Here is a 57,671-nt window from a genome sequence, read left to right on the forward strand (position 1 = left end):
GGCACACCTGTACTTAGCAAAACGACATTGACAAATGTTTGCCCTTTAGTTACGGTAAATTTAGCAGATGCCATAACCGAAACTTTACCGGCAGGAACCCAGTTAAGATGGTTTACTTCATCCACAAATACTGCAACTCCATTATCAGGAACGACTACTGTTGGAGCAGGAAGTTATTATGCAAGATATTTTAATGGAACAACAGGATTGTACTCAGCGGCTTCTGTAGCTGTTACCGTTACAATTGTTTTTTGTGAAGGAGATTGTGATAATGATAAGGTTTTAAATAGTATTGACTTAGATGATGATAATGATGGTATTCAGGATATTAATGAAGGTATAGGAATAGATACAGATGAAGACGGGATACCTAATACTTGTGACTTAGATAGCGATAATGACGGATGTTTTGATGCTTTAGAAGGATCATTACCATTTTCAGTAACACAGCTTAACGCCGATGGTACAATAAAAGGTTCTATTAGAGCAAACGGAACACCAATTGCATCAGGAGTTAATGGGCAAACTAGTTTGAGCGCCTATAATGAAAATGTAAATGGATGTTTAAAACCAGATTTAAAAATTGATATTGTAGTTGATCCAGTTGAAAAGACAAAAATGACTTTTAATTTTAGAGTAGAAGTAAAAGAGTTGAATGGAGTAGATGTTACTGTGCCAGTAAAAGTAGAATTGGATAAATCAAATCTTTACAATGTAGGTTTCAATGAGTCGCTTACTATTTTGGATAATTTAGCAATTAACAACCCTGAGTGGATTATAGATAATAGTTTGACTAATCGTATCAGTTTTACTTATAGAGGTAATTCAGGAGTGTTTTTAGGGGGTGCTACAAATGTTTTAGGTTTTTCAATTGATAGAATCAATATTTTAGATGAAACATTTCTTCAGGCAGCAGTTGTTGCAACAGGAGTAAGAGAAACTAGTACAGTAAACAATACAGATAGAGAAAGTCTTCCTATGATTGTAAGAACCGAGGGTTTGAAAAAGGTCAATTTAACCTCAGCTGTTGTTAATCAAAAAACTACAGGAGTGTCATCAGTTTCAAGTATAACTTTATTTCCAAATCCAGTAGTTTCAGAGTTTACAGTGGAGTCTTCTTCAGGATTAAAATCAGTAAGAGTTATGAATGCTTCAGGTGTTGTTTTGTTGAATCTTGGTGGTTTATCAGCATCAAGTCAGTTGATTAATGTTTCGAATTTATCCACAGGAATTTATATCGTTGAAATTACTAAGTCTGATGGTTCAACAGAAATAAAAAAAATATTAAAAAAATGATGTAGAACATTGATTGAAAGTAAATAAGAACTGAAACTAGTAATTACAAAATATTAAAAAATGAAATCAATAAAACAAATAATATTGTTTTTAGTATTATTTCTCCCATTGGGAATGATAGGGCAAATTAATCGTTTCGCTTTTAATTCGCCGGCCTTAGCTCCCAGACCAATGGCTGTTGGAGGTGATGCGATAGCTTCCTTTGAAGTCGTTTTTTATTTAGAAAATGATCTCCTTCCCTATGATTATTCAGGAGATGATACAGGAAGTGGCAGCTCATTACCCGCGACTCAATTTGTTTTGGAGTTTAGTAAAGTGAAGTTGAAAAATGATGATGTTTCCCTGATTACAGCAGACTTAACAGGTACTTTACAGGATGATTTGTTAGAATATTATAAAGTAACAATATTGCCTAATGGTAATTTATTATTCAGTCAGAAAAAAGACATTCCTGGAGGAATTGCAAATGGAAATGGAATAGGTGGAAGGATTAACGTGCCTATTACCGCAATAGGAACTTCAACTAGCATAGCGCCTGAAAATGGGTTTAAAGCAATACCATATCCTGATACTAATGGAGATCCGAGTATTCCGTTTAACGACACATTTATTCTTTTTAATGATACGGTTATTGATTCTTATACCTATACTGTTTCTTGTGTAGCAGGTTCAACAGCTCCTACAATTAATAATGCAGCTAATTATCAGGCAGTAAATAGTTCTTATAAAATTCCTTGTGGTTCAACAACTGCAGATTTGAGTAGCTTGACAGCTTCTAATACTCCAGCAGAAACAGTTATATCGTGGCATAGTTCTGCTTTTGCTACAAGTGCTAATAGAGTAGATCCTGTTACAGCAGTTACAGGAGCTACTAAAAAGTTTTACGCATCATTTTACGACGCTGTGGCAGGATGTTATTCGCCGACAAAAGAAATTATTATTTATGCACCTATTTGTGCGTTTGATGACAATTATACATCAACCACTATTGTTGAGGGAGTTGGAGGAACACTGCCTTCCATTTACAAAAACGATACTTATAATGGAATTGATATTTCGACTTTGCCCTCAGGCTCGGTTAATTTTGATTATGAAATGTGGGATCAGTCAAATGGATCTGTAGATCCAGGCACAGGAATAATAACGATTCCTGCAACTACGCCAGCGGGAACTTATCAATACACCTACAAAATTTGTGATAATGATCCAGATGCGGTTGTAAATATTAATTGTGCTGTTGCTACCGTTATTTTCACAGTTTCTCAATCATTAGTTTGTTATAAGCCTGCTGTGACTTCTGGGGCAGCGTCTCCGTCTCTTACTGGAATATCTGATTTTTTAGGAACAGCGACCGATCCGAATTATTGGATTTCTAATATGCCTAAAAATGGTGACTTAGTATTAGGATCGCATACTAAAGGTTTTGTAATAACCAGAGTTTCGACTCCAGAAACTGCGATAACACAACCTATAAAAGGAATGCTTGTTTTTGATACCACTGCAAATTGTTTAAAAATGTATGATGGGACATCATGGTTCTGTTTGACTCAAAAATGTGTAGATTAATGAAAAGCTTAACAAAAATGAAAAAGATAGCTATAACAACGGTATTGTTAATTTTTAATATAACTGCTTTTGGCCAGCAAAGTTATGCCGTTATTGGTGGAGCTACCTCTAAAGTCATTCCTGATGGAGGGGGAATTGTCGATTTTTCTGAAACTACAACTAAGGGCATTGTGCTGCCTCAATTGCTTAATACAGGAAACGTGATAACTCCTGGTACGCTTTTTTACGACACCGTTTTGAAAAAAGTTATGTATAGAGATAATACTCAAATTAGAGATTTATCAATTAACACAGGGACTTATACACCTGTTGCAAATTATAATACTTTAATAACAGCTAGTGATAAAGTTTCTGTGATAGGTACTCAGACAAGTAATGCAGTAGGAGTCCTGATTCTGGAGTCTAATGATAAAGCATTAATTTTACCAAAAATGGCAAGTCCACATTTAAAAATAGTTGCGCCAGAAGCAGGTACTATTTGTTATGATACTGACAAAAATTTATTTTGTGTTTTTAACGGAAGTGAATGGACTTTTTGGGGAGAGTAATGTTTCTTCAATATATAGAAAACAAAAAATCCGCTTTAAAGCGGATTTTTTGTTTTTTTATACTGCAACACTGCCTTTTATACCAGCGTGTGGCTCATAATCAAGGAGCGTAAAATCGTTATAATCAAAGTCAAAAATATTTTTAATCTCCGGATTCAAAATCATTTTTGGTAAAGGTTTTGGCTCGCGTGTCAATTGTAATTCTAATTGTTCAAAGTGATTGTTGTAAATGTGCGCATCTCCAAAAGTATGTATGAATTCGCCGTATTCTAAATCACATACCTGTGCAATCATCATAGTCAACAGTGCATAAGAAGCAATATTAAAAGGAACTCCTAAAAAAATATCAGCACTACGCTGGTACAATTGACAGGATAGTCTTCCTTTTGCTTCTCCTTTTTCAGGGTCAGGACTGCTTACATAAAACTGAAAAAATGCATGGCAAGGAGGTAAAGCTGCTTTATTGTTGGCTACATTTTCTTCAAATGATTTTTTAGTGTCTGGCAAAACCGAAGGATTCCATGCTGAAACCAACATTCTTCGGCTATTTGGATTTGTTTTTAATTCGGTAATTAATTCAGAAATTTGATCGATTTCCTCACTATTCCAATTACGCCATTGATGACCGTAAACAGGTCCCAGATTTCCATCTGAATCTGCCCAGGCATCCCAAATTTTCACTCCATTTTCCTGAAGATACTGAATATTGGTGTCACCTTTTAAGAACCAAAGCAATTCATAAATAATAGATTTCAAATGCAGTTTTTTGGTTGTAACCATCGGAAAACCTTCATTCAGATCAAAACGCATTTGGTAACCAAAAACACTTTTTGTTCCCGTTCCTGTTCTGTCTCCTTTTTGACAACCGTTTTCAAGGACGTGTTGCACTAAATCTAAATATTGCTTCATTTTGTATAAAATCTAAAATAAATAATCTGAAATCTAAGCTCTAAAATCTACAATTGAAGAATTATCTTTTTGAAATTTCGTCTCTTATTTTGGCTGCTTTCTCATAATCTTCCTGCGAAACAGCCTGATCTAAAAGATCGGTAAGCTCTTGCAAAGAATGTTTTGCATACACATCCCCAGACTGATTAGTTTCTTCTTCATGCCCAAAAGTTTCGGGATTCGAAAGGACATCATCAATTTCCTGAGCACCCTGATCGGTTTCGGCGGTATTGGATTTTAGATAAATACCCGCTTTGTCCAGAATGTTTTTATAAGTAAAAATGGGAGCGCTAAAGCGCAGTGCCAATGCAATCGCATCGGAAGTTCTCGCGTCAATTATTTCTTCGATTTTGTCTCTTTCACAAATTAAACTTGAATAAAAAACACCATCAACCAGCTTGTGAATAATGACTTGTTTTACAACTATATCAAAACGTTCAGCGAAGTTTTTGAATAAATCGTGCGTTAATGGGCGAGGCGGTTTAATTTCTTTTTCTAAGGCAATAGCAATCGATTGGGCCTCAAAAGCGCCTATTACGATAGGTAATTTTCTTTCGCCATCAACTTCGTTCAAAATTAAGGCATAAGCGCCATTTTGAGTTTGGCTGTATGATATTCCTTTTATGGATAGTTTTACTAGACTCATATATGTGGGTAAAAAAGGGCTATTATGGCCGCATTTTAATACTTTTTTTGATTGAAAAATAAAGGTGCAATTTTAATCAAAATTTATGGAACAAAAAAGCTACCTAAAGCAAAGATACGATTATCTTATTTTTAGGTAGCTATATTTGGGTAGAGAATTTTAAATTATGAATGCTGTGCTTTGAAAGCTTTCATTTTCTCGATTAATTTTGGCATAATTTCAAAAGCATCACCAACCACTCCGTAATCCGCAACTTTAAAGAAAGGAGCTTCCGGGTCACTGTTGATTACTACTTTTACTTTTGATGAGTTGATACCTGCAATATGCTGGATGGCTCCAGAAATTCCTACTGCAATATAAAGATTGGTAGCAACTGGTTTTCCTGTTTGTCCCACGTGTTCGCTATGAGGTCTCCATCCTAAGTCAGAAACTGGTTTAGAGCAAGCAGTTGCAGCTCCAAGGACAGCAGCTAGATCTTCAATCAAACCCCAATTTTCTGGTCCTTTTAATCCGCGTCCGCCTGAAACTACGATGTCAGCATCAGCAATAGATACTTTTCCGGTTACTTTTTCTACAGATTCTACTTTTACACCAAAGTCATTGTCACCAATGGTCGGATTAAAATCTTCTTCTGATGCAGAACCTGCACTTTCGAAAATTCCGTAAGAGTTTTTAGCTAATCCAAGTACTTTTACATCTGTACTGATTTCAGTAATATTGAAAGCTTTGTTTGAGAAAGCATTTCTTTTTACCTGAAAAGGAGAAGTGCTCACTGGCAATCCTACCACATTCGAAGCAAAACCAGCTTCTAAAGAAACCGCTACTAATGATGAAAGGTAAATACTGTCTGTTGTAGAAGAAAGTAAAACCAATTTTGAACCTTCTTTTTGAGCCGCTTGTTTGATTACATCGGCATAAGCCTTAGCTGTAAAACCAGCTAATTTATCGTTGTTTACTTTTAATACTTTATCAACTCCGTATTTTGACAATTCGCTTACATCGCTAATGTTTACAGTCAAAGCGGTAACAGTTGTTCCTAATGATTCAGCTACTTTTTTAGCGTATGAAGCTAATTCGAAAGCTACTTTTTTAAATTTTCCTTCTGCAGATTCTGCATATATTAATATTGACATGATAATTTTAGATTTTAGATTTTAGATTTCAGATTTCAGATTTTGAAAAACTGAATCTAAAATGGTTGTTATTTTAAATTAACGATTTAAGTTGTTTTTTAGATTTCGCATTGCATTTCAGCAATCTAAAATCTAAACTCAGCAATCTTAAATAACTTTAGCCTCGTTGTGTAATAAATTGATTAACTCATCTAAATTATCAGCCGAAACTAATTTTACTGCTGATTTTGGAGCTGGTTTTTCAAATTTTACGGCTTTAGTATTTACAGCAGCATCCACTGGCTCAAGAATTGTAAGTGCCTTTGTTCTTGCCGTCATAATTCCTCTCATGTTCGGGATGCGTAAATCTTTTTCTTCAACAAGACCTTTTTGACCTCCAATAATTAAAGGTAAAGTGGTCGAAACAGTTTCTTTTCCACCGTCGATTTCACGAACTGCTTTTACATTGTTTCCGTCAACTGTTAAGCTTGTACAAGAATTAAGGAAGTTAGACCCTAGAATTCCTGCAATCATTCCAGGCACCATTCCACCATTATAATCCAAAGATTCTTTTCCGGCAATTACTAAATCGTAACCACCATTTTTAATTACTTCTGCCAATTGTTTAGCAACAAAAAAACCATCAGTTGGATTAGCATTTACACGAATTGCTTCGTTTGCTCCAATTGCCAGAGCTTTACGTAAAGTAGGTTCAGTGTCAGGACCTCCAACGTTTACAACCGTTACTGTAGCTCCTTGTTGTTCCTGAAACCAGATTGCGCGTGTTAAACCAAACTCGTCATTTGGGTTGATAACATATTGTACACCATTAGTATCAAACTCTGAATCACCATTGGTAAAGTTAATTTTTGAAGTGGTATCAGGTACATGACTGATGCAAACTAATATTTTCATAAGTATATATATTTTATATTTCTAAATATTCTTTTTACAAATTTAGAATATTATTTGGAATAATTATACTATGCGTGCATAATATTTTTAAAAACTATTACGATTTCGCTGAACATCAGGTTTAATGCCTATTCATAAATGACAAAAGGTTTATTGAAACAACTTCAATAAACCTTTTTAATATTTTTTTGAGTATAAAAATTATCCTTTTGGATAAAATGTTGCAGCTGTATTCCAAACAATTGTACCTTTTGGAGTTGTAGTACGAAGGTCAAGAGTAACGGTAGCATTTGCAAATTTTCTTCTCCATACTTGACCTGTTATTACGGCATCTTCTTTCGGTGCGCCAAGAGCTCTCCTTAATTGGTTGTACCATTCCGGATTGACTGTGGAGCCATGTGCTTCAGTTCTCACAAACAAACCATGATCTATACCGCTTCCTGGTGATAAACGGTTATATCCATAAGAGTATTGAAAATAACTGTATTTCCCGGCAGAAACTAAAAATGCGGCAAGAGGATAATCAATTTCTTTACGGGATTTTTCAATTAATGAAAGATAAGTTGGAGTGTCAAATGATGGAGTGACAGCAAAAGAGGGAAATGTTGAAAAAATGACAGCTTTATTGTTTCTGGCGGCAAACTGCATTCCTTTTAGTATTTTAATGGCAGTTTCTTTATTGTAAGCTCTGCCTGGAACGTTAAACTCTTCCATGAAAGCACCATCAGCAACACGTAACATCAGCGACAAGGTTCCGTTAGCTTCAGTAAAACCATCTGGACAAACTTTGTTAATATTTACATTAAAAAATATTAATTTAGGTGTACCTGGAATTGTATTCAAACCTGCTCGTAATTGTCTAATGAGAGTGAGTGCGTAATTAAGAGCATATTTTTTATTGCTGTAAATGTTATACGCAGCGCCTAATGCGTCCACAAAAATGCCATCCACTTCAGGATTTTTTGCCATAGCTACAGCTTGGGCTACCCACCATTTTCTAAACTCGGCATTGTCTAAGTTGTAATGCTTTCTATTAATAGGATAGGGTTCGCCGTTTGCTTGATAAACAGTTCTGGTCCAGTCGGCCTCTTTAAAATTGGCATCCATCCCTTTATAATAGTTATAATAAACTAATGAATTCCAATAGTATAATACAGCTACTTTTGGGTTGGCTGCTTTTAATGCTTTGGCAGTTTCTAAAAATCCTTTTTCAGTATCAGGACGTCCATCAGCCTGTTTGTATCCGCCCATGACTTTTTCGATTGATAAAACGCTGTATTTTTTAGCTAAAAAATTAATTTCAGAAGGGCTAAAAAGTCTTCTGGTATCTCCAATATCAGCCCCTGAAGGAACAGTTGTCCAGTCAAAAGTTAGTCTGCTTAAAGCGGTTCCTGCAGCTGCAGTTTTTGTTGTATTTTGTTGGTTGGTTTCATTGGTCTCATTAGCAATTTCGTCAGAACATGAAGATAGTCCTAATAAAATAAGACTTAAGTAGTAAAATTTTTTCATCTCAAGGTATATAAATATTAATAATATTACAAAAATATAAATAATTATAAATAAAGTATTACAAAATATTATTTTTTTGAATATTACATATAGAATGAATTTCAGAAATAGAGAAAAGGCTGATTTGTAATTTTAAAAATCTTATATAAAAAGGAAAGGTATTATAGTAAAAAAAACAGATTACATCGATTTCGTAATAATCACAATAAAATTTTAAAAGTTAAAACCTAACTATAGGGTCAACATTGAGTGATTTTAAATTCAATTTATGCTTTTAAGTTATTTAAAATAATTATTTTTGCTCTTCAGAAAATTCAACATACAATATAAATATGAGAACAATACAATTTAGAGAGGCCATTTGCGAAGCGATGAGCGAAGAAATGCGTCACGATGAATCCATATATTTAATGGGCGAAGAAGTTGCAGAATATAACGGAGCATACAAAGCTTCAAAAGGAATGCTTGCTGAATTTGGCGAAAAAAGAGTAATCGATACTCCTATTGCTGAACTTGGTTTTACAGGAATTGCAGTAGGATCAGCTATGAATGGTTGTCGTCCTATTGTAGAGTATATGACGTTCAACTTCTGTTTAGTAGGTATTGATCAAATTATAAATAACGCTGCTAAAATGCGTCAGATGACCGGAGGACAATTTAATGTGCCTATCGTTTTTCGTGGACCAACTGCTTCTGCAGGGCAATTAGGAGCAACTCACTCACAAGCTTTAGAAAACTGGTTTGCCAATACTCCGGGTCTTAAAGTGGTGGTTCCATCGACTCCTTATGATGCAAAAGGACTTTTAAAAGCTGCCATTCGTGATAATGACCCTGTAATTTTTATGGAGTCTGAGCAAATGTATGGTGACAAGGGTGAAGTGCCGGACGGAGAATATACAATTCCGCTTGGAGTTGCAGATGTTAAACGTGAAGGTACAGATGTAACTATCGTTTCTTTCGGAAAAATTATCAAAGAAGCTTTTATTGCTGCTGATGAATTAGCTAAAGAAGGAATTTCATGCGAAGTGATCGATTTAAGAACCGTTCGTCCTATGGATAACGAAGCGATCTTAAAATCGGTTAAAAAAACAAATCGTTTAGTAATTTTAGAAGAAGCCTGGCCATTTGCCAGTATTTCTTCAGAAATTACGTATATCGTTCAGGAACAGGCTTTTGATTTTCTTGATGCGCCTATCCAACGTATTACAACTGCTGATACACCAGCGCCTTACTCTCCTGTTTTACTAAAAGACTGGTTGCCAAATGCAGCTGATGTAGTAAAAGCAGTAAAGAAAGTTATGTACAAATAATCAAATAACACTATACTTAAAAACTTCATCACTCATATTTATTGATGAAGTTTTTTTTTACAAGATGATGAAAAAAATAACTTTATTGCTCTTATTTTTCGTATTTGCTTTAGCGAACAATCTTGTAGCACAAACCAAAGTAAGCGGAATTGTCCTGGATAAAGACAATCAGCCCATTCCGTTTGCCAATGTAGTTTTTAAAGGCTCGAATACAGGTATAGTTTCTAACGAAGATGGTCGTTTTTATTTGGAATCACCAAATAATTATACCGCTTTATTGGTAAGTTCGGCTGGATTTTCAGATAAGGAAGTTACATTAGAAAAAGCAGTAAATTATGATTTTAAAATTGTTTTAAGCGAACCCCAAGCTTTGAACGAAGTCGTTATTTTTACCGGAAAAACATCTAAAAAAAACAATCCGGCACTTGATATTCTCAGGAAAATTTGGGAGCGCAAACGTAAAAATGGTTTGTATCTTTTCAATCAATATCAAATGAAAAAGTACGAGAAAGTCGAGTTTGATATGAACACGATTGACAGTGCTTTTATGAAAAATAAGCTTTTCAAGGGAATGGAGTTTATCTTTAATCATGTGGATACTTCGGATGTTACCGGGAAAACTTATTTGCCAATTTTCATCAGTGAATCTTTGTATGATGTTTATGGTGACAATATTTTAAAGAAAACCAAAGAAAAAATCGAGGCCAATAAAACTTCTGGTTTTAACGGAAATCAGCAAATTCAGGCTTTTGTAAAAGATTTATATTCAGATTATAATATTTACGACAATCATTTGAAGTTTTTTGATAAAAGCTTTACAAGTCCACTGTCCAAGACCGGAATCGACGTTTACAATTATGTGTTAAAAGACAGTGCTTTTATCGATAAAAAATGGTGTTACAATATTGTTTTTTATCCAAGACGTAAAAACGAACTGACTTTTAAAGGAGATTTTTGGGTTAATGACAGCACTTTTGCCATCAAAAAAATTAATATGGCCGTTACTAAAAGTGCTAATATTAACTGGGTAAAAGATATTTATATCGAACAGGAATTTGATGTTCAGAATGATTCGGTTTTCTTATTGACCCGTGATTATATGATGTCTGATTTTGCTTTAAATAAAAAAGAAAAATCAAAAGGAGTTTACGGAAAACGTACGTCGCTTTATAAAGATCATAAGTTCAATATTCCGAAGCCGGAAAGCTTTTACAAGCCCGAAGTAAATTATATTGAAGACACCGAAATTTATGCTAAAACAGATGAATTTTGGGAAGAAAACCGTTTTGAAAACCTTAATAAGGACGAAAAAGGCATTTATAAAATGCTGGATACGCTGCAGAATGTCAAGCGTTTCAAACAATTGTACAGTCTGGCTTCCATTTTAGGAAGTGGTTACTGGGAAATGGGAAATTTTGATTTTGGTCCCATATTCTCAACTTTTGGATACAATGACGTCGAAGGCTTAAGGATAAGAGCCGGAGGAAGAACATATTTCGGACGAAACGACCCTTGGCGTTTGCAGGGATACACTGCTTACGGATTTAGTGATAATAAATTCAAATACGGAATTTCAGGAAAATGGCTGCTTAATAAGAAAAACAGATTAATTATTTCTGGAGGAAACAGGCGTGATGTCGAGCAAATCGGAGCGAGTCTGACCACCACAAATGATATTCTCGGGCGAAGTTTTGCATCGTCAGCATTTTTTACAACGGGAAGCAACGGAAAATTAACTAATATCAATTTAAGTAATATTGCCATCGAAATGGAGCCAGCCAAAAACTTCAATGTTTTGGTCGGACTTTCGTATAGAACATTAGAATCGGCTTCGCCTACTTTTAGTCTGGATTATTATACGACTCTGCCATCTGCTACAAATCCTGAAGGAGTTGTAAAGAGCGATGTAAGACAGTCTGAAGCCAATATTCAGTTTGAGTTTACACCAAATCGTAAAACAATTGGTTACGGTGTAGAACGAACAGAGGTTGATAGTCCGTTCAGTCGTTTCTTTGTTAATTTTAGTTATGGTTTAAAAGGTGTTTTTAATAGTGATTTCGCTTACGAAAAAATCCAGTTATTATACAAACAGCCTATCATTATTGGGCCATTAGGAAGATCAAATGTTATTATAGAAACCGGAAAAACTTTCGGTACTATTCCGTTAGGATTAATGAGTGTGATTCCGGGTAACCAGACCTATTTTACTATAGAAAATACCTTTAGTAACTTAAATTTCTACGAATTTATTACGGATCAATACACCACTTTCCAATGGAATCACGATTTTGGAGGAAGATTATTTGCCAGAATTCCGGTTATGCGAAAGCTGAATTGGCGTGAATTTATTGGTGTAAGAGGAGTTTACGGAACCATTTCAGATGCTAATCGTGCAATCAATGCTTCAAACCAGCCGTACAATGCGCCTGAAAATGTGTATTGGGAATATAACGCCGGAATTGGAAATATTTTCAAGGTTTTCAGAATCGATTTCTCCTGGAGAGGTAGTTATCTGAATGCTCCGGACGCGAATAAATTTGCCGTAAAAGGCTCATTTGGATTTTATTTTTAGACCAATCACTATTTGTCATTTCTGACGAAGGAGAAATCTCAACACTGTTCCTCAGACAATGTTGAGATTTTTTCATATAATAAAGTTTTTATTTAATTTTAGAAGCTATTCCCGCTATCCGCTTGTATCTTTTCCTGTCCGCCGCGGCGGACAGAAAAAGGATACCGCTTCTATCGGGGCTAAAAAACAACCGGTATGCAAGAAGCCATCGATTTTTTATCAACTAAGAATCCGATATTTCAGGAAATTATTTCGAAATACGGATTACCAACCATTCCGAAACGTCCTCCGGGTTTCGAGACTTTGGTGTTGCTGATACTCGAACAACAAGTTTCTATAGATTCGGCGAAAGCCACTTTTTTTAAAATAAAAGCACACACAATTTGCAATCCTGAAAGTTTATCGGTTTTATCAGATGAAGAATTTAGAACTTTAGGAGTCAGTCGTCAGAAAACAAAATATATCAAAATTTTAGCGGAAGCAGTTTTAAATAAAGAACTTGATATCGAAGGTCTCGCTTCAAAATCAGCGCAAGAAGTTCGTGAAGAATTAATACAACTAAAAGGAATAGGAAACTGGACAATTGACATTTATTTAATGTTTTGTCTGCAAGAACCAGATTTGATTCCGCTGGGAGATATTGCGGTTGTCAATACCATCAAAGAATTATTAGATATTCATGACAAACAAGAGATGGAAGTTCATGCACAACAATGGGCTCCGTATCGATCGTATGCGACTTATTTGCTTTGGCATTACTACTTAAACAAACGAAATCGTAAGGTTACGTATTAAAAAATAGTATTTACGCCTATAGTTTGTCATTCCGTAGGAATCTCTATTCACAAAGAATTACCAGTACAGGGATTCCTCCGCAATGACAAGATTGTGTTGATGTTGTGTGGTGAATAATTAGTTTTAGGGAATGAGAAGTTCTGGAAGCCAAAGTTTCTAACAAACCCGAATGCCCTAGCCCCGATAGAAGTGAAAATCCTTTTGTGCCGGGGTTCGGCACAAAAGATTGTAACGGATAGCGGGATTAGCTCCTGAAAAAATAACTTCCATTTCATAAATTGTAAGGTAGTTTTATCCTCTGTTTTTTAAAATTTAAGAATTTTATGGTGTTTGGGATATTAACTCGCTGTTTTTTAAAAGAAAAGTGTGTAGAATAATGCAGTTTTTTATTGTAAAAAGGGATTCTTTGGTTACTTTTGCAGTCGAAATTATAGCAATAATAAAAAACTAAAATGACTGCAGACAAACTAAAAACTTTCGATGTATTAATCGAAATACCAAGAGGAAGTAGAAATAAATACGAGTACGATTTTGAAATTAAAAGAATGCGTTTCGACAGAATGTTGTTCTCTTCGATGATGTACCCGGCAGATTACGGATTTATCCCTGAAACTTTAGCGCTAGACGGTGACCCACTAGATGTATTGGTTTTAGTAAACGAGCCAACTTTTCCTGGATGTGTGATGGAAGTAAAGCCAATTGGAGTTTTCCACATGGCAGATGATAAAGGACCAGACGAGAAAATTATTTGTGTACCAGTTTCTGACCCAATCTGGAATTCATTAAACGATCTTTCTGATATCAACGGACACTTATTGAAAGAAATCGAGCATTTCTTCCAGGTTTACAAAGATCTTGAAAACAAACAAGTAGATGTAGAAGGTTGGGGAGACGTAAACGAAGCTTTTGCAATTATTGCTGAGTGTACGAAACGTTTTGATGATATAGAAAACAAACCAGAAGGATTATTTAGTATTAAATAATTTTTGCTCACATATTTTATAAAAAAAGCAATATTCCGTTAGGAGTATTGCTTTTTTGTTTAAATTCGTTTTGTTACATTATTGACTATTAACCAAAAACCATTACATTATTATGAATGCATTTATGATTTATTTGCCAATTGTTATGGCAATTATTGGATTACTTTTTATGACCATAAAAAGAAGTTGGGTGTTAAAACAAGACGCAGGCGATGGTAAGATGAAAGAAATTTCGGATTACATTTATGAAGGAGCACTTGCTTTCTTAAAAGCCGAATATAAGTTGTTGACGATTTTTGTAATTATTGCCAGTATCGCATTAGCAGGAATTACTTTTATTCCGGGAGTTAAAACACATTTATTTATAGTTATTGCATTCATTTTTGGCGCTTTCTTCTCGGCCCTTGCGGGAAATATGGGAATGAAAATCGCGACCAAAACCAATGTTAGAACCACACAGGCCGCCCGTACAAGTTTGCCACAGGCTTTAAAAGTTTCTTTTGGCGGTGGAACCGTAATGGGATTAGGTGTTGCAGGTTTGGCGGTTTTAGGACTAACAGGATTTTTTATCATTTTCTTTCATTTATTTTCTGGAGGTGTTTGGAAAGATACCGAAACGATGACCGTTGTTTTAGAAACTTTAGCAGGATTTTCGTTAGGAGCGGAATCTATCGCTTTGTTTGCGAGAGTTGGTGGCGGAATCTATACAAAAGCCGCTGACGTAGGTGCAGATTTAGTAGGTAAAGTCGAAGCCGGAATTCCGGAAGATGATCCTCGTAATCCGGCTACAATTGCGGACAACGTAGGGGATAATGTAGGTGACGTAGCAGGTATGGGAGCCGATTTATTCGGTTCGTATGTTGCAACAGTTTTAGCGGCAATGGTACTTGGAAACTATGTTATTAAAGATATGGGCGGAAGTATCAATGATGCTTTTGGCGGAATCGGACCAATATTGTTACCAATGGCAATTGCTGGTTTCGGAATTTTATTTTCGATTATCGGGACAATGTTGGTGAAAATTTCAAGTGATGATGCTAAAGAAGCGCAAGTACAAAAAGCATTAAATATAGGAAACTGGGTTTCGATTGTCTTAACTGCAGTTGCTTGTTTCTTTTTAGTACAATATATGTTGCCTGAAACCATGCAGATGAGCTTCTTTGGAGAAGGTGCTAAAGACATTTCATCCATGCGTGTTTTTTATGCGACTTTGGTTGGGCTAGTTGTGGGTGGAGCAATTTCATCTGTAACGGAATATTATACAGGATTAGGTACAAAACCCGTTATGGCGATTGTGCAAAAATCATCTACAGGAGCCGGAACCAACGTAATTGCTGGTTTGGCAACAGGAATGATTTCTACATTTCCAACCGTAATTTTATTTGCTGCAGCAATCTGGATTTCGTACGCTTTAGCAGGATTTTACGGTGTTGCTTTGGCGGCTTCAGCGATGATGGCAACTACGGCAATGCAATTGGCGATTGACGCTTTTGGACCAATCTCTGACAACGCTGGAGGAATTGCCGAAATGAGCGAATTACCAAAAGAAGTTCGTACCAGAACCGATATTTTAGATTCAGTAGGAAATACAACAGCGGCAACAGGAAAAGGTTTTGCGATTGCCTCGGCAGCGTTAACGTCTTTGGCTTTGTTTGCGGCTTATGTAACGTTTACAGGAATTGACGGAATCAATATTTTTAAAGCACCCGTTTTAGCGATGTTATTTGTGGGCGGAATGATTCCGGTAGTTTTCTCGGCTTTAGCCATGAATTCTGTTGGAAAAGCGGCAATGGATATGGTTTATGAAGTACGTCGTCAGTTTAAGGAAATTCCAGGTATTATGGAAGGAACCGGAAAACCGGAATACGGAAAATGTGTTGAGATTTCTACAAAAGCCGCTTTGCGCGAAATGATGCTTCCGGGAATTTTGACCATTGGTTTCCCAATTGCGATTGTGCTTTTAGGTAAATTAGTTTATGCAGACAACAATCAATTGATTGCTGAAATGTTAGGAGGTTATATGGCCGGAGTTACGGTTTCTGGAGTACTTTGGGCTGTTTTTCAAAACAACGCCGGAGGAGCCTGGGATAACGCCAAAAAATCATTTGAAGCAGGAGTTATGATCAATGGCGAAATGACCTACAAAGGCTCTGATGCACACAAAGCAGCCGTTACTGGAGATACAGTTGGAGATCCGTTTAAAGACACTTCTGGACCATCAATGAATATTTTAATTAAATTAACATGTTTGATCGGATTGGTAATTGCGCCAATCTTAGGCGGAAGTCATTCGGCTTCTGGTATGACAGAAAAGGGGGCATGTTGTGTAAAGACAGAAATGCACGCCAGTGTACATTCTAAATGTGGTGACATGTCTAAAATGACCAAAGAAGAATGTGCTCAAATGTGTAAAGAAAAAGGATGTTCTGCGGAAGAAACAGCTAAATGCATGGCTAATTTTGATGCTAACGGAAAATACATTCACCAGAAAACATCTTGTTTTGATACCAGCAAGTACGATAAAAAACGTGTTGAGGTTAACCTATCTACTGCAAATGGAGTAACAGTAGGAACCGTTACAAAAACCGAAAACGGAAAAACAACTACCGAAGTGTATGAAGGAACGGAAGCGGATGTTAAAGCTAAAATTGAAGCTGCGAAATAAAATTATTTATAGTTTAAAAATAAAAATGCCTCTAAATTTTAGAGGCATTTTTTATTTGTGATAATTTGTGAAATTTGTGTTTTAAAACAACCCGTTCAGTTCAGCGTCAATTCTATTGATGATGTTTCCTAGATCTTCCGGATTATCAACAAAATTAATGTTGTCAACATCAATAATCAATAGTTTTCCTTTGGTGTAGGTCTGAATCCAGGCTTCGTATCTTTCGTTTAGACGGCTTAAATACTCAATAGAAATAGAGTTTTCGTATTCGCGGCCGCGTTTATGAATTTGTCCTACTAAGTTAGGAATAGAACTTCTTAAATAAATCAATAAATCTGGTGCTTTTACCAAGGATTCCATCAATTCAAAAAGAGAGGTATAATTTTCGAAATCACGGCTTGTCATCAATCCCATCGAGTATAAATTGGGAGCAAAAATATAAGCGTCTTCGTAAATAGTTCTGTCCTGAATAATTTTTTTTCCGCTTTCACGAATTTGCAATACCTGACGAAAACGGCTGTTCAGGAAATAAATTTGCAAATTAAACGACCAGCGTTCCATCTGGTGATAGAAATCATCCAGGTAAGGATTGTCAACTACATCTTCGTAATGAGGTTCCCACTTAAAATGTTTGGCTAGTAATTTAGTTAAAGTAGTTTTTCCAGCGCCTATATTTCCTGCTATTGCTATGTGCATTACGGTGTTACGATTTTATAATTGGTAATTTCTTTAGGTGTAAAAATAGATAAAATTTGGTCTTTGTAGCAGAAATTTGTAAACGTTTTTTCTGAAATTTCAATTTCTGAAAGGGTGTCAGAATTTACGTCGCGAATATCTTTCAAATGTAATACATTAGCTTTGCTGAAAATAAATTGATTTGAGTTTAAAAGAACAATAGCATCAAAACGTGGAACTTTTCCTAATGTTGTGGTCTTGCCAAAAATATCACAGGAATACCAATTGTTTTTTGCATCAATCCAATAGAAAGTATTGAAATCGGTCTGGTAATACAGTATGTTTTCCGTTAAGGGTGTTGAGGTTGTTTTGTATTCATTTTTTAGATAATCAAAAAGACCAATTTGCTGATTCAGGGTATTAAAAACCCAAAGCTGATTTTGAGTTGACATCCCAACGGCACTGGCTACAATAGGTGTGGTGTTTTGAGAAAAATTGATTTTACTGACTTCATTCAGCTGATTGTCGAGTAAGATAACCGTATTGAAATCTTCATAAAACAACACTATTTTTAAAGGGTTTTGCAAATCGACTTTCGTGATTTTTCCTAAGGAAACGTTTTTGTATTCAAAAATTTCAGTTCCTTTTATTTTACTGAAAACATTGTTTTTTATCTGATAATAGTATCCAAAAGCATCATAACCTAAAAATTCATCGGCCTCAAAATTTAATTTTGAAAGTAATGCAGGAGCTGTTTTTTGGGTTTGAGCAGAAACAACCGAAAAAGAACAGTTACTTAAAAAAAGAAACAATACGATTTTGTAAACTGCTCTGTTCATTTGGGTTGAGATTGATAATGAGCCAAATTACAAAAACTATTCAAATAATAGTTTAACCCGTTGGGTGTAATGAATAAAAAATTAATTAAACACATAGAAAAACATAGATTTTATGATTTTGAAAAAAGGAAATCAAAAAGAAACTCGTTTCTCACACATAGCTATGTGTTTTAATGCAAGTGAAACGCCTCTTTTGAGTTCAATAGACTATGTTTTCTATGTGTTAAAAATAATTTCACCCAACGGGTTAGTATATCTTAAACCTTTTCAAATTGTTTTGGTCTTACAAAGAACCGATTTTGTATAGTACATGTGGGGATTAATCTATTTCACTTTCAGTATCTTAAAATTAATAATACATTTGACTGTGCGTTTTATCCTATTTCAAAAAAATAAATCATAAAAATGAAAAAGACATTATTTTATTTGCTTTCAATAGTTGCTTTTGGTCAGGTTCAGGCTCAAAAAGATTTTCAGGGAATGGCTGTTTACGAGTCTAAAACCCAGGCACCAAAACTGGAAGGAATGCGAGGCGGCAATCGTGATATTACGCCGGAAATGCAGAAAAGCATAGAGGAACGAATGAAACAAATACTGGAAAAAACGTTTATTCTAAATTTTGATAAGTCGGCTTCGATTTATAAAGAAGAAGAGAAATTAGAAAATCCAGGACAGCAGGGTGGCGGTATGCGCATCATGATGAACTCCATGATGGGTGGCGGTGGCACTTTTTATAAAGATGTAAAAGCGAAAAAATATATTGTTGATAAGGAATTTATGGGGAAAGAGTTTTTAGTAGTGGATTCTTTGCCAAAATTAAACTGGAAGTTAGAACAGGAAACCAAACAAATTGGCGGTTATACCTGTTATAAAGCGACTGCCGTCAGAGAAGCAAGCAAAGCAGATTTCAGGAACTTTAGACCTAAAAAAGAAGAAGATAAGAAGGAAGATGCTAAAAAAGAAACCTCGGAAAAGACAACCAATTTTGAGGATAACTTCGAAATGCCAAAGGAAATTACAGTAACAGCATGGTACTCACCGGAAATTCCGGTTAATCAGGGACCAGAAAATTATTGGGGATTGCCAGGTTTGATTTTGGAAGTAAATGATGGTAAAACCGTTATTTTATGTTCGAAAATTGTTTTGAATGCGAAGGAAAAAGTTGCCATCAAAGCACCTACAAATGGCAAGGAAGTTACGCAGAAGGAATATGAAGAAATAGTAATAAAAAAAATGGAAGAGTTTAGAGAGATGAACCGTGGGCGTGGCGGTAATATGGGGCCAACAATGATTAGACGATAATTATTAGTGCTTTAATTTTAGACTTTTTTCGATGAAAAAAATACTTCTGTTACTGATTTTTTGGATCAGTTCTGCCTCGTTTTCCCAAAGTATCCGTTTTGATGGTTTTATTCAGGACGGAGAAAAAAATCCGTTAGAGATGGCCAATATTATGGCGGTAAACAATGCTTCAAAAGCAATGGATTCTTATGGGATTACGAATGATAAAGGGAAGTTTCAGCTAACGTTGAAACCCAATACAGCTTATACGATTAAGATTAGCTACCTCGGAATGAAATCGAAAGAAATCGCCATTACAACACAATCGGAGAACATCTCGCAAACCATCTTGATGGATGATGCCGGAATTGAACTGGAAGGCGTAGAAATTGTACGCGAAATGCCTGTTTCGATAAAGGGAGATACGATTGTTTATAATGCAGATTCTTTTAAATCCGGAACTGAGAGAAAACTGGAAGATGTTCTTAAAAAATTGCCGGGAGTTGAGGTTAATGCTGATGGCGAAATAGAGGTTGAAGGCAAAAAAGTCAGTAAATTAATGGTGGAAGGCAAAGATTTTTTTGATGGAGATACCAAATTAGGTGTCAAAAATATTCCTGCAGATGCGATTGATAAAATACAGGTTTTACGAAATTATAATGAAATAGGAGCCTTAAAAGGTTTAGAGAACGATCAGGATAATGTGGCGATGAATATCAAACTGAAAGAAGGAAAGAAGAACTTCTGGTTTGGCGATATGACGGCCGGAATTGGTGTGGGTCAGCTGGATAGCCGGTATGTCATCAATCCGAAATTGTTTTATTACAGCCCTAAATACAGTATCAATCTGATTACGAATTTTAATAATATTGGCGAATTACCGCTCACCGCACAGGATTATTTTAAGTTCACCGGAGGATTTCGAAATATGATGAAAAAGGGCGGAAGCAATTTTAATATTTCTTCGAACGATATCGGAATTTCGCTTTTGAGAAACAACCGCGCCAAGGAAATTGAGACGCAGTTTGGCGCGACCAATTTTGCCTATTCGCCTACCAAAAATTGGAATCTTAGTGGTTTTGGGATTCTTTCTTCCTCCAAAACCGATTTAGAAACCAAATCTCAAACTACGATTCTGGACTCAGGAGATCAGCAAAAAAGAGACGAATTGACCCATCAGAAAAATAATCTGGGGCTTTTTAAATTAAGTTCGAGTTACAAACCCAATTCGAAATTGCAGTTTGATTATGATATTTTGTCTAAGATTACCAAACAGGATGAGATCACGGATTTGTTAAGAGAATCTGTGGTGCAAAATGTAACCGCAACAGAAAGTATTTTTACCAATAAAAAACAAGATCCGATCTCAGTCAATCAGGATTTGAGTTTGTATTATACCCAAAGCGATAAAAATATTTTTGCTTTTGAAATGCAGCATTTGTATCAGGACGAAAACCCTTTTTACAACGCCAATCTGCAATCACAGCCTTTTGATTTGTCCGGCTATACGCCAGGACAGGAAAGAAACGACCTGAATCAGAATCGCTTTGTGAAGACGAATAAAACAGATGCAAAACTGGATTACTATTATATGGTTACGCCAAAAAGCAATATCAATATTACAGTAGGCAATACCTATTCGTACCAAAATTTCGATTCACATATTTTTCAAATGTTGGATAATGGAAATAGAAATGATTTAAATGATTCCAAAAATAACAATGATGTCAACTATAAATTCAATGATGCTTTTTTAGGATTTCATTATAAAATTCTAACAGGAAAATTTACCTTGACACCGGGTGTTAGTCTGCATTCTTATACCATGACCAACACGCAGTCAGGAACAGATTATTCGCAAAAATTCACTAAAATTTTACCAGATTTCTTCGCTTTGTATCAAATCAAAAAAGCAGAAACTTTGACGTACAATTTTTCATTGTCCAATGATTTTACCGATATCAATCAGTTAGCGGCAGGTTATGTTTTGTCGGACTACAGTAGCTTGTTCAGAGGAAATCGTACCTTGGAAAATGCCACTTCGCAAGTGCATACGCTGCGGTATTTTAAATACAATATGTTCAACTTCGAGAATATTTTTGCGAATGCGACTTATACTAAAAAGGTCGATGCCATAAAAACGGAAGCTGAATTTACAGGGATTAACCAATCATCGGTTCCTTATAATTCTAATTTGGCTGATGAAACCTTGTCCGGAATGGGAAGTTATGGCCGTTCGTTTCTTAAAAATTATAAAGCTTCTGTAAATGCGAGTTTAAATTGGTCAAAATTCAATAATATTCAAAACAATATAGGATCGACCACAGAAAGTTTTAGTCAGAGTTATACCGTAAAAGCTTCTACAAATTATAAAAACATGCCCAATATCGAATTGGGTTATAATGCTTTAATCAATAAATACAGTGGCTCGACGTATATCACGGATAAACCTTTTGCCCGATTGGATTATTATTTTTGGGATAGTTTTTCTTTTGTTTCAGAGTATGAATTTTATCATTATTACAGTACAAACAAAACTGTTGATAACGAATATGATTTTCTGAGTGCGAGTTTGATTTACCAGAAAAAAGACAGTAAGTGGGAATATAAAGTCTCCGCTACGAACTTACTCAATACGACTTATCTTAATGATGACAGCTTTTCACAGTTTTCTACGCGTGTTTCTCAATACACGGTGCAGCCTCGTTACATCATCTTTTCAATGAAATATAATTTGTAAGCCGTTCAGTACTATAAAAATACTGGTCTGAACGCAAACTTTTACGTCCGGGATGTGAAATTTCACATCGCTGACGTGAAACTTTACATCCCGGACGTGAAATTTCACGTTCCGGACGTGAACGTTTAGGTTGCTGACGTGAAATTTCACATCGCTGACGTGAAACTTCACATCACGGACGTGAAATTTCACGTTCCGGACGTGAACGTTTAGGTTGCTGACGTAAAATTTCACATCGCCGACGTGAAACTTCACATCACGGACGTGAAATTTCACGTTCCGGATGTGAAATTTCGGGATGGGACAAAATTTTGTGTAAACGCTAAAACTTCTTATGAAACCGAGTGCCGCGTGAGGGATTGAGCTAAGCTACCGAAGTAGCAGTGAAAGCCCGACAGCATCCCGGTAAGAGGGCGAATAACCGCAAGCTGGATTTGCCCTCTTACCGGGATGGTGGCACGCCCTGATGGCGAAACCTATACTTTGTTAACATAGTGGCTGTTTGTTGTATTAGGCCTGACCATAAAATTATAATTTTTTAAAAATAGGGGAGTAGTCATTAGATTGTGTAAACTCAAAAAAAGGGAAGCTGTCGAAATGCTGAAAAAGAACTTGTAAGCTGCCTCTCCTAATTTGATTTCGACACTAAATCGGTAGTATCTCTAATAGTTAATTTATAGTATTTTCTGTATGAAATAAAATTTTTGAAGGCTTGTTTTTAAAAAGGATTAAAATATCTTTGTTTGCTATTAACGTTGAACATTTTGAACATGCAAAAACTGGTATTTGGATTAATGAGTGTATTTTGTATAGGTTTTACCTCTTTTTCTCAAACAAAATCTATTGAAAAAGGAACTTATATTTCTGCAAGTAAGGGCCAAAAAATTAAGCTTAACTTATTGGATGATAATAAATACGAATTAGTATTCTATTCTGGAGAGTACGAAATAAAAGGCGACTCGCTGTTGTTTAAAAATCAGCAAAAAACGGCTGATGTTTTTGAGTTGACTTATTCGAAAGATAAAAGCATAAAATCCAAGAAGGTAAAAATTAAGTTTATAGATGCGTATTATTCTTTTTACTTAGGAACACAAACCGGAACGCAGGATGTGGAATATCAAAAAATTAAAATTGATTATAATATTAATCCAGACCAAACTGATGTGACGGTAGAAATTGAAAGATCAGATTTTATATATCTGGTTTATGAAGGGTATGATGGCGCAGGCAGTGTTGCAAAATATGCGTTGCCAAAGGATATCAATGATGTTGCTGTAAAATATACTCCTGACCTTATGGGAGATTTGAAGATTAGTGGGTATTTTGATTCTAAAACGAACGAGTTGACTTTGGGCGAAAAAGCGGGAAAAAATCCTTTGGTTTTTCGATCTGAAAAAGAGGCTTCTACTTCGGTTTCGAATTCTAAAATTATGCCCTTAGAATCTTTGGTTATCCCAAATTGGACCTATCCGGGGAAAGAGCCTTTGATTCAGGATGATTTTGGTTCAGAGGTTGTTGTTGATACGACTGTTTACCCTCCGCTCTCACAGGAGGATGTGCCTGCAAAAGTTGATTTTAAATTGAAAATCGAAAACAATTTAAAAGAAGCAATTGCGATGACTAAAAAAGTGCCGGGTAAATATCTTGTGGTGTATTCGAATGCTAAAAACATTGCTGTTAAAGAGGAGTTTGAGACTTTTATAAAAGATCAGGAAATACAGGTTGGGTATAATTTTTATGATGGCTACAGACCAGAATTAGATCGTTATAATTTTTATTTAGCCTCTAAAGACGATAAAAAATGGTTGAAAAACAATACGATAGAAGATGATCCCACGATTGTTATTTTGGATGGAGAAGGGCGTATTTTGGCGAAAGCCAAAGCAACTCTAGAAAGCAAAGGCTATCAGTTTAGTTACGTAGATCAGGTATGCAAAGATTTAGACCGGAATGTTGCTGTCTATGCTTTTTATAAAGTTATATCAGATAAGAAAAGTACAGATGCCAGTTTGATTACTGCTTTTAATAAAGTGTCTGCGCTGGAATTGCCCTATAGTTATGATACACAATATACAGTTGCAGAAAATGAAAATTCGGGCGATTTTAAAATTGATTTTCCAAAACTGGATAAAAAGGAAGTTTCGCAAAGATGGTATAATTTGGTTGCAGCACATCAAAAGGATGTAAAACCCAATATGTATCTGGTAGAAACTATTTTAAAAGAAATAAAAAACATCGGATTTACAAAGCAGCTCTTTAAAGAAGAAAAGGTGCTGAACGATGCTGATTTTTTAGCCATTGATTATGTGATAAAACACGCAGCTGTAATAGAAACAGAAAGACAGGCGTTTAACACGAATACAGATGAAATTCATGCTGTTGGAAATATAAGTTCTGAAATTTCGAAAGCTTTTTATAGTGAGAATTATTATAGTGAATTTACGGGTGAGAAAATCGGGAAACAAGATCAGAAAAAGGTAGCCAGTGTTTACAAGAAATTAATCGCAAATGGAAATGGTACTTTTAATTCGTATAAAAGCTATTTAAACTATTTGAAATCAGTGTCAGCCACAAGCGAAATCGACTCTGATTATTTGAAGGAGTTTGATCCTTTTTTTACGCAATTTTTATCTTTAGAAAATGGTAACGCCTTTGAACAGTTAGACAAACTGCTGGAAAGTATGGATGCAGGCAGTGAAGGGTATCACGACAGCTGGATTTCTTTTAAGGAGACTTGTTCGTATATGTGCAACGAAAGTGCCTGGTCGGTAGTGGTAAAACCCGAGCATGCAAATTTCCTTAAAAATGCCATTAATTGGTCGGAATATAGTTTGGTGATTAATAAAAATAACCCTTACTATTTAGACACGCTGGCGCAGTTGTATTATTTAGATGGCCAAAAAGAAAAAGCCATCAAAACACAGGAGCAAGCCTTAAAATATGTAGAAGCTGTAGATGAATTATCCTTAGCTGATATGAAAGAGGTTCTGGAAAAAATGCAAAACGGAACGTATTAAGGTTTTCTTTTATCCAATAAAAAGGGCTTTCTAAAATTTTAGAAAGCCCTTTTTGTATATAAATGTTTTAGATTGAATTACAATCCGAAAGCAGTTTTTACCTGGTCAACAAAATCAAGTTTTTCCCATGTAAACAATTCTACAGTAACTGTTTTTTCGTTTCCACCTGGTGCAGAGAACGTTTTAGTAACCGTTTCTGGTTTACGTCCCATGTGTCCGTAAGCAGCAGTTTCGCTATAAATTGGGTTTCTTAATTTAAGACGTTGTTCGATAAAGTAAGGACGCATATCAAAGATCGCTTCTACTTTTTTAGCGATTTCACCGTTTGTTAAGTTTACTTTTGAAGTTCCGTAAGTATCAATGAAGATTCCCATTGGCTCAGCCACTCCAATTGCATACGATACCTGTACTAAGATTTCGTCAGCAACACCTGCAGCAACTAAGTTTTTAGCGATATGACGCGTTGCATAAGCAGCACTTCTATCTACTTTACTTGGGTCTTTTCCAGAGAATGCACCACCACCGTGAGCTCCTTTTCCACCGTAAGTGTCAACAATGATTTTTCTTCCTGTAAGACCAGTATCTCCGTGAGGACCTCCAATTACGAATTTTCCTGTTGGGTTAATATGGTAGTTGATTTTATCATTGAATAAATGAGCGTGAGCCGGATTTTTTGCAATGATTCTTGGAATCAAAATATCGATAATGTCTTTTTTGATTTTAGCCAGCATTGTAGCCTCTTCATCAAAATCATCGTGTTGTGTCGAGATAACAATCGCATCAATACGGGTTGGTTTGTTATCATCGCTATATTCTAAAGTTACCTGTGATTTTGCATCAGGACGCAAATAGGTAATTTCTTTGTTTTCACGTCTTAAAATAGCTAATTCCTGCAATAATTTATGCGATAAATCAAGTGCTAATGGCATGAAGTTTTCGGTTTCGTTTGTAGCGTAACCAAACATCATTCCCTGGTCTCCGGCACCTTGCTCTTCTGGCTTAGCTCTGTCAACCCCTTGGTTAATATCTGCAGATTGTTCGTGAATTGCTGATAAAATTCCACAAGAATTTGCCTCAAACATATACTCACTTTTAGTATATCCGATTTTACGGATTACCTCGCGGGCAATTTGCTGCACATCAAGATACGTATTCGATTTTACTTCACCAGCCAAAATTACCTGACCAGTTGTAACCAACGTTTCACAAGCTACTTTTGAGTCAGCATCAAATGCCAAAAAGTTATCAATTAATGCATCCGAAATTTGATCTGCAACTTTGTCTGGATGCCCTTCACTAACAGATTCTGACGTAAATAAATAAGCCATAATAATTTATTAAATTAAAATTAATTCGAGGAAAAACAATTGCTGGTAAAGGCTAAAGGAGAATTTCTGCTTTAGCATTTTTTACTACTGAAGTTAAAATCTTCAGTATTCATAACGAATCATTTCATTATGAAGAGGTTGCAATCAGTTCAAATTTTTCCTCTGTATTCGCGTGCAAAGGTATGAAACCATTTTGATTTGCAAATTAAAGTTCAGTTTTTTTTAATTTTATAAACATAAATTTAACATAATATACTAATCTGATAGGGTAATGGAAATTATTTTGCTTTTTGTTTGGTGGTTTCAAAAAAAGTTCTCAAATTTGCCAAACAAAAGAATAAGAAAATGAATTTAACTGCTAAAAATATGTGCTGCATGATGTCGGAAACTTCCGCAGAGCGCGCTATTGTTTAGTACTTAAATCTAAAAATAACAATAAAACCTCTGCAATTCGCGGAGGTTTTTTTTTGAATCAAATCGAAAAAAAATAAACCATATAAGTCATATAAGAGAATATAAGTTTTATGTTTAAAGAAAAGCTAAAAGAACTTATAAGACTTATATGGTAAAAGAAAAAAATAAACCATATAAGTCATATAAGAGAATATAAGTTTTATGTTTAAAGAAAAGCTAAAAGAACTTATAAGACTTATATGGTAAAAGAAAAAAATAAACAAAAGAAGTCTATAAGATAATATCAGTTTTATGTTTAAAGAAAAGCTAAATAAACTTATATGACTTATATGGTGAGAAGAAAAAAAATGAATAAATCAGTAGTAAATAAAATGATGATGTGTTGTAAGATGTGTATGTGCGTCCCAATTTGCTGTTGCCGAAAGTGAAAGATGAAATCTTTGTTATAGTTTCCTAACTATAAGCCCTTTTGGTAGCCATCCGAAAGGGCTTTTTTTATTTCCTTAATTAAAAATTTAAAATCATGAAAATCATATATAAAATCTCAAAAATAGTTCAGTCCATTCTAAGAACGAACCCGTCAAAACAAATTGCTAATCTTATTCAAAACCAAACTATAAAACTAAAACATTTAAAAGGTGAAATACATTCTGGAGGATCAAATTCCTTGTTGTTTCAGATGTATGCCCACGAAGAAGAAGATCTTTTTATTTAAAGCAATATCAAAAATCAATATCAATGTCAATATCAAAAGTCAATATCAATATCAAAAGTCAATTTTAATCTCAATTTTAAAATATTAACAATATCTAAAAACTAAGAAATCATGAGTACACAAAAATTTGCAACAAACGCATTACACGCAGGACACGATGTTACTAAAAACGCAGGAACAAGAGCAGTGCCAATTTATCAAACATCATCGTATGTATTTAACAACTCAGACCACGCTGCTAATTTATTTGGTCTAGCCGAAGCGGGTTTTATCTACACCCGATTAAATAACCCGACAAACGATGTGCTGGAGCAACGACTGGCTTCGCTCGAAGGCGGAATTGGAGCTGTAGTGACGGCATCAGGAGCTTCGGCTATTTCGACCACTTTCCTGACTTTGCTAAAAGCAGGTGACCATATTGTAGCTTCGAACAGTTTGTATGGCGGAACTTATAATTTATTAAAAGTGACCTTACCGCGTTTAGGAATTACGACAACTTTTGTTGATCCTTCGAAACCTGAGAATTTTACCAAAGCGGCCAAAGAAAACACAAGAGCTTTTTTTGTAGAATCTTTAGGAAACCCAAAATTGGATGTTCTGGATTTGAAAGCAATTGGTGAGCAGGCCAAAAACTTCAAAGTGCCTTTTATTGTAGATAATACGGTAGCAACACCTTATTTATTAAACCCAATTGAGCATGGGGCAAACATTGTAATTCATTCGCTTACCAAATATATTTCCGGAAACGGAACCTCATTAGGCGGCGTTATTATCGATGCCGGAACATTTGACTGGTCAAACGGAAAATTCCCTGAATTTACAGAACCTTCAGCCGGATATCACGGATTAGTTTATCATGAAGCATTAGGAAATGCGGCTTTTATTGCTAAAGTGAGAATCGAAGGATTGCGTGATTTTGGAGCGGCTTTGAGTCCGTTTAATGCTTTTCAAATTATTCAGGGATTAGAAACTCTGCCAATCCGAATTAAGAAACACAGCGAAAATGCTTTGGCTCTTGCCGAATGGTTAGAGAAACAAGATGAGGTGGTTTGGGTGAATTATCCAGGATTAAAATCGAATAAATATTACGATCTGGCTCAGGAATATTTACCAGAAGGACAAAGCGGAATCATCACTTTTGGATTAAAAGGCGGTTTTGAAGCGGCCAAAAAAGTGGTTGATGAAACCAAATTGTTTTCGCTTTTAGCGAATATTGGCGATACAAAATCATTGATTATTCATCCGGCAAGCACCACGCATCAGCAATTGTCTGACGAGGAACAGCTGGAAACGGGAGTTTCAAAGGATTTGGTCCGACTTTCTGTAGGGATCGAAGATATAGACGATTTAATTGATGATTTGAAAAAGGTTTTCGAAAGTGTTACACAGTCGCAATACAGTCTTAAAAATTAGTTTTTTTTGTTTTTTGTTTGAAAAATTGCCTTTAGTGACGTGAGTTTTGCTAAGGGTAATTTTTTTTCTTAAAAAGTTCTTTGATAAATTGATTTGTGGAGATAATTTTAAAGATAATCAGTATAAAAAACTCGTAAGTTTTGCCTTATTTATAGAAGCAGAAGTTTTTGTAAGATGTTTTTTAACGTTAAAATGTATTTTTTGTCGATTTTTAGGATTAATTTATTGAAATTCATTTGTGTAAGAAAAAAATTATTTGCATATTTGTTAAACCCAAAAGCTACTATAATGATGCAGATACAATTAAATGTCAACAAGATGTGTTATGCCATTTCGGATAAAACCGTTGGGTCGTTTATTGCTTAAAAATTGTCAGACAATATTTAATATAGCAAAGCCTCCCAAAAACAAATGGGAGGCTTTTTAAATTTACAGAAATGCAGGAATTTTTTAAAATAAAAGATAAATCACAGATGAAGAAATTACAGATGAACCAGATGTTTAACGTCGCGCTTATTTGCGTATGCGTCTGTTGATATCCAAAAGAATAATGAGTTTATAACTTAAACCCTTTTGATATCAGAATCAAAAGGGTTTTTTTATTTCATTGGTTTGATTTAACAAAAAGATAAATTAATAATAAACTTAACACAATAACACATTTATAAATACCACTAAACTAACGTACTTATGAAAACATTAAACTACTTCTCAAGAACATTTTCTGCAATCAGAAATTTTAGGACAAAAGTAAATAACTTGCCGCCGCCAGTAAATGAATTGGTTCACCCTAGATTTGGGTTAACAGCTACAGGAGATAAAAATGCGCAAACAAAAGCGCCCAACTCATTACTTTTTTTGATGTATTCAAAAGAAAATGAAAATCTTTTTATTTAAATCAAAAGACATCATACAATAGGGGCAAACCTACTTAAATTTACTGGGCAAATTGTTCGGTAAATTTCTGCGTACACTGGTTTTTGGATTCATAAATAAATAAGAAACAAAACAAACTGTTGAGATAAATTTGTTTGTTTAAGAAAATAGTAGTTAATTTGCACCATTAAGTTCAGAAACGTATTGAAATGTTATAAAGAAAGGACGAGGGATTAGACCCGATGAATCCTTAGCAACCCTTCGGTAAAGCGAAGAAGGTGCTGCATTCTACCACGCCCAAACGTGGAAAGATAACAACAAGAATTTTTCTAGTTTCCTGCTAGTTTTTTCTTTCTAATATTTCCAGATACAAATCAAATAATACAACAGATTTGAAATTGGAAAATATACCAAACCCTATAATTATACAAAATTTCATCACCGAAAGTGGTGCATCATATCCTACTTTGCCTTTAAGTTTTGCACTTTTTGGCTTGCCGTTGCATACAGCTCCAGTTGTTTTGGTCAATCATGCCCTAACCGGAAATGCTCAGGTAACCGGTGAAAATGGCTGGTGGAATGACTTAATTGGCGAAGGAAAAACAATAGACACTACACAATACACCATTTTATCATTCAACGTTCCAGGTAATGGAAATGATACTTTCGTAATCGAAAATTATCAGGATTTTACCACTCGGGATGTAGCTAAAATTTTTCTTCAGGGAATTAAAGCTTTGAATGTGGAGCAGGTTTACGCCATCATTGGAGGTTCTGTTGGTGGAGGAATTGCCTGGGAAATGCTGGCTTTAGAACCTAACATTACCCAACATTTAATCCCGATTGCGACCGACTGGAAATCGACTGACTGGATGATTGCCAATTGTTTTCTACAGGAACAAATTCTGAATAATTCATCAAAACCTATTGAAGATGCCCGTATTCACGCGATGTTGTGTTACCGTTCTCCCGAATCATTCAAAGAGAAATTTCAACGTACTGTAAACGAAAATCTGAATATTTTCAATATCGAAAGCTGGCTGGCGCATCACGGAGATAAATTACAAAAAAGATATCAATTGGCTTCTTATAAACTCATGAACCAATTGCTCAAAACCATAGATATTACCAGAAATAAAGAGGATTTCGAAACTTTAATAACAAAAACAAAAGCAGCGATTCACATTATCGGAATCAATTCGGACTTGTTTTTTACAGCAAAAGAGAATCGGGAAACTTTCGAAGAATTAAAAAAGTTCAAAGAAAATGTTTTTTACAGCGAAATAGATTCGGTACACGGACATGACGCTTTTTTAATCGAGTACAAACAATTAGATCATTTACTTGCCGATATTTTTAAGGCAGAAACAATAAAAAATTAAAATGAAAATATTAAAATTTGGAGGTAAATCATTATCAAACGGAGAAGGATTAAACAAAGTTGTCCAGATAATTACAGATAAAGTACAACAGGGAGAAAAAATTGCTGTAGTAGTTTCGGCACGTGGAAATGCTACAGATGAATTAGAATATATTCTGAAAATTGCGGCCAAAAACGGTGATTATAAAAGATTATTAGAAAATTTTAAAGTTTACCAGGTTTCAGATTATCCACAAGTTGATTTGTCTGAAGAGTTTACCATTTTAGACAAACTTTTTGAAGGAGTAAGCCTGATTGGTGATTACAGCAATAAAATAAAAGATCAGATTTTATCGAAAGGAGAATTGCTTTCGGCTAAATTATTGACCGCTATTTTGGTTGAAAAAGGCATTCCGGCCAATTTCGCAGATTCAAGAGAATTACTGAAAACCGACTCTAAATTTGGAGATGCTCAGCCTTTGGAACAACTTTCAAAGAAAAATGTTGTCAATTATTTTAAAGAACATAACGGATCAACAGTTAATATTATAACAGGTTTCATAGGTTCAAACAACAATAACGACACCACTACTTTAGGTAGAAACGGGAGTAATTATACGGCTTCGCTAATTGCGAATTACTTAAACGCAGAAGAACTTCAGAACTTTACGCACGTTGACGGAATTTATACAGCAAACCCGGATTTAGTGGCAGATGCTAAAAAAATTGAATATTTATCGTTTAATGAAGCAAACGAGTTGGCCAATTTTGGAGCGACAATTTTGCATGCCAAAACGATTATTCCGTTGTTGGAAAAAAATATTCCGCTTCGAATTTTGAACACATTCAATCATGAAAATCGTGGCACTTTAATCACTTCAGATGCTGCAAAAGAAGGAATCAAAACACTTTCGGTTCTGGAGAATGTTTCCCTTGTAAATCTTGAAGGTCGCGGATTACTTGGAAAAGCAGGTATTGATGCCAGAATTTTTAAGGTTATGGGCGATCATAATATTAGTGTTAGTATCATTTCGCAAGGATCTTCAGAAAGAGGAATTGGACTTGTGGTAGCGACTGAGAAAGCCACATTGGCGATGGTTGAATTGGAGAAAGAATTCGAAAATGACTTTTATTCAAAAGATGTAAATCAAATTACGGTAACGGATAATGTTTCGGTTATTTCGATTATTGGTCAGGATTTGAGCACTTTTCATAAGCCTTACACCGCATTAATTAAAAACAAAATTGTTCCGATTTTGTTCAATAACACGGTTACCGGTAAAAACGTGAGTTTGGTAGTGAAGAAATCAGAATTGAATAAAGCACTAAACGTAATTCACGGAGAGATTTTTGGTGTTTCTAAAAAAATCAATATTGCGATTTTTGGGCATGGATTGGTTGGTGGAACCTTAATCAATCAGATTTTAGAATCGGCAGCAGCGATTGAAAAACGTAAAGGCATTAAGCTGAATGTTTTTGCCATAGCGAATTCTAAAAAACTACTTTTAAATAAAAATGGCGTAACGGCTGACTGGAAAAATAGCATTCAAAAAGATGGTGCAGAGTACACGATAAAAGATATTATTGAGTACGCAGACAAGTATCATTTAGAAAATTTAATTGCGATCGATAACACAGCAAGTGCAACATTTGTAGAAAATTATATTCCGCTTGTCGAAAGCAGTTTCGACTTGATTTCTTCGAATAAAGTAGCCAATACATTGAGTTATGGTTTTTATAAAGAACTAAGAAAAGCATTAACGGATAATCAAAAGAATTATCTTTACGAAACGAATGTTGGAGCTGGATTACCATTGATTGATACCATAAAATTATTACACCTTTCGGGTGAAAATATCACTAAAATTAAAGGAGTTTTCTCCGGAACTTTGAGTTATTTATTTAATAATTTCTCTGCGAAAGACGTTCCGTTTAGCGAAATTTTGAAAGAAGCAATTGATAACGGATACACAGAACCAGATCCGCGTGAGGATTTATGCGGAAATGATGTGGGAAGAAAATTATTGATTCTGGCTAGAGAATTAGATTTGCAGAATGAGTTTGAAGAAATCTCGATTCAGAACTTGATTCCAGAGCATTTACGCGAAGGAAATGTTGCTGATTTCCTAACCAAACTAAAAGAATTCGACCCAATTTACGATAAAATAAAAGCAGATCAAAAACCAAATCACGTATTGAGATACATCGGTGAATTATCTGGAGATTTACAAAATGACAAAGGAAATCTGGAAGTAAAATTAGTTTCAGTGCCATCAGACACTGCCTTAGGCGGATTGAAAGGTTCTGATTCTTTCTTCGAAATTTACACAGAATCTTACGGAGATCGTCCAATAGTAATTCAGGGTGCCGGAGCAGGTTCTGCGGTAACAGCGAGAGGAGTTTTTGGAGATATTTTGAGATTATCGGATAAAGGTTAAAAAGGATTTTAGAATTTAGAGTTCAGATTTCTAAATCAATTGCAGTTTGTCATTTCGAGGGACGAGAAATCTCCGTAAGCAGCTCCGCAATGGGAAGACAATCTTTGTCGAGTTTCTCACGGAGATTTCTCGTCCCTCGAAATGACAAACTAGCCGATAACTTTCTTTTGAAAACGAATTTCCTAGCCCCGATAGAAGTGGAAATCCTTTTGTGGCGGGGTTCGCCACAAAAGATTGAAACGGATAGCGGGATTAGCTCCTGAAAAAAGATTTGGTTTTATCATAGAAATCGAAATGACAAGATTGCGGATAAAAATTAAAAAAAAGAAAAAAAACATGAAAGTAACATTAAACAGAGTAAACGACGCTTTTCATTTTAAAATAAAAAATGAGCGTGGACATGTAGTAGATGTTGATAGCAGAGCAGAATTTGGTGGAAGCGATTTAGGCGCAAGCCCAATGGAGTTAGTATTAATGGGAGTTGCAGGATGCAGCGCAATTGATATGATTTCGATTTTGAAGAAACAACGTCAGGAAATTACCTCTTTTAATGCTGAGGTAGAAGGCGAACGCGTTCAGATAGGTGAAGCAAAACCTTTTAAAGAAATCTTTGTGGTTTTTTATTTAGAAGGAACAATCAACGAAGAAAAAGCAGTTCGCGCCGCGCAGCTTTCTTTCGAGAAATATTGCTCAGTTGCCAAAACGGTTGAACCAACGGCGACCATAAAATACAAAGTTGTAGTAAACGGAGTGGAATTAGAAAATTAGAAAATGAGTCAATTAGAGAATTAGATAATTCTTGGTTAACTAATAAATAATGAAGAGCTTTTTAATAAGTAACGCTTTAAATTTCTTTGGTGAGACTCTGTGTTCACTTTGTGAATCTTTGTGAAATAGCTCTTTAAAACAAAAAATAAAATGAACGAACAAGATTTTGGTTTTGAAACACAAGCCATCAGAACCCATTTAGACAGAACGCAATTTCAGGAACATTCGACGCCATTATATTTGTCATCGAGCTTTGTATTTGAAGATGCCGAGGATATGAGAGCTTCTTTTACAGAAGAAAAAGAACGCAATATTTACAGCCGTTTTAGCAACCCGAATACTACTGAATTTGTAGATAAAGTTTGTGCAATGGAAGGTGCCGAAGCAGGTTATGCTTTTGCAACCGGAATGGCAGCCATTTATTCGACTTTTGCAGCTTTGCTAAATTCGGGAGATCATATCGTTTCTGCAGGAAGTGTTTTTGGTTCGACGCACGCGTTGTTTATGACTTATTTTCCTAAATGGAATATCGAAACGACTTATTTTGATATTAACAAACCAGAAACAATCGAAAGTTTCATCAAGCCAAACACCAAAATTTTATACGCCGAAACACCAACAAATCCTGGTGTAGATGTAGTTGATTTGGAGCTTTTGGGAGCTATTGCAAAAAAACACAATCTGATTTTGATAATCGATAACTGTTTTGCAACACCATATTTGCAGCAGCCTATTAAATACGGCGCGCATTTGGTCGTGCATTCGGCTACCAAATTAATGGATGGACAAGGACGTGTTTTAGGTGGAGTTGCTGTTGGAGAAGCAGAATTGATCCGAAAAATATATCTTTTTTCAAGAAATACGGGCCCAGCAATGTCGCCTTTTAATGCTTGGGTTTTATCTAAAAGTTTAGAAACTTTGGCCGTTCGTGTTGACAGACATTGCGAAAATGCTTTGAAAGTAGCCGAGTTTTTAGAAAGTCATCCTAATGTAAATAGTGTGAAATATCCTTTCCTGAAATCGCATCCAAAATATGAAATTGCCAAAAAACAAATGCGTTCAGGCGGTAATATTATTGCATTTGAAATCAAAGGCGGAATCGAAGCAGGAAGAGCATTTTTGGATAAAATAAAATTATGTTCACTTTCGGCAAATATTGGCGATGTAAAATCTATTGTAACTCATCCGGCATCTACAACTCACAGTAAATTATCTGTTGAAGAAAAACTAGCAGTAGGAATTACCGAAGGTTTAGTAAGGGTTTCTGTAGGTCTGGAAGATGTAAAAGACGTAATAGCCGATTTGAATCAGGCACTTTCTTAGACATTTTAGAATTTTATATTTCTGATTTTAGCTATTAGATTATAATTTAATAACGATTTTTAACTGTAATTTTTATACTGTTAAAAATCGTTATTTTTTTAGGATTTGTTTAAGTAAAAAGTATATTTTTGTCTAATAACCAAAACTATAAACTATTAATTATAAACTTAAAACCTATTACAACATGAGTAATTCTACTTACATTCTTGATGATACGTTATTAGCTTCAACAGGAAAAAGATTTCTAAATTATATTATCGATATTATTGTTTTTTTAATTGCAATGTATTCATTCGGAATTGTATTAGGCATCTTGATTGCTTTAGGAATGGAAAGCATACGAGAATGGATGTCTGGTCTGGGGGATTTAGGATGGAATTTGGTTGGAATTGTGATGTTAGTTAGCTATTATACTTTGACAGAAGGTTTTTTGGGAAGATCGGTAGGTAAGTTAATAACAGGAACTATTGTTGTTGATGAAAATGGGGAAAAAATAAATTTCGGATCAGCTTTTAAAAGAAGTTTATGTCGTCTGATTCCTTTTGATGGATTGTCTTTTTTAGGGAGTAGAGGATGGCATGATTCCATAACTGAGACTTATGTAGTTGAGAAAAAATCTTTGGATGAAAGTTTAAAATTGTTTAAAGATTTTCAATTAATTGGAGTTCAGGAAGCAGAAGTTTAAACATTAATTGTTCATCTGAATGAAGCTTAAATAATTATTTGAATTAAGCTTCGTTCAGTCAGAATATTCAATAAATGAATTAGTTTAAATTAATTTTAGTAGTTTCGTACTATAAAATAATGATTCATTATAATGTGATTTGGGTTTCTAAAATCTAAAATCTAAAATCTAAAATTAGCTAATGCTTTCAAAGAAAACAAAATACGGAATAAAAGCTTTAACATTTTTGGCAAGACGCGAGAATAATGAACCTGTGCAAATTGCCGAAATTGCTAAGAGCGAACATATTTCGATAAAATTTTTAGAGAGTATTTTATTATTACTTAGAAATTCTGGATTTCTGGGTGCCAAAAAAGGAAAAGGCGGAGGCTACTACTTGATCAAAGACCCAAAAGAGATTAGTATGGCTCATGTGTACCGCATTCTCGAAGGCCCAATTGCGTTGTTGCCATGTGCAAGCCATAATTTTTATGAAAAATGTGACGACTGTGATGACGAAGCTAATTGCGCAGCTCGTCGCTTAATGACTGAGGTTAGGGATAATACGCTTAAAATTCTTGAGAGTAATTCCTTGGCAGATATTGCTTTTTAATAAATTAAAATATCAATTTATAGCCTACAAAGAATAACATTACAGCAATAGCGTTTCTTAAAATTAAATCAGGAACTTTTCCGCTTAACATACTTCCTAAGTAGATTCCTGGTAGGGATCCCATTAATAATTGACCTAAAAGGATTAAATCTAAATTTCCCATAGAAGCATGTCCTAAACCAGCAACCAGAGTTAGCGGAACTGCATGTGCAATTTCGGTTCCAACTAAACGTGGTGTTGGTAATAAGGGGTAGAGAAAAAATAAGGTAACCGTACCTAACGCTCCTGCACCAATAGAAGTTAGGGTTACAGTAGCTCCAAGCATTACGCCTATTGCTACTGTTAATGCGTTTTGTGTGTTGCTTTCACTATGAAATTTATCTCCAGCATGTTTTTGAGAAAAATTCAATAATTTCTTTTTAAATAAAATCGCTACAGAAGTAAAAAGTAAAGCCCATCCTAAACTGTACTTTATAACGGAATTTATGGTAGTTATATCGGTTTTGATGCTGTGCAGAATATATAAGGTAAGCATTGCTGCAGGAACACTTCCTAATGTTAGCCATCCAGTGATGGACCAGTTGATATTTTTTTTGCGGTGGTGAACAAATACACCTCCCATTTTGGTAAAAGCTGCGTACAATAAGTCTGTACCAACTGCTGTTGTAGGTGGAATACCAAACCATAATAAAATGGGTGTCATTAAAGAACCGCCGCCAACACCTGTTAGACCAACAACAAAACCAACTACCAGACCAGCAATGACTAAACCAATTTGAAAATCCATAAAAAAATATTTTGGGCAAAAATAACAACTATTTTATAATAATCCTATGGATTATGTAGAGATTAAAAAAGTTTTATAATTGTTTATTGATGAAGTTGGGTTTATAAGTCTGAATTACAGTGTTTTTAAGTGTTTTTTTGATTGTATTGTTTTTTTCGATTTAACAAATTCAATTTGATATGTAAAAAAACGAAATATTGTTTTGTTATTTAGAAATAAGTATTAATTTTGCATTGTAATCTACTAAGCCGATAGGGTAATGGATTTTTAAATAAAATAAAAAATGAGTCAATCCGTAATAACATCATTATTAGAAAAAACAAAAGATTTTTCATTAGAAGAGACATTGGTTTTTTTAGCGAATGAATATCCTGAGAAAGTAGTTTTTTCGACTTCTTTTGGGCAGGAAGATCAGGTGATTACTGATTTTATCGCAAAAAGTAATACGGATATCACCATTTTTACTTTAGACACAGGAAGATTGTTTCAGGAGACTTATGATGTTTTTCATAAGACTTTAAAGAAATACAAAAGGCCCATCGAAGTCTATTTTCCAGAAGCAGCAGCGGTAGAAAATTTACTGAAAGAAAAAGGACCAAATAGCTTTTATGATTCGGTTGAAAATAGAAAAGAATGTTGTTTTATTCGAAAAGTAGTTCCGTTACGAAAAGCGTTATCAGGAAATGCAGTTTGGATTACCGGTTTAAGAGCCGAACAATCAGAAAACAGACAAGATTTGAATTTATTTGAATACGATGCCAACTTCGAAATTATCAAATTCAATCCATTATTAAAATGGTCTTTAGAAGAAGTTGAAACCTATTTGCAAGAAAATAATGTTCCTCAAAATGCCCTGCACAAAAAAGGTTTCGTAAGTATAGGATGCGCACCTTGTACAAGAGCAATTTTTCCAGGCGAAGATATAAGAGCCGGAAGATGGTGGTGGGAATCAAGTCATAAAGAATGTGGTTTGCACAGCGCTAAGAAAGAATAAAGAGAATAGAACAAAGAATATAGAAGCAAGAGACAAGAGAATAGAATAAAACAATAGTTGAAAATTTCAGAGTACACCACAAAACTTGCAACCTGAAACTTGAAACTTGAAACAAAAAAACACAATGAGTTCAGTATTAAAAACAAACGCTTTAGAGAGTGAAGCAATATACATTTTCAGAGAAGTAATTTCGCAGTTTGACAAACCTGTTTTACTTTTTTCTGGAGGAAAAGATTCTATAACATTGGTACGTTTGGCGCAAAAAGCATTTTTTCCGGCAAAAATTCCATTTCCTCTTTTGCACGTTGATACAGGACATAATTTTCCTGAAACCATTGCTTTCAGAGATAAATTGGTTGAAGAATTAGGATTAGAATTAATCGTTCGTAATGTTCAGGATGCTATTGATGAGGGAAAAGTGGTTGAAGAAACCGGAAAATATTCTAGTAGAAACAGCTTGCAAACCATCACACTTTTAGATGCAATCGAAGAATTTAAATTTGATGCTTGTATTGGTGGTGCGCGTCGTGATGAAGAAAAAGCAAGAGCTAAAGAACGTATTTTCTCTGTTCGTGATGATTTTGGTCAATGGGATGAGAAAAATCAGCGTCCAGAGTTATTTGATATTTTGAATGGTAAAATTGAAAATGGTCAAAACGTTCGTGTTTTCCCAATTTCAAACTGGACAGAATTAGATGTTTGGAGTTATATCGAGAAAGAGCATATCGAAATTCCTTCGATTTATTTCTCGCATAAAAGAAAGGTTTTTTTGAGAGACGGTTTAATTTGGTCACATTCTCCTTTTGTGTACCAGGAAGAAGACGAACAAATCGAAGAAAGAATTGTTCGCTTCAGAACCGTTGGAGACATGACTTGTACAGCTGCTGTTGATTCTTATGCTGCAACTATTCAGGAAGTAGTGGGAGAAATCAGAGAATCAACAATTTCTGAAAGAGGAGCCAGAATTGATGACAAACGTTCTGAAGCTGCCATGGAGAAAAGAAAGCAACAAGGATACTTTTAGAATTGTATAATGTATAAATGTACACTGTAAAAAGTGATTTTACAGTGAGCATTTTACAACAATACAATATACATTTTACAATAATTACAATATACAATTTCATAATAATGGAAGTTTTAAAAATAGCAACAGCAGGAAGTGTAGATGACGGAAAAAGTACTTTGATCGGAAGATTATTGTATGATACAAAATCATTGACAACTGATAAAATAGAAGCAATCGAGAAAAGCAGCAAGCAAAAAGGATATGATTATCTTGATTTTTCTTTGGCAACTGACGGATTGGTAGCAGAGAGAGAGCAAGGAATCACGATTGATGTGGCGCATATTTATTTTTCGACTGCAAAGAAAAGTTACATTATTGCCGATACTCCAGGTCACGTAGAATATACCAGAAACATGGTTACAGGAGCTTCGACTTCTCAGGTTTCGATTATTTTAATTGATGCTAGAAAAGGGGTTATCGAGCAAACGTACCGTCACTTTTTTATCAATAATTTATTGAGAGTAAAAGAGGTAATTGTAGCGATTAACAAAATGGATTTGGTTGATTATTCTGAAGAAGTTTTCAATAAAATCAAAGCTGATTTTCAGGCATTAAATGCAAAAAGTACTTTTAAGGAGCAAAACGTAAGTTATATTCCGTTAAGTGCTTTAACTGGAGATAATGTTGTGGATAAATTAGGAAAAATGCCTTGGTATGAAGGAGAAACAATATTAGAACATTTAGAAGGATTACATTCTTCGGATGTATTTGAAGCAGGAAAAGCTCGTTTCCCGGTTCAAACGGTTATTCGTCCAAAAACAGAAGAATACCATGATTTTAGAGGTTACGCCGGAAAATTATACGGAAACTCTATTAAAGTTGGAGATGCGGTAACAGTTTTACCTTCTTTAACAGAATCAAAAGTAACGAAGATTCACTTTTTTGACAAACAATTTGATGAAGCCGTTGCAGGTTCTTCGATTACCATCGAATTAGAAAATGATATCAATGTTACCAGAGGTGATATGATTGTAAAATCATCGGAGCTTCCAAAAATTGAAAAAGAAATCACAACTACAGTTTGTTGGATGGACAGCAAAAAGTTGGTTGCAGGAACAAAATATATCGTTCAGCACAATACAAATTCGGTTTTAGCGAAAGTAGAAAGTATCAAAAATACAATCTCAACGGACTATTCAGGAACAAAAGAAGCGTCGCAATTAGCGATCAACGAAATTGGAGAAGTAACCATCAAATTAAGCAAACCGTTATATTTTGATGCGTACAATGACAATAAATCAAACGGAGCATTCATCTTAATTGATACAGCAACCAATACAACAGCAGGAGTAGGTTTCATTAGATAGTTGATAGTTTATGGTTTTTAGTTGATAGTTATGCTGCCAACAACCAACCATAAACAACCAACCATAAACTATAAACTAAAAGAAAATGGAAAGTTTTAGAACAGAAATAGAAAATCCGGTAGTTCAGAAAGAGATTATCGATTTAGAAAAAAAGATTCATTTATTCCGTGGAGGAAAAATTGATGATGAGCGTTTTCGTAGTCTTCGTTTAGCGCGTGGAATTTACGGACAGCGTCAGGAAGGCGTTCAGATGATTCGTATCAAATTGCCTTACGGTAAAGTGACTAGCGAACAATTAGTGCGTATCACTAAAGTTTCTGATGAATATTCTACGGGACGTCTGCACATTACAACGCGTCAGGATATTCAGATTCACTATGTGAGTTTAGACAGAACACCAGAGCTTTGGGCAGAATTAGCAAAAGACGATGTTACCTTGCGTGAAGCGTGTGGTAATACCGTAAGAAATATTACAGGAAGCGAATTAGCTGGTGTAGATGTAAACGAGCCATTTGATGTTTCGCCTTACGCACACGCTTTGTTTCAATATTTATTAAGAAATCCTATTTGTCAGGAAATGGGACGTAAATTCAAAATTTCGTTCTCATCATCTGATGAAGATACTGCTTTGAGTTATTTACACGATTTAGGATTTATTCCGAAAATTGTAGATGGTCAACGTGGATTCAAAATAGTTTTTGGTGGAGGTTTAGGCTCACAGCCAGCTCATGCCGAATTACTTTCAGAGTTTGTTCCGGTTAATCAAATCATTCCAACAGCAGAAGGAATCATCCGTATTTTTGACCGATATGGTGAGCGTGCGAAAAGAATGAAAGCGCGTATGAAATTCTTAATCAAAGAAATGGGAAGAGATGTTTTCCTTGATTTAGTTGAAAAAGAGAAAAAAGCCATCGCTTTTGAAACTTACGAAATTGACACAACTGCTTTTGATGCACCAATTCCAGAACCTTTAAAAACAGCTCCTTCGGTTACGATTGAAGATACAGCAGCGTATGAAGCATGGAAAAAATCGAATGTAATTGCTCAAAAACAAACAGGTTATTACGCAATCGGAATCAAAGTTTTATTAGGCGATTTTTATACTGATAAAGCCAGATTATTAGCTGATTTAATTAAGAATTATGCAGCAAATGAATTGCGTTTTTCATTGCGTCAGAATATTGTAATTCGTCACGTAAAAGAAGAGAATCTTCCTTTCTTTTATCAGGAATTAGCCAAATTAGAAATGGTAGCTTTAGGGTACAATACTATTGGAGATATTACAGCTTGTCCAGGTACTGATACTTGTAATTTGGGGATTGCAAGCAGTACCGGAATTGCTGAAGAATTAGAAAGAGTAATCAAAGCAGAATACCCGCAGTATAGCAACAATACTGAGATCGAAATTAAAATTTCGGGTTGTATGAATGCTTGTGGGCAGCACAATATGTCGGCTATTGGTTTTCAGGGAATGTCTATCAACTCAGGAAAATTAGTAGCGCCAGCGTTGCAGGTTTTATTGGGTGGCGGAAGATTAGGAAACGGCGAAGGTCGTTTTGCAGATAAAGTAATCAAAATTCCAAGCCGTAGAGGACCAGATGCATTACGTACCATCTTAAATGATTTTGATTCGAATGCAAACGGACAAAAATTCCTGAATTATTACGACCAAAAAGGAGAGAAATATTTTTACGAAATTTTAAAACCTTTCGCAGATGTAACCAACCTAACAGAAGCTGATTTTATCGATTGGGGTAATGCCGATAATTATGTAAAAGCAGTTGGAGTTGGGGAATGTGCTGGTGTTGTGATCGATTTAGTAGCGACTTTATTATTAGAAGCAAAAGATAAATTGACTTTCGCACAAGAATCATTTGATGAAAATAAATGGTCAGATGCAATTTACCACGCTTACGCAGGATTTGTAAATGGTGCAAAAGCATTGTTACTTTCTGAAAACGAAAAAACAAATAACCATGCAGGTATTGTAGATTTATTTGACAAAGTTTTTATTGAAAGCAGAAAAATTCAATTGGCATCAACTTTCAGAGAATTGGTTTATCAAATCAATCAGGTAGAGCCTTCAGAAGCATTTGCAAAACAATACATTCAGGAAGGAATTGCCTTTTTTGATATCATAGAAAAATACAGAGCACAAGAATTAGCAAATGCATAATACAATAAAACCCAAAATAACTTTAGTCGGAGCTGGTCCAGGTGATCCGGATCTGATTACGCTCAAAGGCGTAAAAGCATTGGCTGAAGCAAATGTGGTTTTGTACGATGCGTTGGCAAACGAAGAAATACTAAATTATGCTCCCAAAAATGCGATTAGGATTTTTGTGGGAAAAAAAATAAACAATCACGCTTACACGCAGGACCAAATCAATCAATTGATTGTTGATAATGCGTTGACATACGGAAACGTGGTGCGATTAAAAGGAGGCGATCCTTTTATTTTCGGGCGTGGAAGCGAAGAAATAGAATTTGCAGAGAGTTTCGGAATTGAAACTGTCGTAGTTCCCGGAATTTCATCAGTAGTTGCAGTACCAGCGAGTCAGGGAATTTCGATTACAAAAAGAGGCGTTTCAGAAAGTTTTTGGGCGATTACAGGAACTACTTCTGATAGAAAATTATCTTCAGATGTGGCTTTGGCAGCACAATCATCAGCAACCGTTGTGATTTTGATGGGAATGCACAAACTGCCTCAGATTGTAAGTTTATTTCAAAATGAAAACAAAGGAAATCTTCCCGTAGCGATTATTCAAAACGGAACTACAGCCGAAGAAAAGGTTGGAGTTGGAACAGTAGATTCAATTTTAGAAATTGTAAAAGAGGAAAAACTAAGTTCACCTGCGATTATTGTTCTCGGAGAAGTGGTTAGCGAAAGCAATAAACTAAAAGGATTTTACGAAGAGTTTTTGTCGAATGAAATAATTCGATAAAACTCCGTAGGAGTGAAATATATTGTAGCGTCGGGTTTCAACCCGATGATTTACGAAGAGTTTTTGTCAAATGAAATAATTCGATAAAGATAAAAATCATCTAATTTTGATTTAGATGAAAAAAAATTAAAATGGAACAAAACGAATTATATCCGATATTCTTAAAGCTCCACAATCTAAACGTGTTGATTGTAGGCGGAGGAAATGTTGGGTTAGAAAAACTTTCTTTTTTATTAAAGTCAAGTCCGAATGCCAATGTTGAGGTAGTAGCGCCAGACTTTCATTTAGAAATTAGAGTTTTAGCCGAAAAGCATCCTTCGATAAAATTGACGGAAGCGAAGTTCAAAAAGAAAATGCTCAAAAAGCGCCATATGGTGATCGCGTGTACCGATGATTTAAAAGTCAATAAAAGAGTGTACGATTTGTCCCGAAAGCGTTATTTGATTTGCAATATCGCCGATACACCCGATTTGTGTGACTATTATTTAGGCGGAATCGTAACGAAAGGAAATGTAAAAATTGCCATTTCGACCAACGGAAAATCACCAACAACAGCCAAAAGGCTAAGAGAATTTTTCGAAGAAGTAATACCTGAGGATATCAATAAAATGGTCGAAAATCTCAATGAATACAGGAAAACCCTAAAAGGTGATTTTGAAGACAAGGTTAAGAAAATGAACGAAATAACCGCTTCATTAAAAAATAAAGAGTAGAAAACAGCACAGAAATGAATGATAAAAATCATTGAAATTAGAATAAATTATTCGTTTCTTTGTATTATTAAGAATGATTATAAACAACAACCTAATGATTAAAACAGATATACTTATAATTGGAGCAGGCCCAACAGGTTTATTTGCCGTTTTCGAGGCAGGATTGCTAAAATTAAAATGCCACATCCTAGACGCTTTACCACAAGCGGGAGGACAACTTTCAGAATTGTATCCTAAAAAACCTATTTACGATATTCCAGGATTCCCAGAAGTATTGGCAGGAGATTTAATTGATAACTTACAGGAGCAGATCAAACAATTTGAGCCAGGTTATACGTTAGGTGAGCGTGCTGAAACCATCGAAAAACAAGAAGACGGAAGTTTTATTGTAACCTCAAATAAAGGAAAAAAATTCCACGCACCGGTTATTGCTATCGCAGGTGGTTTAGGAAGTTTTGAACCACGTAAGCCACTTATTGAAGATATCGAGTTTTATGAAGATAAAGGAGTAAAATACTTTATCAAAAATCCAGAGAAATTCAGAGATAAAAGAGTTGTTATTGCCGGAGGAGGAGATTCAGCTTTAGACTGGAGTATTTTCCTGGCCAATGTAGCTTCAGAAGTAACTTTAATTCACCGTAGAAACGAATTTAGAGGAGCTCTTGACTCGGTAGAAAAAGTACAGGAACTAAAATCTGCAGGAAAAATTAAATTAATTACTCCGGCAGAAGTTATCGGAATCAATGGTGCTGAGCACGTTGAATCATTAGACATTGAAGAAAACGGCGCACACCGTAAAATCGAAACAGATTTCTTTATTCCACTTTTCGGATTAACGCCAAAATTAGGACCAATTGCAGATTGGGGATTAGAAATCGAGAAAAACGCCATCAAAGTAAACAACGCTTTAGATTACCAAACCAATATTCCTGGAATCTTCGCGATCGGAGACGTAAACACGTACCCAGGAAAACTAAAATTGATTCTTTGTGGTTTCCACGAAGCCACTTTAATGTGTCAGGCGGCTTACCAAATCATCAATCCAGGTAAAAAATACGTATTAAAATATACAACAGTTTCAGGAGTAGATGGTTTCGACGGAACTCGTAAAGAAGCACCAAAAGCAGTTGTGAAAGCAATTGTTTAATTTTTAAGATACTAAGTCGCTAAGTTTCTAAGTGACTAAGATTTTTAAATTGTAAAGCCCAAACTTCTTAAGGTTTGGGCTTATTTTTTGATCCAAATTTTAAAGTTAGAACCTCAGAATCTTAGAAACTTAAAAAAACGTATCTTTGTATTTCATAAATTTAATTATCATGAATTTAGAAGCTAGAAAATATAATTTCATACAGGAATTGACCAAAGTTGACGAAAGTGTTTTAGAAAAACTGGAATTGGTTTTAAAAGCAAATCGAAAAGATTGGTATGATGAATTATCTGATGTAGAAAAAGATGAAATTCAAATCGGAATTACACAAGCAGATAACAATGAGTTTTTAAGTCATGAGGAAGTGATGAATGTATTTTCTAAATGGCAGTAAGATTTAAGTGGACACCACAAGCTGTAAAAGGATTAAACAGCGTTCTTGATTATTTGGAAGCAGAATGGACTTTTAGAGAAATCCTGCAATTAGAGAAAAAAATTAAGCAAGTAATCAACCAAATAGGTCACAATCCAGAACAATTCCCTCAAACAGAAAAAGATAATTTGTTGTACAAAGCCATTGTAGATAAAAACAATTATTTGGTTTACAGAATTAACATTTCTTCAAAAACTATCGAAATCATCAATTTTAGAGGAACAAAACAAAAGCCTAAATACTGAGTAAATTTTAAACTTAGAACCTCAGAACCTTAGCAGCTTAGAAACTTAAAAAAAACACTTGCAAATCGAAAGGTGATTTCATACCTTTGCACTGTTCTTAAAATTATTGAAAGTTATCACGAAAGGCGGAGGGAAAGACCCAATGAAACCTTAGCAACCCTTTACCATAAAGAAGGTGCTACATTCTACTTTACGCTGAAATTTTTCAGTGTCTAAGATAGATAACACAAATACACAACGTATTTCTCCAACTTTTCCCGATAACACAATATTATTTTACTGAATTCAGTATCATGAGCGAATCATTGACGCATTTATGTGGTCATGGGTTCCCGCTGTACACAATATCTTTTATTCTGAACCCCAGAATAAAAGGATATTTGCTTCCATCGGGGCTAAAGAGCCATCAATACTGATTTCTTGGAATCAATGTGAATTAAAAAAATAAAATCATCGAAGTTTAGACCCTTCGAAATTATAATTAAATAAAAAAGCTTAGTGTCTTAGCGTCTTCGCGGCAAAAGGCAAGCAACATGGCAATAACAATTCAGGAAGCAATCAAAAAAAATATCCTAATCCTTGACGGAGCAATGGGAACAATGCTGCAACGCTATAACTTCTCCGAAGAAGATTTTCGTGGAGAGCGTTTCAAGGATTTTCCACATCCTTTAAAAGGAAACAACGATTTACTATCCATCACACAACCTCAGGCAATTCGTGATGTTCACGCCGCTTATTTCGAAGCCGGTGCAGACATTGTAGAAACCAATACTTTCTCTGGAACCACAATCGGTATGGCCGATTATTTTCTGGAAGATTTGGTTTACGAACTCAACTACGAATCGGCAAAAATTGCCCGTCAAGTAGCCGATGAATTTACAGCTAAAAATCCAGACAAACCCCGTTTTGTAGCGGGTTCAATAGGGCCAACAAACAGAACAGCAAGTATGTCTCCAGACGTAAACGATCCGGGTTACAGAGCCGTAACGTTTGATGATTTACGCATTGCCTACAAACAACAAGTAGAAGCCTTAATGGACGGAGGTTCTGACTTGCTTTTGGTAGAAACGATTTTCGACACATTAAACGCAAAAGCAGCACTTTTTGCCATCGAAGAAGTAAAAGACGAACGCAATATCGATATTCCGATCATGGTTTCAGGAACGATTACCGATGCATCAGGAAGAACACTTTCCGGACAAACGGTTGAAGCGTTTTTGATATCAGTATCACATATTCCGTTGTTGAGTGTTGGTTTCAATTGTGCTCTTGGAGCCGATTTGTTGAAACCATACTTAAAAACATTATCGCAACATACACAATTTAATATTTCAGCACACCCAAATGCAGGTTTACCAAATGCGTTCGGGCAATACGACGAAACACCAGAAGAAATGCAAGCTTTGATAAAAGAATATCTGGATGATAATTTAGTCAATATCATCGGTGGTTGTTGCGGAACAACTCCGGATCATATCCGATTGATTGCTGATATCGCGAAGGATTATAAGCCACGTTTGGCTCCGGAATTGGTGTGAAATAAATAATATTTGAAGTATAAATAATTATTTTGTTAAAGTAAAATGGATAAAAAAGCTGAAAGTCTTTCTGAAATAATAGAATTAATTAAAAGTGAATTCAAATCACTTAGTCGTGAAGGTGATATACGAAACTTATGGTTTAGAGCAGAAAAAGATTTTATTCCTTTAGAAGAAAACGCTTCTTTAGAAGATAAAATTAAAGCGGTACCATTTACTCCATTACTTCCTAATGCGTATAGGGTTTCTGGTAAAGTCACGGAAGATGATTATACTTCAGTATATGAGAATGTAAAAGCAATTGAGGATAATTTAAAAGCCGAATTTTCAAGAAATTCAATGATGTTTTTAAATCAGAATAGAATTGAAAATAATGAATGGAATAATTATTTTTTAATGCAACATTATGGACTAAATACTCGATTGTTAGATTGGACAGAAAGTGCTTTAGTTGCAATATATTTTGCTATAAGAGAAGATGTTAAAAAAGGAGATGCAAAAATTTGGATTTTAAATCCTTATATGTTGAATAGATTAACATATCAAAAGTATTCAAAAATTGATTCACCTATAATTTATTTTCCTCAAAGTTCAAAAAAGAAAAGTTTGTTTGATGAGGATAAAAAACTTGATTTAGATGAATTTTGTAGAATGTATTTAAAAATGGATTTTGATTCCGATAAAAAAGCTTTTCCATTAGCAATTTATCCTTACTTGTTTGATGAAAGAATGAAAGCGCAAAAAGCTTGTTTTACTATTTTTGGAAATGAAGTAAATGGGTTATTTAATCATCCGAACAAACAGCATTTCTTAAAAAGTATAATGATAGATGGAAGTAAAAAAAGTGATATTAAAAATGAATTAAAATGGTTGGGTATTTCGGAAGAAAGTGTTTATCCAGGTTTAAATAGTAATTGTAAATCTATTAGAGAAAAATACAATTAAAATCTCGGAAAAACATAAACATTATTATAAAACCGAGTGCCGCGTGAGGGATAGAAACGGATAGCCCGGCCCTTGGGACACGCCCAAAATAAGATTATTAAAAACGAAATATACCGACAAGGTTTTTGAAAACCTTGCAGAAAAAACAAAGAATAAAAAAACTCAGAATCTAAGCAACTTAGAATCTTAGTAACTTAAAAAAGAAATGGCAGAAAAAAGAAGAGACCTTGTATTAGCAGGATTAGAACCGTTGATTATTACGCCCGAAAGTGTTTTTGTAAACGTTGGGGAACGTACGAATGTAACAGGTTCCAGAAAATTCCTTCGCCTGATCAAGGAAGAGAAATATGACGAGGCGCTTGATATTGCAAGACAGCAAGTAGAAGGTGGAGCACAAATCATCGATATTAATATGGATGAGGGAATGCTTGATGGTGTTCAGGCAATGACAAAATTCCTGAATTTAATTGCATCAGAACCGGATATTTCGAGAGTGCCGATTATGATCGATAGTTCGAAATGGGAAATCATCGAAGCGGGTCTGAAAGTAGTACAAGGAAAAAGTGTTGTCAACTCGATTTCGTTGAAAGAAGGCGAAGAAGCCTTTATTCACCACGCCAAATTAATCAAACGATACGGAGCGGCAGCCATTATTATGGCTTTTGACGAAGTTGGTCAGGCTGATAATTATGAGCGTAGAGTAGAAATTTGCCAGCGGTCGTATGATATCTTGGTTAATAAAGTTGGTTTTCCTCCACAGGATATTATTTTCGATTTGAATATTTTTCCAGTTGCAACCGGAATGGAAGAACATCGCCTGAATGCTTTGGACTTTTTTAGAGGGACAAAATGGGTTCGCGAAAACTTGCCTCATGCGCATATTAGCGGTGGTGTGAGTAATGTTTCGTTTTCTTTTAGAGGAAATGATACGGTTCGTGAAGCGATGCACTCGGTGTTTTTATACCACGCGATCCAAAACGGAATGACGATGGGAATTGTGAATCCGGAGATGCTTTCGATTTACGATGATATTCCAAAAGATTTATTAGAACACGTTGAAGACGTGATTCTGGATAGACGCGACGATGCAACCGAAAGACTTTTGGACTTTGCTGAGAACGTAAAAGGCGAAGTAAAATCAGACGAAAAAGCGATTCAGGAATGGCGTTTAGGAACAGTTCAAGAGCGTATTACGCATTCGTTAGTAAAAGGTGTTGATGCTTTTATTGAAGAGGATGTTGAAGAAGCGCGTTTGGCAGCAACCAAACCAATCGAAGTTATCGAAATCAATTTGATGACAGGAATGAATGTAGTAGGAGATTTATTCGGAAGCGGAAAAATGTTCTTGCCTCAGGTTGTAAAATCAGCACGTGTAATGAAAAAAGCGGTAGCGTACTTGTTGCCTTATATTGAAGCAAGCAAACAGGCCGGAGACAAACAAGGAAACGGAAAAATATTGATGGCTACTGTAAAAGGTGACGTTCATGATATTGGTAAAAACATCGTTTCGGTGGTTTTGGCCTGTAATAATTACGAGATTGTAGATTTGGGTGTAATGGTGCCTCCGGAAAAAATTATCGCAGCTGCGATTGAACATAATGTGGACATTATTGGTTTAAGCGGGTTGATTACGCCTTCGCTTGACGAAATGGTGTATCTGGCCAAAGAATTAGACAAACAAAATATTAAGATTCCGATTATGATTGGTGGAGCAACGACTTCGCGTGCGCATACTGCCGTTAAAATCGCTCCGCAATATAGAGAAACTGTAATTCACGTAAACGATGCTTCGCGCGCCGTTACGGTAGCAGGAAATTTATTAGATCATAACCGTAAAATATATGCAAGCGATATTCGTGCAGAATACGATTCGTTTAGAGAAACGTTTTTGAACCGTTCGAGAGATAAAAATTTCCTGACGATTGAGCAGGCTCGTAAAAACAAATTACAATTGGATTGGGAGAATTTCACTCCGGTGAAACCTAATGTAATTGGCGAACAGGTTATAGAAGTCGATTTGGATGTTTTAGTTCCTTACATCGACTGGACACCGTTTTTTAGAACCTGGGAATTGTTCGGAAAATATCCGGCAATTTTAACTGATGAGGTTGTGGGAGAACAGGCAACTTCGGTTTTTGCAGATGCTCAGGAGATGCTGAAAGTGATTTTGGCAGAGAAAAAATTGCAAGCCAAAGGTATTTACGGAATCTTCCCTGCGAATCAAATCAACGATGATGATATTGAATTGACGGATGAAAACGGAAAACCATTACAGACCTTTTTGACTTTGCGTCAGCAATCTCAAAAAACCAAAGGAGCGCCAAATATTGCATTAGCTGATTTTATAGCGCCAAAAGAAAGCGGAAAAATCGATTATATGGGCGCATTTTGTGTGACAACCGGTTTTGGTGTTGACGAATGGGCTGCAGAATTTGAGAAAGATCTTGACGACTACAATTCGATTATGGTAAAAGCATTAGCCGATCGTTTTGCTGAGGCTTTCGCCGAATATTTGCACGAGAAAATCCGTAAAGAAATTTGGGGCTATTCATCAGATGAAAACCTGAGTACCGAAGAAATGATTTCTGAAGACTACAAAGGAATTCGTCCCGCACCAGGTTATCCGGCTTGTCCAGATCATTTAGAAAAACCAACCATTTGGAAATTATTAAATGTCGAAAAAGAAATTGGTGTAACCTTAACGGAAAGTATGGCGATGTGGCCAGCTTCATCCGTTTCAGGGTATTATTTCGGAAATCCGGAAAGTAAATATTTCGGACTCGGAAAAATAAAAGAAGATCAGGTTGTCGATTACGCCAAACGCCGCAGCGTGTCAACAGATTACGCAAGCAAATGGTTAAACCCTAATATAGCAGATTAATTGATTTTATGATTTTAGAGTGTAGATTTTAGATTTTTCCACTCATAACTCATAACCCATAACTCATAACTTTAGAATGAAAGTAACAGAACATATAGAAAACGCCAAAGGAAAAACATTATTCTCATTTGAACTTATCCCGCCTCAAAAAGGGAAAAGTATTCAGGAATTATACGATAATATCGATCCGCTAATGGAGTTTCAACCGCCATTTATTGATGTAACGACTTCTCGCGAAGAGTATATTTATATTGATAAAGGCAATGGACTTTTAGATAAAAAATTAACCCGTATGCGTCCGGGAACACTTGGAATTTGCGCTTCTATAAAACATAAATACAATGTTGATACCGTTCCGCATTTGCTTTGCGGAGGATTTACGCAGGAAGAAACCGAATACATGCTGGTAGATTGCCAATATTTAGGAATCAACAACGTGATGGCACTTCGTGGTGATGCCATGAAAGACGAACAATCTTTTGTGCCAAAAGTAGGTGGTAATCATTTTGCGATCGATTTGGTAAAACAAATCAACAACCTGAATTGCGGGAAATACCTCCATGAAGTTATGGATGTCGATAACAAAGCTGATTTTTGTATTGGCGTTGCGGGTTATCCGGAGAAACATTTAGAATCACCATCGTTACAGTCAGATTTAAAGAGACTAAAAGAAAAAGTAGATGCAGGTGCTGATTATGTAGTTACCCAAATGTTTTTTGACAATGCTAAATACTTTGCGTTTGTAGAAAAAGCAAGAGAAATGGGTATTACAATTCCGATTATCCCGGGAATTAAGCCAATTGCTGTTCAAAGACATTTACAAATTTTACCGCAAATTTTCAGAATCGATTTGCCAGAAGATTTAATTGATGCAGTTGATAAATGCAAAAATAATGCAGAAATCAAACAAGTTGGTATCGAGTGGGCAATTCAGCAGTCTCTCGAATTAAAAGCGGCCGGAGTTCCGGTTTTACATTATTATTCAATGGGAAAATCTGAAAATATTCGTCAGATTGCAAGCCAGGTTTTTTAAGAGTTATCCTTAAAGATACTGTAATAACTCACAGTATGTTATTCCGAGGGACGAGGAATCCCCGCAAGTAACTCCGCACAGAAAAGCGGACAATCTTTGTAGAGCTACTTGTGGGGATTGCTTCGCCAGTTCGCTATCGCTCGTGTCCTCCTTCGAAATGACAAACTAGCTGATAACTTTCTTATGAAAACTACTGCCCTAGCCCCGATAGAAGTGGAAATCCTTTTGTTTTTTTCTTTAAAAAACAAAAGATTGCAACGGATAGCGGGATTAGCTCCTGAAAAAAAGATTTGGTTTTATCATAGAAATCGGAATGACAAAAAAACAAAACAATAGTAGTTTAGTTGCTTCGTTCCCCAGAATGACAAAGGTCTTGGGATTTGGAATTTTTTAATTGGAATTTAATTTTTGTACTATGGAAAAAGAAGAATTACAGGCAATCGCCTCACAGTTAAAACATCCAACGGGAGAAAAAGGGATAGAAATGGCCAACATGATGCATGAAACCAACATCAACATGACGCGTCATTCTTTTCTAAATCTGAATATAAAAGGCGGAAATACTATTTTAGAATTAGGGCACGGAAATGCGGGGCATGTAGCATTTATATTCGAGCAAGCTGAAAACTTAAAATATTACGGACTCGAAATGTCTGAATTAATGTTTCAGGAAGCGCGCCAGATTAACAGAAATTTTGTTTCTCAAAAACAAGCTTTCTTCTCACTTTATGACGGTAATAAAATTCCATTTGAAGACGAATCTTTCGATAAAATAGTTACGGTAAACACGATCTATTTTTGGCAGGAGCCTGAAAAACTACTTTCAGAAATATACAGGGTTTTAAGCCAAAATGGTGTTTTCTGTATCACTTTTGCCGAAGAAAGTTTCATGAAACAGCTTCCCTTTACCCAATTTGAATTCGAGCTTTACAGCACCGAAAAAGCACAGCAATTAATTAAGAAAACATCTTTTAAGATTGTTGATACAGAAACTCAAACAGAGAAAGTAAAAACTAAAACAGGAGAGTTAGTCGATAGAGCTTTTACTACCCTGGTTTTAGAAAAATAGCAAAAAGTTAAAATAATAATTTTTGAACTCTTTTTTTGAGTAATTTAATTGATTTTATTAGGGATTCTCTTTCTCAATTTTATACTAATTTAAATTATGGAGGTTAAAAAAATCAATTTTTTACAAAGTTACAGCAGCATTCTCTTGCTTCTTGGAGGAATCACACTCGGAAGTATTTTAGGATTAGTTTTTGGAAAAGAGGTTGAAGTTATCAAACCACTCGGAGATATCTTTCTGAATTTACTTTTTACAGCTATTATTCCATTGATATTTTTTACGATCGCTTCTTCTATTGCCAATCTTGAAAAGACAGAACGGTTAGGAAAATTGTTCGTTATAATGGTAGTTGTTTTTTTAGCAACAATCCTGATTTCAGCAATAGTCATGATTACCGCCGTTTATCTATTTCCGATTCATCAAAATATTATAGTGGCTAAAGTTCCGATAGAAAATATTCAATCAGGAAGCATTGGCCAACAAATAGCACAGTTGCTCACCGTAAATGATTTCTTCGAATTATTATCCCGAAAAAGCATGCTGGCTCTGATTATTTTTTCCTTCATGATTGGATTTGCAAGTCTGCAATCTGGAGAAAAAGGAAGCAGTTTCAGAATTTTTCTGGATTCAGGAAATGAGGTTATGAAACAACTGCTGAACATTATCATGAAAATGGCACCAATAGGTTTGGGCGCTTATTTTGCGTATCAGGTGGGTGTTTTTGGTCCACAGTTATTTGGAGTTTACGCTAAGCCATTAGGGATTTATTACGGAGCCTGTACTTTTTATTTCTTTGTTTTCTTTAGTATTTATGCGCTTATAGCAGGAGGAAAAAGAGCTTTTAAAGTATTTTGGAGCAACAACATCACACCCGCTTTAACGGCTGTTGGTACTTGCAGCAGCATTGCTACAATTCCGGCCAACCTGGAAGCGGCTGAGAAAATGAATATTCCGTCGCATGTCAGGAATTTGGTTATTCCGCTTGGTGCACCTTTGCATAAAGATGGTTCGAGTATGTCTTCGATCTTAAAAATCACCGTGTTGTTTGCCATGTTTGGAAAAGATTTTACAGAACCTTCTACCATACTTTTGGCGTTAGGCGTAACGGTAATCGTTTCGATTGTCGAAGGAGGAATTCCTAACGGAGGATACATCGGAGAAGTTTTAGCCATAACGGTATATGGTTTACCCATGGAACAGGCGCTGCCGGTAGCCATGATTTTAGGAACGCTTGTTGACCCAATTGCTACGCTCTTAAATGTAAATGGCGACTTAATATGTTCGATGGTGGTTTCCCGGTTTTCCGAAAAGACAAAATGGTAAAATTTTAATTAAAAAAAAACATAGCCCACAGGCGGCACCGATTCAACAGATAAAAGCGGATTTTTAATAGCTCATTGTAATTCACAATCTGTGATAATCCGTTTCATCTGTGTGCCATTCTCAGTGATTGGTTTAAGAAACGGATAATCATATAAAAATAATAGAAATGAATGCAGTATTACAACACGATTTAAATGATTTTGAAAACATACTTGAAAAAGCAAAACAACAAGGACTAGGTTTTTTGAACAATCTTGATACAATCCCAACATCCAATAAAGAAACAATTGATATCAACCGTGATTTAAACGAATTGGGTTTGGGCTCTCTGGCTGCTTTAGAAGAATTTAATACTAGATTAGCGCCGCTTATGGTAGCCTCGCCAGGGCCAAGATATTGGGGATTTGTAACCGGTGGTTCAACACCAGCTTCGATTGTAGGAGACTGGTTGGCCTCTGTATATGACCAAAATACGCAGGCGGTAAAAGCGCAGGGTGGTGCCACGGCTTTAATAGAATTTGAAACGATCAATCTATTATTGCAATTATTAGACCTGCCAAAATCTTTTTTAGGCGGATTTGTTACGGGAGCTACCATGTCTAATTTTACTTGTTTGGGAGTGGCCAGACAATGGTATGGAAAGCAGTTTGGGAAAGATTTTGCTAAAGAAGGAATCTCAGAAACAATCCATATTTTATCGGCTACGCCACATTCTTCTTCCATCAAAACGCTATCGATGTTAGGAATCGGAAGCAATAATTATACAACCATTAAAACTATTGAAGGCAATCGTGAAGCTATTGACATTGAAGATTTAGAAAGAAATATCGAAACTTTAAACGGAAAACCTTTCATCCTGATTTCGAGTGCAGGAACTGTAAATACCGCTGATTTCGATGATTTTGAAGCCATTTCAAAACTAAAAGAAAAACACAATTTCTGGTGGCACATTGATGCTGCATTTGGTGGATTTGCTGCCGTTTCTGAGAAATTTAAACCGTATGTAAGAGGCTGGGAAGGAGCAGACAGTATTACAATTGATTGTCATAAATGGCTGAATGTTCCTTATGAAAGTGCTTTTTATTTAATTAAAAAAGAACACGTAAATCTTCAGGTAGAAACTTTCCAGAATACGAATGCGCCGTATTTAGGAAATCCGTTAGAGAATTTTAATTATTTAAATGTTCTTCCTGAAAATTCAAGACGTTTAAAAGCATTACCGGTTTGGTTTTCGTTATTGGCCTACGGTAAAAAAGGAATTCAGGATATTGTAGAGAATAGTGCACTAATGGCTTTGCATTTTGGAAACGCTCTTGTAGAAGATGGCAATTTCGAATTAATGGCTCGCATTCGTCTCAATAATGTTTGTTTTACTTTAAAAGGAGATCATAATCAGGAAAAAGTAATGGCGTTTTTAACTTCTTTGAATGATAGTGGAAAAGTATTTATGACACCAACAGTTTATAGAGGACGAAAAGGAATTCGGGCATCTTTTGTCAATTGGCGTACGTCTGAAAATGATATAAGAATAGTTATCGAAGAAATGAAAGCTGTTTTTTCGGAAGTTTATTAGTATTCAAAACTTTCTAAAATAAAAACCAGACAGTAAGTGCTGTATTGGGTATTTGTGACAATTTAAAAAACCTTTTGAAATAATCTTTCAAAAGGTTTTTCTTTTGTGATAATTTGATTGTCAGCTTCATATCCTTTATTCTTTTATGGTAATTGTTCTATATTTGATGTTCCTATTAAAATCAAAACCGCAATGATCATAAAGCTAAACCCGTATATCTATTTCTATATCGTACTTTTTTCTACGACTCTTTTTGCACAGCAGTCAGGTACTAAAATCCCTCTTTGGGAGAAGGGTGCACCAGGTTTCGAACACCTAAAAGACGAACCCGAACAGGCTCAGG

General features: G+C 35.3%; 46 protein-coding genes and 2 riboswitches (1 of these 48 running past the window's edge). Of the genes, 37 read left to right on the forward strand and 9 right to left on the reverse strand.

What is annotated here, in order from left to right; all coding sequences use genetic code 11:
* The 3 genes from GON26_RS20150 to GON26_RS20160 all read left to right on the forward strand — a co-directional run.
* Window positions 1–1,296: T9SS type A sorting domain-containing protein (locus GON26_RS20150; RefSeq protein ID WP_160376573.1), on the forward strand; the 1,296-nt coding region annotated here is incomplete at its 5' end.
* Between the two features lie 60 nt (window positions 1,297–1,356).
* Complete coding sequence (locus GON26_RS20155; RefSeq protein WP_160376574.1) at window positions 1,357–2,862, forward strand: hypothetical protein; 1,506 nt, start codon at window positions 1,357–1,359, stop codon at window positions 2,860–2,862.
* A 17-nt stretch (window positions 2,863–2,879) separates the two neighbouring features.
* Entirely contained in the window at window positions 2,880–3,410 is a 531-nt protein-coding gene (locus GON26_RS20160; protein ID WP_160376575.1) for a hypothetical protein, read from the forward strand.
* Window positions 3,411–3,467: 57 nt separating this feature from the next.
* Here the strand turns inward: GON26_RS20160 and GON26_RS20165 are convergent, their stop codons facing one another.
* The 5 genes from GON26_RS20165 to GON26_RS20185 form a co-directional block, all read right to left on the reverse strand.
* Entirely contained in the window at window positions 3,468–4,319 is an 852-nt protein-coding gene (locus GON26_RS20165) for a thymidylate synthase (protein ID WP_160376576.1), read from the reverse strand.
* A gap of 61 nt (window positions 4,320–4,380) precedes the next feature.
* Window positions 4,381–5,004 carry a bifunctional nuclease family protein gene (locus GON26_RS20170; protein ID WP_160376577.1) on the reverse strand — a complete coding sequence of 208 codons (624 nt, stop codon included), beginning with the start codon at window positions 5,002–5,004 and terminating at the stop codon, window positions 4,381–4,383.
* Between the two features lie 164 nt (window positions 5,005–5,168).
* Window positions 5,169–6,137, reverse strand: a complete 969-nt coding sequence (locus GON26_RS20175) for an electron transfer flavoprotein subunit alpha/FixB family protein (RefSeq protein WP_160376578.1) — start codon at window positions 6,135–6,137, stop codon at window positions 5,169–5,171.
* Window positions 6,138–6,284: 147 nt separating this feature from the next.
* Window positions 6,285–7,031, reverse strand: coding sequence for an electron transfer flavoprotein subunit beta/FixA family protein (locus GON26_RS20180; RefSeq protein WP_160376579.1), 747 nt, complete (start codon window positions 7,029–7,031; stop codon window positions 6,285–6,287).
* Between the two features lie 201 nt (window positions 7,032–7,232).
* Window positions 7,233–8,540: a putative glycoside hydrolase gene (locus GON26_RS20185; protein WP_160376580.1), complete on the reverse strand. Its 1,308-nt coding sequence runs from the start codon at window positions 8,538–8,540 to the stop codon at window positions 7,233–7,235.
* A 332-nt stretch (window positions 8,541–8,872) separates the two neighbouring features.
* On the opposite strand from GON26_RS20185, the gene GON26_RS20190 reads away from it, so the two are divergent.
* The 5 genes from GON26_RS20190 (at window position 8,873) to GON26_RS20210 (ending at window position 16,865) form a co-directional block, all read left to right on the forward strand.
* Window positions 8,873–9,850, forward strand: a complete 978-nt coding sequence (locus GON26_RS20190; protein WP_160376581.1) for a pyruvate dehydrogenase complex E1 component subunit beta — start codon at window positions 8,873–8,875, stop codon at window positions 9,848–9,850.
* Between the two features lie 67 nt (window positions 9,851–9,917).
* On the forward strand, window positions 9,918–12,422 hold the full coding sequence (locus tag GON26_RS20195; protein WP_160376618.1) for a DUF5686 and carboxypeptidase-like regulatory domain-containing protein: 2,505 nt from the start codon (window positions 9,918–9,920) through the stop codon (window positions 12,420–12,422).
* A gap of 195 nt (window positions 12,423–12,617) precedes the next feature.
* Complete coding sequence (locus GON26_RS20200; RefSeq protein ID WP_160376582.1) at window positions 12,618–13,217, forward strand: DNA-3-methyladenine glycosylase family protein; 600 nt, start codon at window positions 12,618–12,620, stop codon at window positions 13,215–13,217.
* 452 nt (window positions 13,218–13,669) lie between these two features.
* Window positions 13,670–14,200 carry an inorganic diphosphatase gene (locus GON26_RS20205; protein ID WP_160376583.1) on the forward strand — a complete coding sequence of 177 codons (531 nt, stop codon included), beginning with the start codon at window positions 13,670–13,672 and terminating at the stop codon, window positions 14,198–14,200.
* A 112-nt stretch (window positions 14,201–14,312) separates the two neighbouring features.
* Window positions 14,313–16,865, forward strand: a complete 2,553-nt coding sequence (locus GON26_RS20210) for a sodium-translocating pyrophosphatase (RefSeq protein ID WP_160376584.1) — start codon at window positions 14,313–14,315, stop codon at window positions 16,863–16,865.
* A gap of 81 nt (window positions 16,866–16,946) precedes the next feature.
* On the opposite strand, the gene GON26_RS20215 is transcribed toward GON26_RS20210, so the two are convergent.
* Together GON26_RS20215 and GON26_RS20220 are read right to left on the reverse strand one after the other, a co-directional pair.
* On the reverse strand, window positions 16,947–17,561 hold the full coding sequence (locus tag GON26_RS20215) for a deoxynucleoside kinase (protein ID WP_134147872.1): 615 nt from the start codon (window positions 17,559–17,561) through the stop codon (window positions 16,947–16,949).
* On the reverse strand, window positions 17,561–18,379 hold the full coding sequence (locus GON26_RS20220) for a hypothetical protein (RefSeq protein ID WP_160376585.1): 819 nt from the start codon (window positions 18,377–18,379) through the stop codon (window positions 17,561–17,563). Before GON26_RS20220 ends, GON26_RS20215 begins: the two co-directional genes overlap by 1 nt.
* Window positions 18,380–18,784: 405 nt before the next feature.
* Here GON26_RS20220 and GON26_RS20225 point away from each other — a divergent pair, with 405 nt between their 5' ends.
* The 3 genes from GON26_RS20225 (at window position 18,785) to GON26_RS20235 (ending at window position 25,417) form a co-directional block, all read left to right on the forward strand.
* Window positions 18,785–19,681, forward strand: coding sequence for a GLPGLI family protein (locus GON26_RS20225; protein WP_160376586.1), 897 nt, complete (start codon window positions 18,785–18,787; stop codon window positions 19,679–19,681).
* A 31-nt stretch (window positions 19,682–19,712) separates the two neighbouring features.
* Window positions 19,713–22,400, forward strand: coding sequence for a TonB-dependent receptor (locus GON26_RS20230; protein ID WP_160376587.1), 2,688 nt, complete (start codon window positions 19,713–19,715; stop codon window positions 22,398–22,400).
* A gap of 770 nt (window positions 22,401–23,170) precedes the next feature.
* Complete coding sequence (locus tag GON26_RS20235) at window positions 23,171–25,417, forward strand: hypothetical protein (RefSeq protein ID WP_160376588.1); 2,247 nt, start codon at window positions 23,171–23,173, stop codon at window positions 25,415–25,417.
* 77 nt (window positions 25,418–25,494) lie between these two features.
* On the opposite strand, the gene metK is transcribed toward GON26_RS20235, so the two are convergent.
* Entirely contained in the window at window positions 25,495–26,745 is a 1,251-nt protein-coding gene (metK, locus tag GON26_RS20240; RefSeq protein ID WP_160376589.1) for a methionine adenosyltransferase, read from the reverse strand.
* 937 nt (window positions 26,746–27,682) lie between these two features.
* Between metK and GON26_RS20245 the strand changes: the two genes are divergently transcribed.
* The 9 genes from GON26_RS20245 (at window position 27,683) to GON26_RS20285 (ending at window position 37,329) form a co-directional block, all read left to right on the forward strand.
* Window positions 27,683–27,874 carry a hypothetical protein gene (locus GON26_RS20245; protein ID WP_160376590.1) on the forward strand — a complete coding sequence of 64 codons (192 nt, stop codon included), beginning with the start codon at window positions 27,683–27,685 and terminating at the stop codon, window positions 27,872–27,874.
* A 111-nt stretch (window positions 27,875–27,985) separates the two neighbouring features.
* Window positions 27,986–29,287 (forward strand): O-acetylhomoserine aminocarboxypropyltransferase/cysteine synthase family protein, encoded by a 1,302-nt coding sequence (locus GON26_RS20250; RefSeq protein ID WP_160376591.1) that lies wholly within the window; start codon window positions 27,986–27,988, stop codon window positions 29,285–29,287.
* A gap of 690 nt (window positions 29,288–29,977) precedes the next feature.
* Window positions 29,978–30,184 (forward strand): hypothetical protein, encoded by a 207-nt coding sequence (locus GON26_RS20255; protein WP_160376592.1) that lies wholly within the window; start codon window positions 29,978–29,980, stop codon window positions 30,182–30,184.
* A 188-nt stretch (window positions 30,185–30,372) separates the two neighbouring features.
* Window positions 30,373–30,481: riboswitch (SAM riboswitch) on the forward strand.
* Between the two features lie 80 nt (window positions 30,482–30,561).
* A complete protein-coding gene (locus GON26_RS20260; RefSeq protein ID WP_230407975.1) occupies window positions 30,562–31,545 on the forward strand; it encodes an alpha/beta fold hydrolase in 984 nt (327 codons plus the stop codon).
* Window position 31,546: 1 nt separating this feature from the next.
* Window positions 31,547–33,961, forward strand: coding sequence for a bifunctional aspartate kinase/homoserine dehydrogenase I (thrA, locus tag GON26_RS20265; protein WP_160376594.1), 2,415 nt, complete (start codon window positions 31,547–31,549; stop codon window positions 33,959–33,961).
* Window positions 33,962–34,297: 336 nt separating this feature from the next.
* On the forward strand, window positions 34,298–34,729 hold the full coding sequence (locus GON26_RS20270) for an OsmC family protein (protein WP_160376595.1): 432 nt from the start codon (window positions 34,298–34,300) through the stop codon (window positions 34,727–34,729).
* Window positions 34,730–34,879: 150 nt separating this feature from the next.
* Window positions 34,880–36,052: a trans-sulfuration enzyme family protein gene (locus tag GON26_RS20275; protein ID WP_160376596.1), complete on the forward strand. Its 1,173-nt coding sequence runs from the start codon at window positions 34,880–34,882 to the stop codon at window positions 36,050–36,052.
* A 184-nt stretch (window positions 36,053–36,236) separates the two neighbouring features.
* Window positions 36,237–36,737: an RDD family protein gene (locus tag GON26_RS20280; RefSeq protein WP_160376597.1), complete on the forward strand. Its 501-nt coding sequence runs from the start codon at window positions 36,237–36,239 to the stop codon at window positions 36,735–36,737.
* Window positions 36,738–36,918: 181 nt separating this feature from the next.
* Window positions 36,919–37,329 (forward strand): RrF2 family transcriptional regulator, encoded by a 411-nt coding sequence (locus tag GON26_RS20285; protein WP_160376598.1) that lies wholly within the window; start codon window positions 36,919–36,921, stop codon window positions 37,327–37,329.
* 4 nt (window positions 37,330–37,333) lie between these two features.
* Here GON26_RS20285 and GON26_RS20290 read toward each other — a convergent pair whose 3' ends face one another.
* Window positions 37,334–38,116, reverse strand: coding sequence for a sulfite exporter TauE/SafE family protein (locus tag GON26_RS20290; protein WP_160376599.1), 783 nt, complete (start codon window positions 38,114–38,116; stop codon window positions 37,334–37,336).
* Window positions 38,117–38,399: 283 nt separating this feature from the next.
* Between GON26_RS20290 and GON26_RS20295 the strand changes: the two genes are divergently transcribed.
* From GON26_RS20295 to GON26_RS20375, 17 genes are all read left to right on the forward strand, one after another.
* Window positions 38,400–39,110 carry a phosphoadenylyl-sulfate reductase gene (locus GON26_RS20295; RefSeq protein WP_160376600.1) on the forward strand — a complete coding sequence of 237 codons (711 nt, stop codon included), beginning with the start codon at window positions 38,400–38,402 and terminating at the stop codon, window positions 39,108–39,110.
* 124 nt (window positions 39,111–39,234) lie between these two features.
* Window positions 39,235–40,134, forward strand: a complete 900-nt coding sequence (cysD, locus tag GON26_RS20300) for a sulfate adenylyltransferase subunit CysD (protein ID WP_160376601.1) — start codon at window positions 39,235–39,237, stop codon at window positions 40,132–40,134.
* Window positions 40,135–40,241: 107 nt separating this feature from the next.
* The gene (locus GON26_RS20305) at window positions 40,242–41,486 is read left to right on the forward strand and encodes a sulfate adenylyltransferase subunit 1 (RefSeq protein WP_160376602.1); all 1,245 of its coding nucleotides are present in this window, start codon (window positions 40,242–40,244) and stop codon (window positions 41,484–41,486) included.
* Window positions 41,487–41,571: 85 nt separating this feature from the next.
* The gene (locus GON26_RS20310; protein ID WP_160376603.1) at window positions 41,572–43,662 is read left to right on the forward strand and encodes a HEPN domain-containing protein; all 2,091 of its coding nucleotides are present in this window, start codon (window positions 41,572–41,574) and stop codon (window positions 43,660–43,662) included.
* Window positions 43,655–44,431: a uroporphyrinogen-III C-methyltransferase gene (cobA, locus tag GON26_RS20315; protein WP_160376604.1), complete on the forward strand. Its 777-nt coding sequence runs from the start codon at window positions 43,655–43,657 to the stop codon at window positions 44,429–44,431. Before GON26_RS20310 ends, cobA begins: the two co-directional genes overlap by 8 nt.
* A gap of 131 nt (window positions 44,432–44,562) precedes the next feature.
* Window positions 44,563–45,144 carry a precorrin-2 dehydrogenase/sirohydrochlorin ferrochelatase family protein gene (locus tag GON26_RS20320; RefSeq protein ID WP_160376605.1) on the forward strand — a complete coding sequence of 194 codons (582 nt, stop codon included), beginning with the start codon at window positions 44,563–44,565 and terminating at the stop codon, window positions 45,142–45,144.
* 94 nt (window positions 45,145–45,238) lie between these two features.
* Window positions 45,239–46,291, forward strand: coding sequence for an NAD(P)/FAD-dependent oxidoreductase (locus tag GON26_RS20325; RefSeq protein ID WP_160376606.1), 1,053 nt, complete (start codon window positions 45,239–45,241; stop codon window positions 46,289–46,291).
* A 169-nt stretch (window positions 46,292–46,460) separates the two neighbouring features.
* Window positions 46,461–46,685, forward strand: a complete 225-nt coding sequence (locus tag GON26_RS20330) for a hypothetical protein (protein WP_160376607.1) — start codon at window positions 46,461–46,463, stop codon at window positions 46,683–46,685.
* A complete protein-coding gene (locus GON26_RS20335) occupies window positions 46,676–46,969 on the forward strand; it encodes a type II toxin-antitoxin system RelE/ParE family toxin (protein WP_160376608.1) in 294 nt (97 codons plus the stop codon). Before GON26_RS20330 ends, GON26_RS20335 begins: the two co-directional genes overlap by 10 nt.
* Window positions 46,970–47,079: 110 nt before the next feature.
* Window positions 47,080–47,197, forward strand: a riboswitch (SAM riboswitch).
* Between the two features lie 305 nt (window positions 47,198–47,502).
* Window positions 47,503–48,507, forward strand: coding sequence for a homocysteine S-methyltransferase family protein (locus GON26_RS20340; RefSeq protein WP_160376609.1), 1,005 nt, complete (start codon window positions 47,503–47,505; stop codon window positions 48,505–48,507).
* A gap of 45 nt (window positions 48,508–48,552) precedes the next feature.
* Window positions 48,553–49,452 carry an FRG domain-containing protein gene (locus GON26_RS20345; protein WP_160376610.1) on the forward strand — a complete coding sequence of 300 codons (900 nt, stop codon included), beginning with the start codon at window positions 48,553–48,555 and terminating at the stop codon, window positions 49,450–49,452.
* Window positions 49,453–49,657: 205 nt separating this feature from the next.
* The gene (gene metH, locus GON26_RS20350) at window positions 49,658–52,333 is read left to right on the forward strand and encodes a methionine synthase (protein WP_160376611.1); all 2,676 of its coding nucleotides are present in this window, start codon (window positions 49,658–49,660) and stop codon (window positions 52,331–52,333) included.
* 76 nt (window positions 52,334–52,409) lie between these two features.
* Entirely contained in the window at window positions 52,410–53,366 is a 957-nt protein-coding gene (gene metF, locus GON26_RS20355) for a methylenetetrahydrofolate reductase [NAD(P)H] (protein WP_160376612.1), read from the forward strand.
* A 415-nt stretch (window positions 53,367–53,781) separates the two neighbouring features.
* Complete coding sequence (locus GON26_RS20360; protein ID WP_160376613.1) at window positions 53,782–54,435, forward strand: class I SAM-dependent methyltransferase; 654 nt, start codon at window positions 53,782–53,784, stop codon at window positions 54,433–54,435.
* A gap of 96 nt (window positions 54,436–54,531) precedes the next feature.
* A complete protein-coding gene (locus GON26_RS20365; protein ID WP_160376614.1) occupies window positions 54,532–55,755 on the forward strand; it encodes a dicarboxylate/amino acid:cation symporter in 1,224 nt (407 codons plus the stop codon).
* A gap of 166 nt (window positions 55,756–55,921) precedes the next feature.
* The gene (locus tag GON26_RS20370) at window positions 55,922–57,328 is read left to right on the forward strand and encodes a pyridoxal phosphate-dependent decarboxylase family protein (protein ID WP_160376615.1); all 1,407 of its coding nucleotides are present in this window, start codon (window positions 55,922–55,924) and stop codon (window positions 57,326–57,328) included.
* A gap of 192 nt (window positions 57,329–57,520) precedes the next feature.
* Window positions 57,521–57,671 carry the beginning of an alpha/beta hydrolase gene (locus GON26_RS20375; RefSeq protein ID WP_160376616.1) on the forward strand. Its footprint extends 704 nt past the window's final position, so only the first 151 of its 855 coding nucleotides appear in the window; the start codon lies at window positions 57,521–57,523; its stop codon lies beyond the right edge, outside the window.

Source organism: Flavobacterium hydrocarbonoxydans (assembly GCF_009789235.1).
Classification (GTDB): domain Bacteria; phylum Bacteroidota; class Bacteroidia; order Flavobacteriales; family Flavobacteriaceae; genus Flavobacterium; species Flavobacterium hydrocarbonoxydans.

Excerpts from the sequence above, each read along its gene's own strand:
- GON26_RS20155 (WP_160376574.1), top strand. The coding sequence starts at position 1,357 with ATGAAATCAATAAAACAAATAATATTGTTTTTAGTATTATTTCTCCCA.
- GON26_RS20160 (WP_160376575.1), top strand. The coding sequence starts at position 2,880 with ATGAAAAAGATAGCTATAACAACGGTATTGTTAATTTTTAATATAACT.
- GON26_RS20165 (WP_160376576.1), bottom strand. The coding sequence starts at position 4,319 with ATGAAGCAATATTTAGATTTAGTGCAACACGTCCTTGAAAACGGTTGT.
- GON26_RS20170 (WP_160376577.1), bottom strand. The coding sequence starts at position 5,004 with ATGAGTCTAGTAAAACTATCCATAAAAGGAATATCATACAGCCAAACT.
- GON26_RS20175 (WP_160376578.1), bottom strand. The coding sequence starts at position 6,137 with ATGTCAATATTAATATATGCAGAATCTGCAGAAGGAAAATTTAAAAAA.
- GON26_RS20180 (WP_160376579.1), bottom strand. The coding sequence starts at position 7,031 with ATGAAAATATTAGTTTGCATCAGTCATGTACCTGATACCACTTCAAAA.
- GON26_RS20185 (WP_160376580.1), bottom strand. The coding sequence starts at position 8,540 with ATGAAAAAATTTTACTACTTAAGTCTTATTTTATTAGGACTATCTTCA.
- GON26_RS20190 (WP_160376581.1), top strand. The coding sequence starts at position 8,873 with ATGAGAACAATACAATTTAGAGAGGCCATTTGCGAAGCGATGAGCGAA.
- GON26_RS20195 (WP_160376618.1), top strand. The coding sequence starts at position 9,918 with ATGAAAAAAATAACTTTATTGCTCTTATTTTTCGTATTTGCTTTAGCG.
- GON26_RS20200 (WP_160376582.1), top strand. The coding sequence starts at position 12,618 with ATGCAAGAAGCCATCGATTTTTTATCAACTAAGAATCCGATATTTCAG.
- GON26_RS20205 (WP_160376583.1), top strand. The coding sequence starts at position 13,670 with ATGACTGCAGACAAACTAAAAACTTTCGATGTATTAATCGAAATACCA.
- GON26_RS20210 (WP_160376584.1), top strand. The coding sequence starts at position 14,313 with ATGAATGCATTTATGATTTATTTGCCAATTGTTATGGCAATTATTGGA.
- GON26_RS20215 (WP_134147872.1), bottom strand. The coding sequence starts at position 17,561 with ATGCACATAGCAATAGCAGGAAATATAGGCGCTGGAAAAACTACTTTA.
- GON26_RS20220 (WP_160376585.1), bottom strand. The coding sequence starts at position 18,379 with ATGAACAGAGCAGTTTACAAAATCGTATTGTTTCTTTTTTTAAGTAAC.
- GON26_RS20225 (WP_160376586.1), top strand. The coding sequence starts at position 18,785 with ATGAAAAAGACATTATTTTATTTGCTTTCAATAGTTGCTTTTGGTCAG.
- GON26_RS20230 (WP_160376587.1), top strand. The coding sequence starts at position 19,713 with ATGAAAAAAATACTTCTGTTACTGATTTTTTGGATCAGTTCTGCCTCG.
- GON26_RS20235 (WP_160376588.1), top strand. The coding sequence starts at position 23,171 with ATGCAAAAACTGGTATTTGGATTAATGAGTGTATTTTGTATAGGTTTT.
- metK (WP_160376589.1), bottom strand. The coding sequence starts at position 26,745 with ATGGCTTATTTATTTACGTCAGAATCTGTTAGTGAAGGGCATCCAGAC.
- GON26_RS20245 (WP_160376590.1), top strand. The coding sequence starts at position 27,683 with ATGAAAATCATATATAAAATCTCAAAAATAGTTCAGTCCATTCTAAGA.
- GON26_RS20250 (WP_160376591.1), top strand. The coding sequence starts at position 27,986 with ATGAGTACACAAAAATTTGCAACAAACGCATTACACGCAGGACACGAT.
- GON26_RS20255 (WP_160376592.1), top strand. The coding sequence starts at position 29,978 with ATGAAAACATTAAACTACTTCTCAAGAACATTTTCTGCAATCAGAAAT.
- thrA (WP_160376594.1), top strand. The coding sequence starts at position 31,547 with ATGAAAATATTAAAATTTGGAGGTAAATCATTATCAAACGGAGAAGGA.
- GON26_RS20270 (WP_160376595.1), top strand. The coding sequence starts at position 34,298 with ATGAAAGTAACATTAAACAGAGTAAACGACGCTTTTCATTTTAAAATA.
- GON26_RS20275 (WP_160376596.1), top strand. The coding sequence starts at position 34,880 with ATGAACGAACAAGATTTTGGTTTTGAAACACAAGCCATCAGAACCCAT.
- GON26_RS20280 (WP_160376597.1), top strand. The coding sequence starts at position 36,237 with ATGAGTAATTCTACTTACATTCTTGATGATACGTTATTAGCTTCAACA.
- GON26_RS20285 (WP_160376598.1), top strand. The coding sequence starts at position 36,919 with ATGCTTTCAAAGAAAACAAAATACGGAATAAAAGCTTTAACATTTTTG.
- GON26_RS20290 (WP_160376599.1), bottom strand. The coding sequence starts at position 38,116 with ATGGATTTTCAAATTGGTTTAGTCATTGCTGGTCTGGTAGTTGGTTTT.
- GON26_RS20295 (WP_160376600.1), top strand. The coding sequence starts at position 38,400 with ATGAGTCAATCCGTAATAACATCATTATTAGAAAAAACAAAAGATTTT.
- cysD (WP_160376601.1), top strand. The coding sequence starts at position 39,235 with ATGAGTTCAGTATTAAAAACAAACGCTTTAGAGAGTGAAGCAATATAC.
- GON26_RS20305 (WP_160376602.1), top strand. The coding sequence starts at position 40,242 with ATGGAAGTTTTAAAAATAGCAACAGCAGGAAGTGTAGATGACGGAAAA.
- GON26_RS20310 (WP_160376603.1), top strand. The coding sequence starts at position 41,572 with ATGGAAAGTTTTAGAACAGAAATAGAAAATCCGGTAGTTCAGAAAGAG.
- cobA (WP_160376604.1), top strand. The coding sequence starts at position 43,655 with ATGCATAATACAATAAAACCCAAAATAACTTTAGTCGGAGCTGGTCCA.
- GON26_RS20320 (WP_160376605.1), top strand. The coding sequence starts at position 44,563 with ATGGAACAAAACGAATTATATCCGATATTCTTAAAGCTCCACAATCTA.
- GON26_RS20325 (WP_160376606.1), top strand. The coding sequence starts at position 45,239 with ATGATTAAAACAGATATACTTATAATTGGAGCAGGCCCAACAGGTTTA.
- GON26_RS20330 (WP_160376607.1), top strand. The coding sequence starts at position 46,461 with ATGAATTTAGAAGCTAGAAAATATAATTTCATACAGGAATTGACCAAA.
- GON26_RS20335 (WP_160376608.1), top strand. The coding sequence starts at position 46,676 with ATGGCAGTAAGATTTAAGTGGACACCACAAGCTGTAAAAGGATTAAAC.
- GON26_RS20340 (WP_160376609.1), top strand. The coding sequence starts at position 47,503 with ATGGCAATAACAATTCAGGAAGCAATCAAAAAAAATATCCTAATCCTT.
- GON26_RS20345 (WP_160376610.1), top strand. The coding sequence starts at position 48,553 with ATGGATAAAAAAGCTGAAAGTCTTTCTGAAATAATAGAATTAATTAAA.
- metH (WP_160376611.1), top strand. The coding sequence starts at position 49,658 with ATGGCAGAAAAAAGAAGAGACCTTGTATTAGCAGGATTAGAACCGTTG.
- metF (WP_160376612.1), top strand. The coding sequence starts at position 52,410 with ATGAAAGTAACAGAACATATAGAAAACGCCAAAGGAAAAACATTATTC.
- GON26_RS20360 (WP_160376613.1), top strand. The coding sequence starts at position 53,782 with ATGGAAAAAGAAGAATTACAGGCAATCGCCTCACAGTTAAAACATCCA.
- GON26_RS20365 (WP_160376614.1), top strand. The coding sequence starts at position 54,532 with ATGGAGGTTAAAAAAATCAATTTTTTACAAAGTTACAGCAGCATTCTC.
- GON26_RS20370 (WP_160376615.1), top strand. The coding sequence starts at position 55,922 with ATGAATGCAGTATTACAACACGATTTAAATGATTTTGAAAACATACTT.